The following is a 57,671-nucleotide window of genomic DNA, read 5'->3' on the forward strand; positions in this document are numbered from 1 at the left end:
TGGCCGTTCGGCCCCCTGTTGGCGCCGGCCATGACCAGCGGCAAACGCATATGCGGCGCCGCTGCATCGAGAACCGCGCCGTTCTTACCTTCATCCCACCAACGCCCGGCTGCAAAGGCGAGCCGGTTCTTTGGTTGCTTTTGCACCGTCAGCCGCGTCGCATTGGCCACGACATGGAGATCTGCGATCTCGCCATAGACCTGCTTGATCATGGAGGCGTGGCTTCGGCTTGGCGTGACCACAACATCAGCCCGATCGAACCCTTTTCGATTGATCGCGTGCTGCCATTCCCAGCCAGCCGGCAGCCGCTCGCCGCGCACCCCCGCAAACCAGGTGGCGACACAGGAATGGGAAACGGCGAGCACCGGCAGAGCCGGATCGATGCCCACTGCCTGCGAAGGTGCGTTGAGATGCAAGAGATCTGCACCATGCTTGGCAGCAAGATCCTGCAGCAGCGCCGGCAGCGAAGACAGCGCCGCCTCGTCTTCGACCATCCACTCCAAGGGAGCGTCAAGCCAAATGAGTTCGCCGATCTCTTCCGCTTCCTGCACCTGATGTGTGGCTGGGCGCGGTCCGAGGCCGACGAAGACTGTTTCTATGCCAAGGCTCTTCAGCTCGCCTGCGAGATCAATGGCATAGCGCCAAACCCCACCGACGGCATCAAGCGTCATCAGCAGCCGCAGATCGCCTGCCGTGTTGTCGGGCGAGCTCATGCCTGGACCTGGCGGGGCGAGAGGATATGGCGAGGCGTAGATCTTGGTAACGCTTCGCCATCGAAACGGTTCTCGTTCAGCCACTCCGCGAGATCTTTCAAGCCGCTCTTCCAGCGCATGCCGGCACGCCAGCCGGCGGCTCGCTCCAGCTTGCCGGTGTCGGCCACGAAATACAGCTGATCGCCAGCACGCCAGTGCGACAAATCCGTCTCGAGCCGGCGCCCTGTCAGCTCTTCGATTTCGCGCAGCACGCCACGAATGCTGACCGCATTGGCAGGGCCGCCACCAAGGTTGAAGGCCTGCCCCTTGAACCGGTCGATGCCATCGAGCACAGTTCTATAGGCGGCGACCGCATCATTGACGTGCAAGATATCGCGCACTTGCTTGCCATCGCCATAGATCGAGATTGCCTCGCCAGCGAGCGCGCGGATCAGGAAATGCGCCACCCAGCCTTGATCTTCCGTCCCAAATTGCCGCGGACCATAGATGCAGCTCATCCGCAGAACGGCGGTGGGAATGCCGAAGGATTTGGCGTAATCGAGCACATATTGATCCGCCACACCCTTGGAACAGCCGTAAGGGGTGCAGAAATCAAGCGGTCGGCTTTCGTCGATGCCGTTTTCACGGATCTTTTCGTCTGATGGGACGTAGCGATCATCGAATTCCTGCATTGCGACATCTTCAAGCGCGCCATAGACTTTATTGGTGCTGGCGAAAATCACAGGCGCACCTTTACCGCCTCTTCCGTTTGCCGCCTTGCGCACGGCCTCCAGCACATTGATCGTGCCCCGGCCATTGGTCTCGAAATCGTCAAGCGGATGCACCAGGCTAGTCGTGACTGCCGTCTGCGCTGCGAAATGGAAGACAGCACTGGCATCGGCAAAGACAGGCTCAATGCCTCTCGCATCCCGCACATCCGCCAAAACGGGGTGCAGGCGGTCGCCATGGCGCTCGCTCAGCCAGGCGAGATTGCGGTCGACGCCAGGGCGCGACAGATTGTCGACGACGATAACATCATGACCATCGCTGAGCAGGCTATCGGCAAGATTGCTGCCAATGAAGCCGCTGCCGCCGGTGACCACCACGGGTGAAGCACCCTTTGCGATATGTGGAGTCGTCAGTCCCAGCACCTGCTCCAGTCGGGCCACGCCCCCTTCGCTCAGCAGGCGCGCGAGGAGCTTCGGCTGATTGTCATGGCTGACGGCGCCCATGTGGTAATGGCGCGGATCGAACCAGAGCCCCTCTTGCACCGGCACATCCGGTGGCACATCGCGCCAGGAATACCAGTAGAGACGATCTGCCGGGACAGAGATTGCATTCAGGAAACGCCGTGCCTGCTCCACTTCGTCGTTACGCCAAGTGGAATAGCCGGTCTCAGTAATCCAGATCTCGCTTTGGGGGTTATGGCGGTCGAGGATCCGGCGCATCTCGCCGAGATGCATGTCCCATCCGCCCCAGGTACCCTCCTCGCTATCCCAGGTGCCGGGAAAGCCGTGAAAGCCGACGGCATCAACAACGCCGAGCACGCCGCGCTCCCCCATCAGATCGAGCCAGAGCGGATCAAACGGTGACGGACCTCCCAACACCGGCTTCTTCCCGCGTTGCTTGGCCCAATAGGCGGCACCGCCGACCATTTCGCTGAACATCAGGAAATCGCCGTCGTCACGCCAGTCCCAATCCAGGAGATTGTTGGGCTCGTTCCAAAGCTCGATGTGGTTGAAATGACGCCCATAGCGCGTAATCACGTGATCGACGAAGTCGGCATAGGACTTTAGATCAACGGGAGCGCCGGACGACCGACCGGTGCGCGACATCGATGGCGGCGTGTAGTGGATACAGGGCAGAAGGTCGATCACCCCACCCAGTTTCGGGATCAGCCAGTCGAACCAGGCTTCGCCACCGGGCGCCAGATATTCCGCCCAGGACAAATGCGTGCGCAGATAGGACGCGCCGCTGGCGAGAATATCCGGCAAGATCGTCTCGGTCCGTTCATATTCACCAGGGCGGAACCATTCAACGAAGCCATAGGATGGATGACCGACCGTGTTTGCGGAAGCGCGCTTGGCCCCTGCCCCTTGTTGTGCTCCGCCCGCCATCACGATACCAGACCCCGCTCTTCCAGTTCCCGCTTCATATCCGCCGCGCGGTCGATCGCACCTGTCGTGCGGACCCATTCGGCAAAGGGGGCGAGGGAATTTTCCAATCGGTGCTTTGGCTCGAAGCCGAGCAATTCGCGCGCTTTGGAGATATCGGCAAAGCAGTTACGGATGTCGCCGGAGCGCGCCTTTTGCATGATGTCAGGCTGGATGTGGGGCAGGTCCATGGCATCGGCGAGCATGCTTGCAATTTCCGAAATCGCATAGGCATTGCCGCTGCCAATATTGATGACATGGCCGCTCGCGTCCTGTTTCTCCAGCGCCAGGCGGAATGCGAGGGCGACGTCACGCACATGCACGAAATCGCGACGCTGCTGGCCGTCCTCGAAAATCATCGGCGGCTGGCCGTTGGCGAGCCGCGAGGCAAAATTGGCGAGCACGCCTGTGTAGGGGTTGGATAGCGCCTGCCCGGCTCCGAACACGTTGAACAGCCGCAGCGCAACGGAATCGACGCCGTAAGCATTGCCGAAGATAAGAGCCTGCCGCTCCTGGGAATATTTTGTGAGTGCATAGATGGAAGCAAGGTCAACGGGCTTTTCCTCGTCTGTCGCAACAGGTGTCAGTGCCTCACCATCAGGACCAACCGGCTCCCACTGCCCCGCCTTGACCCTGGTGCCCTTGCGCCTGACGAGACCGAGTTGCCTGCCATCGGGCGTCTGATAGCGCCCTTCGCCATAGACGCTCATGGAGGAGGCAACGACGAGCTTCTGAATCGGCCGTCCAATCATCGCTTCCAGCAAAACGGCGGTGCCGAGATCATTGCCGCCGACATAGCGGGCAATCTCGTACATGGACTGGCCAACGCCGACTTCCGCTGCGAGATGAATGACGCCATCGACACCATCAAGGGCCTTCTCGACGGCAGCTTTGTCGCGCACATCGGCGCGGATGATCTCCACATCGGCGGGGTCGGCAACATCGGCGGAACCATGCACCTGATCGATCAGCGCATCGAGCACCCTGACATCATAGCCGTTCTGGAGGAGTTCCGATGTAACATAGCGGCCAATAAAGCCGCAACCGCCGGTAACGAGAATTGTCTTCATCTGATGCCCTTACCTGTCAAAATCGTGGATGGGCGAACGCTCATCGGGACCGATGGTTTTCCAATGGTCCTGATAGTCCGCATCTTTGCCTTGAAGCTCGCAATCGATTGAAACGATTGCGATATTCAGAAACTTGGGTTCAAAGCGGGGATGGATGCGCATCCTCTGCGCCTTGGAGTGAATGGAGGCTAGCCATGCGATCCGAACAGGGCTTCACGGCAAAGGTTCCTCTTCAATGACATCATTTTTGACTATGACTTCTTCAATGACTTCATCCCTCCTGCCTCTGAGACCCGCTGTTCCATGGCGCACCGCTTTCTTCCTTGAGGACGAAGGAACTGACTGCCCCACAGCCTGTTAGAAGCGCGAAAGACGGAGACATGCACAATCATGACAGATCAGCAGGCAGGCCCCTCACTCCAACAAAAGGAGACCGTTTCGACGGTTCTCGATCGCAATATCAATGCGCTGATCCGCAGGAGAGCCGAGGAAGAGAGCAACCTCTCCTGTCAGGAGCGCGTGGCAGGTGCGATCACCGATTTTGCTGGCAGCATGGCCTTCGTTTATCTGCATGCGGCCATCTTCGGCGCCTGGATCATCATCAATCTCGGCCTGCTGCCGCCGATTCCAGTGTTCGATCCGTCGCTAGTCGTGCTGGCGATGATCGCATCGGTCGAAGCGATCTTCATTTCCACCTTCGTGTTGATCAGCCAAAACCGTATGGCCGCGGAAGATGGCAGGCGCGCTGACTTGAGCCTGCAGATTTCGCTGCTCAACGAACACGAAACGACCAGGCTGATCGCCCTCGTCTCGGCAATTGCCGAGAAGCTGGAGATCTCCAGCGATGTCGCGCCTGAAGAAATCTCCGAAATGACCCGCAATGTCCCGCCGGAGGTGGTGATGGAAGAAATCGAGCGCCAGAAACGCAGCGAGGCGGGACCGCCCGGCGAATAGGCGAGCACGCTCCCACGACGACGCCGCTCCAGTGCCCTGCATGTCCAGCCCAAAGCCTCACCTCAAGGTGCGGCGCGGGATCATCTTCTTTGACTTCTTCGGGAACCTCAGCCGACTTTTTTGGTTGGAAAGGCAAATCGATGAAGGTCGCCATACGGCACAGGCGAGAGATGAAGGGAACCTGATGGACAGGATGGAAAGAGCCCAGGGCGAACATTGCGATACGGCGGTCATGACGGCTGCAACGGTTACCGGCCCGGGCAAAATCGCAGTCAAATCCCATCCGCTGCCACAACCGGGACCGGGCCAGGTCCGCCTCCGGCTGGAAGGCTGCGGCGTGTGCGCATCTAACCTGACACCCTGGGAAGGGCCGGAATGGATGGAATTTCCGACTGAACCCGGCGGGCTCGGCCACGAAGGCTGGGGGATTGTCGATGCTTTGGGGCCGGGCGTGCGCAGCGTTCAGGTCGGGGATCGAGTCGCGGGGCTGACCTATCACGCCTATGCGACACATGATCTTGCCGATGAAAATATGATCATACCGCTTCCGTCAGCGCTGGATGGCCTGCCCTTCCCGGGTGAGCCGCTTGGCTGCGCCATGAACATTTTTCGCCGCAGCGAGATCAAGGCCGGCCAGACCGTGGCGATTGTCGGCATCGGTTTTCTGGGCGCTCTTCTCACGCAGCTTGCAACAAAAGCCGGCGCCAAGGTGATCGCGCTTTCCCGTCGGCCTGACGCGCTGGAGATGGCGCGCCGGATGGGAGCCGCCCACTGCCTGTCGCTTGACGATCACTGGCGCATCATTGAGGCCGTCAAGGAACTGACGGAAGGCCGCTTCTGTCCGCGGGTCATCGAAGCGACTGGCAAAGCCTGGCCGCTTGATCTTGCAGCTGAACTCACCGCCGAACGCGGCCGCCTCATTATTGCCGGCTACCATCAGGACGGTCCCCGCCAAATCAATATGCAGCTCTGGAACTGGCGCGGTCTCGACGTCATCAACGCCCATGAGCGCGATCCGGAAGTATATCTCGAAGGCATGCTGGAGGCGGTGGCAGCGGTGATGGACGGGCGGCTCAACCCCGCTCCGCTCTACACTCATCGCTACCCGCTAGACGCACTCGACCAGGCCCTTAACGACACTCGTGATCGGCCTGAAGGTTTCATGAAAGCATTGGTGACCTATTGATAATGGATAATCTCATCCAACGGACTGACGTCCGAAGCGGCCCGGCAGCACAAAAGCCGCCCCGGCTCGGCTTCCTCGGCACCGGCTGGATCGGCCGCCACCGCATGCAGGCGATCCTTGCCGAGACCGAGGCAACCGCCGTTGCCATCGCAGATCCCTCACCGGATATGGCCCAAGAGGCTTTAAAGCTGGCGCCGGAGGCAAGAATCGTCAGTGATCTCGACGGCCTTCTGGAGCAGGACCTAGACGCCGTGGTGATCGCGACGCCGAGCGCGCAACACGCGCAGCAATCGATCGCAGCGCTCGAGGCAGGGCTGGCGGTGTTCTGCCAGAAGCCGCTCGGACGCAATGCGGCCGAAGCGAGCGCCGTCGTTGAAGCTGCCCGCAAGGCCGACAGGCTGCTTGGGGTCGATTTCTCCTATCGTCAGACACAAGCGCTTCGCGCTCTCCGGGATCTGGTCCGTAATGGAGATTTGGGAAATGTCTTTACGGCAGATATGGTGTTCCACAACGCCTATGGCCCAGACAAGGACTGGTTCTACGACAAATCCCGCTCTGGCGGTGGCTGTGTCATGGATCTCGGCGTCCACCTGATTGATGCCGCGCTTTGGCTTCTGGATTTTCCTGATGTGACTCATGTCTCGAGTCATCTGTTCGCGGGCGGCATGCCGCTTGATCCGGCAGACGGGGCGGTGGAAGATTATGCAGTTGCCACACTGACGCTGGATAGCGGGGCCGCTGTGCGCATCGCATGTTCCTGGCGGCTGCAAGCCGGATGCGATGCTGTGATCGGTGCCGGCTTGTTCGGCACTGGCGGTGGCGCATCCATGGCCAATGTCGGCGGCTCATTTTACGACTTTACGCTCGAACAGTTCGCCGGCACATCGCGCCAAACCCTGATCAGCCCGCCGGATGATTGGGGCGGCCGGGCGGCTGCAGCCTGGGCAGCTAAGCTACAGGTGGATCGCAGCTACGACCCAGCATGCGAAAGATTGCTTCCGGTTTCGGAAGTCATCGATCGCATCTACAATCATGTCCCGAGGAAAGGAGACGATCATGCCCAACCATAACATGCTTCTCAATCTCCTCCGCGATGAGGATTTGCGGGCAATGGAGCCGGAGCTGGAGCCTGTAGAACTGCCGCAGGGCATGCTGCTTTCGGAACCGCAACAAGTCGACCGCTACTGCTATTTTCCCCTCTCCGGCGTTGGATCGACCGTCATCGTTTCCCCAAAGGGGAACCAGAGCGAAGTCGGCGTGTTCGGCCGTGAAGGAATGTCGCCACCTTCGGCACTGCTTGGCATCGATTCAAATCTCTGCCGGGTGGTTATGCAGGTCCCCGGCAAAGCCGTGCGTATCGAGAGACTATTGCTGAAAGAACTGATGGAAAATCGGCCTTCCCTGCGCGATCTGCTGCTGCGGTGGGCCTATATCGTCAATATGCAGATGTCGTTCACGGCACTGTCGAACGCCATCCATTCAATCGATGAACGTTTGGCCCGCTGGATTCTGATGTGTCATGACCGCCAGGAAGGTGACGAGCTGTCCCTAACCCATGAGTTTCTCTCGATCATGCTGGCGGTCCGCCGCTCCAGCGTCACCGCATCATTGCATGTGCTGGAGGGAGAGAGGCTGATCTTTGCGGAACGCAAGACCATACGGATCCGCGATCGTTCCGGGCTTGAAGCCTTCGCCGCCGACGCCTATGGCCCCGTAGAGCGAGAGTATCAGCGGTTATTTGGATCGATGGTCGCGGCCTGACACGAAGGCGCCACCCTGTTACGCAGGGTGGCGTCCGGATTATTACGTTGCACAGCATATTTCAAAGCTGGCGGAGGCGTTGCACCAGATCTGCCTCTTCAACAACGCCTGCACAGAACAAGTCGATGGCATAGGAGGCAATATATCCCCTTCGCCTTTCGCTTACACCTGGTGACGTCGACAGAATTCTTTCGACAACAGACGCCAAAAAAGCAAGATCGTCTGGGTTCAGAACCTGTTTGCGTTCGGTAGAGGGGAGCCTGGCAAAGCTTTCCTCTGCATCTGAGACATCAGGCTTGGTCAAAAATCTGACCTCGAGAACGATAAAATGGGCTCCCAAACGGCGAGCACCTTGCGGGCCGCCTCAAACGTCTTAGCGCTGCAACGCGCCTAAATCTCGGCTCCATGCCAGGTCTTCTTTTTCTTCAGGATGTTTAGGGGAGGAATTGACTTTGCACAGCCTGATGCGTCTTACCGCTTGCCGGGTCCGCTTCCATCATCTGCCTTGGTTTTCATCGCGTCCGACAGATCGCGCTTGCGCGGATGCTTGAGCGTTTCACCGACGGAATCTCGATCTACGTCCGGATTGTCTTCTGCCGGCAAATAACCGCGTGGCCTTGACTCCTCCGGCCCTTCCCACCGCGGCATTTGGTCGGTCGTGCCGGGAGCACCGTTTTTACGTTCGTCGTCGGTCATCGCATCTGTTCCTTCAAACCGAATCCGCCTCTCGAAATCTTCCACAAGAGGATCGGTATCGCCCCCGAACAAAGCTCTACAGTGCATGTTCCCTGCGAAGTCACTCTTTGTCTTGAAGGAGTGGGAAGAGCCAGTTGAACGCTGGCTAATGATAAAAACGCCAAAGCAGTGATCCGCTTGTATGCCGCGAGCCTATAGGGGTCGGAGACATTACAGTGGACGAAAAATCCGTGAAGCGTTTGGCCTCCAGCAGATTAAAAGGATGGCAGCTTTGACGAACAAAATTCTACCAGACATTGCCGCGACAGCCGCTGGAACAGAGCAGGAGGCCGTTTCCGATGCCCTGACGGCTCTCCTGACTGAACTTCAAAACCAAGATGTTACACCTGCGGTCCTCGAACTCGCTCGCAATCTGGAAAACGCACTGGCGCGCACGAACAAAGTTTCCCCGGATAAAGCATAACGTCGTTTTTCGACCAATCTCCTTCATCAAGGAACCGTCTCGCCCCTTCATTGTTCGACTGAGGCGCCGCATGGAACGCGCGGGCGATGAGGGAGCGCAAAGAGATGACGACACCGCTTGGCCGTGTCCTGGGATTGGGTTCTGCCCGCTCGGGCACTTTGGATTTTTTCCACGACAGGGTGAGAGCTCTGGTGCTGTTCTTCCTCACGCCCTACATGATCGTGCTGGGTGTCTGGCTGTTTGGCAGGCCAAGGGATTATGTCGTCAATGCCCTCGGCTCTCTCTGGGTCGCAGCGCCGCTTGGACTTTATCTGGTGCTGACGCTGCTGCACATGCGGCTCGGCATGCAGACCATTATCGAGGATTATATCCACGCCCCTGGCTATAAAGTTACCCTGACATTTCTCAACACGGTCTTCTACTTCGGTCTAGCCGCGGGATCCTTCGTCGCGCTGCTTTCCATCCTCGCCAGACATAGTTATGGCTAATGCGCACCCGCGCTTTCGCCATCATCGTACTCGGCGGGCGATACCTCAGCATCAACGCTTGATTGCTGCGCGAGGGTGAAGGAGAGGTGGAACCTTAGCCCGTCCGGCAGGAAATCGCTGCTGATCTTGGGAAACAGGCTGCGAGGAAAAGCACTGCGGATCAATCTCGAGCCAAAACCTTCGACATTAGGGGGAACGATGGGCGGTCCATCCCTTTCAAGCCAATCCATCTCTACACGGTCAGCCGTTTGCCGCCATTCGACAAGTACCAGTCCGTCGGGCTCGCGCAATGCCCCATATTTCACCGCATTGGTCGCGAGTTCATGGGCGATCAGTGATAAGGCAACGGCCGCTTCAGCAGATACGGTGCAACTCGGCCCGCGCAGATGCAGTCTTCCATCGCTGTCGTTCACGAAGGGGCTCAGGGCACGTTGCAGAACGTCATGCATGTCGGCACTCTTCCAGTCCTCAGACAAAAGAATGTCATAAGCCCCCGCAAGCGTTGCAACCCGCCGCGCAAAGACGGCATTTTCTGCCGAACGGTCCTTGAAGGTTTGGCGTGCAATGGCCTGGATCATCGCCATCGTGTTCTTGACCCGATGCGACAGTTCCCGCGTCACCAGTTTCCGGTTTTCCTCTGCCCGCGCTGCCTCCCGCCGACGCTCGTCGATCTCATCCAGCAGACCATCGACCGTGGCACCGACCTGACCCAATTCGCTATGGCGCTCGGTCATGCCGGTGCGCGCTGACGTGTCGCCCTGACGCCAGCGGCGCAGGACGGAAACGATATGATTGATCGGCTCGAGGATCAGTCTATTGCCGATAAAAAATGCCGCAAACAGCGCGAGGCCAGCACCGACCAGCATCATCAGAAAACCAAGTATCGACGCCCGATCAATCGGCGCAAAAGCTTGCCTCTGTGAAAAGCCAGCACTCACATAAAAGGGATTTTCGAAAGAAACGGGGACATAGCCCATGATCCGGCGGGTTCCGTCCTGGCTCATAACCTCGGTTGTGCCAGGCTGGGCAGCTCGGATCAAGCCCTGATAGGTTGCCGGAATGACAGTGCCGACGAATTTCTCAGGCTCGGGATTGCGAGCAAGTACCGTCCCATTGCGGTCGGCAATCGTGACCGATCCTCCGGGAAGCAGGCCGCGCCGCATGATGCGGTTCTCAAGCCATTCGAGACTAAGCGCTGTCGCCACCACGCCAACGGTCTCTTTCCCATTTTTGATGGCCATAGCCATGGGCACGATCGGCGCCTTCGTGACACGGCTCATCGTGAATTCGCCGACGGAAAGATCGTCAGAGGCAAGCGCTTGCTGCACATAGGGTCGATCAGCGAAATTGGCTCCAGGATCAACATCGGTATTACCGCAGATAAGTTTGCCAGTGCGATCGAGCACGATGATATTGCGCGCTTGCCCGAGCTTGCCGGTTACCGATTTCAGGACATCACCACAAGCGCCAACATCACCGGAAGAAATCGCAGGAATGGCAGCAGTCGCAACCAGAAGCGCTTTGACGCCTTCGATCAAGCTGCGCACTTCGGATGCGGTCTGCATGGCCGTCGCTTCCACCTGCCGGTGGATTTCAGCGTTGCGCTCGGAACGGGCCGTGACTTCGTTATAGGCGAGCATGCCCATTGCTGGGGACAGAGCCGTCAACACAACCGCCACCAGTCTTTTCTTCACGGCATCGTCCTCCCCAGGATGCAAGAACTACGACGCAACAAGCAATGATGTCCAGTATGCGACCAACGGAACCGGTTGAGTCGCAGCAGATACTGCTTATACATCTATCGCTTTAAAGCGTTGAGGACGATAGGATATTTTTCATTGTTAACGCATTTTCCGTAGCATTTCCAAGCGCGGTATTGTCAAAAACGCACCAAGATCCGCTCGACATAAGACCGGCATAATCGGCAATCTCGGTCTGCGTGTAAGGCGAATAATACACATGCGGCTTTCCATGCAGGCGCAGATAGGAATAACCCGAATCAGACGGTGCCTGGTTGTCGATCACAGGCGGATCGGCAAAAACGCGCTCGATCCTGAGCGCCGCCAGAGTTTTTTCAGCCTCCAAGCTGGTCCAGGAAGAATGGCGCGGCTCCAGCACGAGGGTACCCTCGGCTTCGGTCTGCATCAAATCCAGGGCGGCAGAGACTTTGTCTGGTTCAAAGGCCAGGTCCGGCGGCAGCTGGCACAGCAGCGGCCCACGCTTATTGCCGAGATGGGCGGTATCATCAAGAAATGCGCTAAACTCCTCTTCAATCCGGTTGAGCCGCGCCACATGGGTGATCAGCCTCGGCAGCTTGACCGAAAAACGAAAATCTTCGGGCACGCTGCGCGCCCATTTTTCATAGGTTTCCGGCTTATGACGGCGATAAAAGGTCGTGTTGATCTCGCAACAGTTGAAGATCGTTGCGTAGCGGGCAAGCACGCTGTCGCCCTCGCCGAAGAAATTGGCAACTGCTTTCGGTACGGCCCATCCTGCCGTGCCAATGTAAGGCGCCGGCTTATTCGTGGTTACAGCAGGCATCAGGCAAACCCCTGCTGAAGAAAGCGCTCCGTTGTCTTCAGTTCGACATGAGCCGAGAAGCGCTCACCAAACAGCGCAAGCGCGCTATCATGGGTGGTGTCGGCGCAGCTGCAAACGGCATCAGTGAGGACTGTAACGTAATAGCCGAGATCGACGGCGGTCAGCACTGTTGACAGCACGCAGACATCCGTTTCCCCACCGCTGATGACGAGATGGCTGACAGATTGCGTCGCGAGATGCTGTTGCAAAGCACCCGAGGTCCAGGGTGAATAGACGGATTTGTCAAACACCATGGCCGGCGGCACAAACTGGGCCAGCTCCGGCACCAAATCGACCATCTCGCCCGGGAGATGACGCCCCGTCATCATCCACCATTTCTCATAGTAGTGGCGCCAGGCGCCCCTCATCAGGTTAGCATCCTGCGGCGGCACAAAACGCGTGAAGATCGTGCGCTCGGCATGATGGGCGGCCACATCACTCACCTGCGGCAGCACTTTTTGCAGCCACGCAACATGCCAGGGCGTATCCTCGGAAAACACTCTCTGCATATCGACGCAGATGTGACGCCAATTGCAGTCAAAATTTGGTCTCAAACCAGATCCTCTCGCTAAGGAAACGCGATCACGTGTTAGATGAGCCGGGCGCCGCCATCTTGGCATGTTGCCTGGCGAGGAAGCCGGCGGGCGTGACATTGGCTACCGCGCTCTGCAGCTTGTTCTTCAGGCCGACGGCGACGTCGCCTTCGTCATTCATCATCGCGTGGAAGCCGACTTTCGCCACCTCAACCGGATCATCCTTGGCACCCTGGCCAATCTGGGTATCGAGCATGCCTGCACGCTGGAAGAAGCGGGTGGCTGTTGGGCCAGGCATCAGACAGGTGACGGAAACACCGCGGTCGGTCAGCTCCTCGCGCAGCGCCAGGGAGAAGCTGTTGAGAAAGGCCTTCGTGGCATTATAGACCGCCTGATAGCTTCCCGGCATGAAACCGGCGATTGATCCTGTTATCAGGATCCGCCCGCTGCCACGTGTGCGCATGTCATTGCCGATACGATGGATCAGGCTGATGGTGCCGGAGACATTGGTGTCGACGACATGCAGGGCCGCGTCGAGATTCTGATCCAGAAAGGCGTGACCAAGGCCAAGACCGGCATTGGCAAACAGCAGGTCGACAGGCTGCTGGCGGTCGGCCACGAAACGGTAGAAATCCGCTACGCCGTGGCGGGTCGAAAGATCGACCTGCATCGCATCCACTGTCACACCAATCGATCGGAGGATATCGGCGGCAATGTCTATGTCAGGCTCGTTGGCGGCAATAACGACGTCGTAGCCTTTGCCGGCAGCAAGTTTTGCCAGTTCCAAACCGATCCCGGAGGACGCACCGGTCACGACAGCAAGAGAACGTGGGGCGGTGGACATGGCAGGTTCCTTCAACAAGAGCAGTTGTTCGGGTTGTCCGAACCGGCTTAGGCGCGACTTGTTCCAAATGCCGCCGAAGCGCCATTTTCAGACATTCCATGTCTCAGCCTTGGCGATCGAGCCGGAACTTTCGGCAGGTGCCGGTGTTGGGAAAGATACACCCACACAAACCGCGCCCATCCTGAGAGGTCTCCAATGTCCCATGACGATTTCAATGAAAGCAACGGCCGGATCGATAGCGGTTCGGAAGACGCCCGCTCGCAAGACTCGCATGTGGCGGATGAACGCCGCAGCGATGATGCCGCCAGAGCCGAGCAGGCCCTGTCATCAATCGACGCTTCTCCCGGTTACGACGAAAAGGTCCGCACCCGCGCCCATCAGATCTGGGAGCGCAAGGGCAAGCCTCATGGCGAAGACCTGTCCCATTGGATGGAAGCGGAGGCTGAAATCCAGGCTGAAGAAGTGAAGCGGTCCTGACGCGATCGGTTCCAGCAGAAAACTGATGATGAGAAGAAGGCGCTGCATCGATATGATGCAGCGCCTTTTTTGATTTAGGATTTAGAGAATTGGCTTGCCGCCCGTGACGGCAATGGTCGCTCCGGACACATAGCTCGACAGCGGATCAGCCAGCATGACATAGGCCGTCGCCAGCTCCGCTGGTTGACCAGGGCGCTGCATCGGCACCTGTTTGCCGAATTGCGAAACCCTGTCCTCAGTCATGGTGGAGGGAATAAGCGGGGTCCAGATCGGACCTGGCGCTACTGCATTGGCGCGAATGCCACGCTCGGCCAGCATCTGTGCAAGGCCGGCGGTGAAATTCTGGATCGCGCCCTTGGTGGTCGCATAGGCGAGCAGGCTCGGGCTCGGCTGGTCGGAATTGATCGACGCAGTATTGATGATCGACGCGCCCGCCTTCATATGCGGGACCGCCGCCTTGGTCAGGTAGAACATGGCGTGAATATTGACCCGGAAGGTCAGTTCCCATTCCTCGTCAGTGATATCCTCGATTTTCTCGAAGGTTTTCTGGTGGGCGGCATTGTTGACGAGAATATCGATGCCACCGAGTTCGGCCACGGCCTTGTCGATGACTTTGCGGCAATGGTCCGCAGTCTGCAAATCGCCATCAACCAGCACCGCCTTGCGGCCGGCTTCTTCAACCAGTCGTTTGGTTTCCTCGGCATCCTCGTGTTCGCTGAGATAGGAGATCAGCACATCGGCGCCCTCACGGGCATAGGCAAGCGCTACGGCCCTGCCGATGCCGCTATCGCCGCCGGTGATGACCGCCTTCTTGCCCGCCAGCCGGCCGGAGCCCTTATAGGAGGTTTCTCCATGATCCGGCACGGGGTCCATGGCTCGGGTCAAGCCCGGAATGGACTGCTGCTGCTTGGCAAATGGCGGCGTCGGTTTATCGATCATCGGTCACCTCGTTTCTTGCAATTCATCGGTGCGGGTAAAACGCCCACAGGGTCAGAACCACAGCACGACGGAGCCGTTCCTGATTTTAATATTTCGTGATTTCGAAATTCGAGCAGGTCTGAAGATCTTCAAAAGGCTTTACTCATGCAACCAACGCATGGGTGGCGTGAGAGCTTGTCACTGTCATAACGCGTTGCAAACGCCTATGTTCACCTCATCGAAACGACGCCGGACCAAACAGAGTTGCTGACGTCGGACAAGTCTCGGAAAGGGGATTATCATGAACATCGCACGCTCTTTCAACAATTGGCGCAAGTATCGTCAGACGGTTTCTGAACTGGACCGTATGACCAGCCGCGAACTCCAGGACCTCGGCATTATCAGAAGCGATATCCGCCGTGTTGCCCGGACTTCACTGTCTGTCTAAGCTCAACTTTAAATATTGTTTGCACGACGCCCGCCCTGACGCGGGCGTTTTTGCGTTTGATCGCCGGATACGCCGAAGATCCTGATCCGGATCAATGGGATCATCAAAAAAACTATGCATTTTGCGCATAGCTGCACTGCAACAAAATGACTATGAAATAGGCAAGATTAGGCTATTATCAATTTCAACGAAGCGATGCATCTCCTCCTCCCGCAAAGCTTCGTATCTCGGACGACCCACTCCTCCTCCCAAGGGGCGTCCGATTGGAATGACGGCACTCCTCCTCCCAGCCGTCATTCGGTTCTTTTCAGAAAGCCTGCCGCACCTCCTCCCGCGGCGGGCTTTTTGATTCCTGGACCATGACATCCGCGCCGGTTCGGTCACTCAGCCCTTCATTGCCATCCAGAGAAAATGCTTGGCGCCGCCGCGCTTGCCGTTGGCGCGCACGGGAACCTCCTCGGTCGCAAATCCGGCTTGGCGCAGCCGCCGAGTAAATGCGGGATCGGGAGCGGAAGACCAGACAGCAAGAACGCCTTTCGGCCGCAACGCCTTCTTGGCAGCCCCAAGGCCGGCGGTATCGTAGAGTTCATCATTGGAGGCACGGGTCAGCCCGTCGGGACCATTGTCGACATCAAGAAGAATGGCGTCATAGGTGGCGGATCGAGACCGGATCAGCGCCCCGACATCCCCAACGTGAATGTCCACGCGCGGATCGTCAAGCGTGCCTTTGTGGATGTCCGCCATTGGGCCACGCGCCCAGGCAACCACTTCAGGCACCAGTTCCGCCACGGTTACCTTCGCTTCTTCGGGCAGCACGGCCAAGGCGGCGCGCAGGGTAAAGCCCATGCCGAGGCCACCGATCAGCATATGCGGTTGCTTGCAGACCTCGATTTTCTGCCAGGCCAGCGTCGCCAGCGCTTCTTCCGATCCGCTCAGTCGGCTGTTCATCAACTCGTTCGAGCCGAGCATGATGGAAAATTCCTGCCCGCGCTGTTTCAGGCGGAGCGTGCCGCCGTCGCCGGGAATGGCGGCACTGTCGAGTTGTATCCAGGGAAGCATGGCGCGCCTCTTATCGGGTCAAAGGCGCCCCATAGCATGCCTGTTCAAGGTGACCAAGAGTGCCAGCGTTCGCTGGCCCGTCTATCAGATCATATGCGATCAGATCCGGCCCCTACCCGGTCACCAGCCTCGTCAAACAGATAACAACGCTTTGAATCGATATGGATCGTCACCTTTTCACCTTTGCGGATCGGCTGTTGGTCTTCCATCACCATGGCGACGGATTGCCCATCCTGCATAGACAGATAAAGGATCGTCTGACCGCCGAGATGCTCGACGAGATCGACATGCGCTTCGCCAAGAGCAATATCGGCTGGCCGCAGGCTCAAATGTTCCGGCCGCACGCCGACGCTGACCTTCTGGCCAACCTGCGCGCCCGGACTACTGCGGGCGAGATCGACCGGCTTGCCGTTCAGCTCCACCGCCGTCCGTTCACCGGCTTCGACCAGCCGGCTATCGATGAAGTTCATGCGCGGGGAGCCGATGAAGCCGGCGACGAACTTATTCCGGGGATTGTTATAGAGGTCGAGCGGCGCGCCGACCTGCTCGATATAGCCGCCCTTCAGCACCACGATCGTATCAGCCATCGTCATGGCCTCGACCTGGTCATGGGTGACGTAGATCATCGTATTGCCGAGGCTTTGATGCAGCTTGGCGATCTCGACGCGCATCTGCACACGCAATTCCGCATCAAGGTTTGACAGCGGCTCGTCGAACAGGAAGATGTCTGGCTCACGCACGATCGCGCGGCCAATGGCAACACGCTGGCGCTGACCGCCGGAGAGCGCCTTCGGCTTGCGGCCAAGCAGCGGCTTGATCTGCAGGATGTCTGCGGCGCGTTCTACTCTGGGTTCGATATCCTTCTTCTTCATGCCCGCCGTTTCCAGGCCGAAGGCAAGGTTCTTGTACACGGTCATATGCGGATAGAGCGCATAGGACTGGAATACCATGGCGATACCACGCTTGGCGGCCGGCACCTCGTTCATCCGCTTTCCGTCGATCAAGAGATCGCCGCCGGAAATCGGCTCCAACCCGGCAATCATGCGCAAAAGCGTCGACTTGCCACAGCCGGAAGGCCCGACAAAGACCACGAATTCTCCCGGCGTGATCTGAAGATCCACGCCGTGGATCACTTCCAGCGCGCCATACCTTTTGACAACTTTCTGTAGGGTGACGCTCGTCGCCATCAGCTCTTCCTCCAGCCATCATAATAGGCGTTGTCGCTACCGATAGGAAAAGCCACCGGCTGCTTCTGACGGGCACTCCAGTAGCAGGCCGTCAGGAATTCCAGCGAGCGGCGCGAATCTTCTGTTGTGACCGGCGTCGGCTTGTCGTTGACGAGGCAGTCGTGGAAATCCCGCATCTGCCCGGAAAACAGCTGCTTCATCGGCACCCAGCCCTCCAGCAGCGCCTCGATCTTGGCGTCCACTTCGGGATTGGCAGGAATGATCGTCCACGGGTCGCCGCCGGGATGATAAGGCGCATGGCTGCTTTCGAAGGTGACGTTTTCGAAGCAGAGCTTCAGCCGCGAGGTTTCCTCGGCAGCACCAAGCGTGGCCGAAACCGTGGCCAGAGCGCCGCTTGCCATTTCCAGGCTAAGGCTGACGCAATCTTCGACCTCGATCGGATTGACGCGGGTCGCCACCCGGGCAAACAGCGAGGCGACCGGCCCCATCAGGTAGCTCAGCATGTCGTTGATGTGGATGGCATGGGTCATCAGCACGCCGCCCAGTTCCGTTGCCCATTTGCCGCGCCATGGCACGGCGTAATAGTCGGCAAGGCGGGTCCAGTGGGTCTCTGACGTGGCGATGTAGGGCTTGCCGGCCAGCCCGGCTTCGATAATGCGCCGCGCCTTGTGCACGCCGTCGCCATAGCGGTATTGGAAGATCGGCATCAGCCGGCCCTTGGCCGCCTTTTCATGCACGATCAGGCGGTCGATTTCCTCAAGCGAACCAACCAGCGGCTTTTCGCAGATCACATGCTTGCCGGAAGCCAGCGCCTTAACGATCAGGTCGTAATGGGTGTTCGGCGGCGTGCAGATATCGACAACATCGATTGAGGGATCGGCAAGCACCGCATCGAAATCACCGGTGCGATGGTCCACCGAGAATTCCTCGCCATATTGCTTGAGCCGGGCCGGATCGAGATCGCAGAGGGTCGCGACTTTGAAGATATCGGTGTTGGGCATATAGCCCTCGCGGATATGGCGGGCGCCGATGCCAAGACCGATGACGGCAACGTTGAAAATCCTGGACATGTCAGGCCCTCTTCTGCTTTGCGGCATCGGCAAAGGCCTGGGCCTTCAGCGCCAATTCCATTGCCTTGAAGCAGTGTTCCTGAGACATGGCGGTCTCGGTGCGATCCCTGATATCAGCGAGCAACTGTCGGCCATAGGGCCGCTCAGTCTTGCTGCAATCGATATAGCGCGTGCCCTTCTTGTCTGTCAGGAACAGGTGATCAGTGCCCTGCTTACCCTCGATATCGAGATATTTGCGCAGTTCGATCGTGCCTTCAGTGCCGACGATGAACAACCGCCCGTCGCCCCAGGTGGGCAAGCCGTCAGGGGTGAACCAGTCGACCCTGATATAGCCTGTGGCCTTGCCTGTTGTCAGGTGAATATCGCCATAATCTTCAAGGCCCGGCTTATCGGGATTGGCGCGGTTGGCGGTGCTGGCCGACAGGATTTCGGCATCCTTGGCGCCGGTGAAGAACAGGAACTGCTCGCATTGATGCGAGGCGATGTCGATCAGCACACCGCCGTAATGCGCGCGATCAAAGAACCAAGTCGGACGCTGGCTTTTGCGCAGCCGGTGCGGGCCGATGCCGGTCGTGTGGATGACTTCGCCGATTGCGCCCGCCTGTACCAGATTGCCGGCCTCGACCGTGCAGGCCGTCTCGAAATGTTCGGAATAGAGGATGGAGACGATCCGGCCGGTTTCTGCCTGCACCTTGCGCACCGCGTCCAGCTGTTCAAAGGTCGTCATGCCCGGCTTGTCCAGCATCACATCCTTGCCGTGGCGCATGGCGGCGATGGCGATGTCGGCACGGTCGGCGGGAATGGCCGCCGACAGGATCAGAACGATAGACCGATCTTCGAGAATTTCTCTGACATCGGCAACTCGCTTTGCCTGCGGATAATGCGGAGCAAAGGCCTGGGCAAGCTCGTCTTCCTTGGCAAAGAAAGCAACGAATTCCGCTCCCGCTTCCAGCATGAAACGGATTTGTCCAAAAATGTGATCGTGATTGATGCCGATGACGGCGAAACGCGGGGCAGTCATGAAAAAGGCTCCTATGGGATAATCAGCGTTTGAGGCCGGCGGTGGCGATACCGTCGATCAGCAGCCGCTGGCAGAACAGGAAGATCAGGAAAATCGGCACCAGCGACAGGCTGGACATGGCAAACAGCCCACTCCAATCGGAACTGCCCGAAGAGTCGACGAAAGAGCGCAGGCCAAGCTGGACAGTGTAGGTGTTGATGTCGCTGAGATAGATCAGCGGCCCAAAGAAATCGTCCCAGCTCCAGATGAAGGAGAAGATCGCGGCCGTTGCCAGCACCGGCAGGGAGAGAGGCAACATGATCCGCCAATAGATGCGCCAAGGGCTGCAACCGTCCATCATCGCCGCTTCGTCCAGTTCACGCGGAATGCCGCGGAAGAACTGCACCATCAGGAAGATGAAGAAGGCGTCGACCGCAAGAAATTTCGGCACGACCAGCGGCAGGATGGTCTTCACCCAACCGAGCTTCAGAAACAGGATATATTGCGGGATCAGCGTGACGTGATAGGGCAGCATCAGCGTGCCCAGCATCAGCGCGAACCAGAGATTGCGACCTTTGAACTCCAACCGCGCGAAGGCGTAAGCGGCCAGCGAGCAGGAAAAGAGATTGCCGACAACCGTCAGAACGGCGATCACAAGCGAATTCCAGAAATAGGTGCCGAAACTGACCTGTGTGCTGAACCAGCCGCGCATGTAGGCGCTGAAATCGAGCTTATGCGGGATCAAAGAGGCCTGGCCAAAGATTTCGCTTTGGTCCTTGATCGAGCCCGACAGCATCCACAGCAGCGGGTAGAGCATGATCAGCGAGGCGACCGCCAGCACGACATGCAGAAGAAGCGAGATCCACCAGCGCCGCTTTTCTTCGGCGATCGCATCAGGAGCGGCGGCATGTGCTGCATCAGTCATCGTAATGCACCCAGTAGCGCGAGGACAGGAAGGAGAAGGCGGTAAACAGCGCGATGATGATCACGAGGATCCAGGCGAGCGCTGCGGCATAACCCATGCGGAAATAGCCAAACGCCTCCTGATAGAGATAGAGCGTGTAGAACAGCGTCGAGTCGATCGGGCCGCCAGTGCCGGACGAGATAACATAGGCCGGCGTAAAGGCCTTGAAGGCGTCGATCGTCTGCACGACCGCATTGAAGAAGATAACCGGCGTCAACAGCGGCAGGGTGATCTTGAAGAACATCCTGACCTTGGAAGCCCCGTCGAGGCTCGCGGCCTCATACATGTCGACCGGGATCTGCCGGAGACCGGCAAGGAAGATGATCATCGGCGAACCGAACTGCCAGATCGCGAGAATGACCAGCGTATAGAGCGAGTAATCGGGATTGGAGATCCAACTCGGCCCCTCAATACCAAAACTGTTCCACAGCAGCACGTTGATCGCGCCGTCACCGTCGAACAGTTGCCGCCACACGACGGCGATGGCAACGCTGGAGCCCAGAAGCGACGGCAGATAGAAGATCGCCCGGTAGAGCGGCAGGCCACGAATGCCCTTGTTGAGCAACAGTGCCACCAGCAGCGCGAAGGTCAGCTTCAGCGGTACCGACAGGATGACATAGACAAGCGTGACGCGCATGGACGACATGAATTTGTCGTCGGCGGTGGCGATCCGCACATAGTTTTCAAGCCCGACGAAATTTGGCGACTGGAGGAGATTGTAGTCGGTCAGCGACAGCCAGAAGGAAAACAGTGCCGGCCCGAGCGTCAGCACGAAAAAGCCGATGAACCAGGGCAGGAGGAACAAATAACCGGGCGCGTTGCTGGCCATTGCAGCCCGAAACCGGCCCGGCGCCAAGGCATGATCCACCGTTGGCGCGGCACCTGCGGTGCCGGCCATTCCATTTCGAGAGCTTGTCACGGTTTCAACCCCGTTTCAGATTGGCAGCCGCCTGATCGACGAATTTCGCGGCCCCGTCTTCCGGCGACAGACGACCGAAGCCGACTTCTTCGCCGATTTTCTTGATCAGCATCTGGTTCTCGCCTGCACCATTCGGCGGCGGCGGCGGCAACGGACCGACATGCGGCGTCAGCCTTGCGATGTAATCGAGAATTTCCTTGGCCTGCTCGTTCAGCGTCGGCTCGAGTGCGTCCCGCATAGCTGGCGAGGCCGGAATGCCGCGCTCGATACCAAGCGCCAGCGCCGCATCCTTGTCTTCGACCAGGAAATTGACGAAATCGACGGCAGCATCCTTGTTGGCGGAGGCGGCCGAAACGGAGATCAGCATTGAGGGCTTCAGATACTGTCCTGGCTTGCCGCCCTTGGTATCTGGGAAGCGCATCAGGCCAAGCGAATCCTTGTTGACCGCCTGGAAGGCAATAAACTGATTGGAATTGACGAAGCCAACCGCTGCCTTGTTCAACGTCACCATGTTGTTTTCGACGTTGAGTTGGTCCAGGGCCTGCACATCGGCAGGTACGCAGGCCTTGATCTTACGCATCCAGGCCCAGAACTTAAACCAGTCAGTGATATCGCCCTGATCAAAGCCGACGGTGCCATCGGCCGTATAGAGCGCCTTACCGCGCTGGCGAAGCCAGCATTCCAGATTGCTTTCACCGACGCTACCGTCCTGCGTGCCATAAAAGCCGCGACGTTTCTTTGCAACAGTCACCTTGGCGCAGGCCTCTCCGAAGTCTTCCCAGGTCACGCCTTCCTGCGGCATCTCGACGCCGGATTCCTGCCATGCCGACTTGTTGACGATGGCCGTGACGGAGTTAACACCTAGATTGACGCCGTATAGCTTGCCATTGACCTTGCCGGCATCGATGTTCGGCGCGCCGAAATCATCAATTTTCAGGCTCTTCCCCATAAAAGGCGTCAGATCCAGCAGCGTTCCACGTCGGGCATATTCGAAGATGTAGCGGTAATCCATCTGGATCAGGTCGGGCGCATTGCCGCCTGCCGTTTGAGTAGCCAACCGGGTCCAGTAATTGTCCCAGCCGAAGGACTCGCCGTTAATGGCCACATCGGCCTTCTTGCCTTTGTAAGTTTCGATGACCTTAAAGGTTCGGTCGTTGCGCTCCTTGGAGCCCCACCACAGGAAGCGCATATTGGTCGCCGCCTGAGCGCTGCCCGGCCGGATACCCATCAATGGTATGGCCGCTGCCATACCGGCAAGCAGGGTACGCCTGTTTAATTTCATTGTCATTCTGGTCTCCTCCCCAGTTTCCAGATGATTTCCCTTCCCGCTTATCCCGCTGTACGCCTCCCTCCAGAAGCATCAAACAGCGCCACGAGAAATGAAAATATTTTCACAAAAATCTAGCGCCTTAGATTTTTATATCCTTTAAAGCCCGCAAATCCATTAGATAAGCCACAGGTTGTCTATGTTTCCGCCTTCTGTCAAGCCGAGAAAATTTCACGAAGAGCCACAATCTCGACATGACATCCGGGAATGATATGCTAGCATAGCAGTTGAAGTGAATTGAGGAAACCAGTTTCGCAGTCGGCGCTCTCTGCGGGCCGGGCCAAGCTGCCATCTGGCGAGGCCAGCCGGTAAGCAAGGCGCCATTTTTTGCCGGACAGGCGCCGGCCGCACCCACACATCGCGCAGCAAGGGAGGAGCTATGCAGCGCCTAGCCGTATTTCGGCATGACAGCGCCTGCAGAACACCGCGGCGCGAGAGCCACGCAAAGCGAATTGGATCGGACCGAAAAGCGTGTTCCCATCTTTCGGTCCGGCGCTTCAGCCTATCGTTTTCGCATTTCCGGACGGGAAAAGGTTTCCACCTTTCCTGGAAATGCTCTAGCCAAGGAGGATGGCATGCACACCAATAGAAAGAGACGTTTTGCCCTGGTTGGCGCTGGCCACCGGGGAACAACCATGTGGGGACGAGACATTGTCGAACGCTGGGGCGACCAGGTGGAGCTGGTGGCGATCTGTGATTTGAATGGCCTGCGCGCCGAGCGCTCGCGCGCTCATATCGGCGCATCCGTTCCGCTTTATCTGGATTTCGACCAGATGCTGGCGGTCGAAAAGCCCGATCTCGTCATCGTCTGCACTCGCGACAGCACCCATGACGACCTGATCGTCAAAGCCATGGAAGCTGGCGCCGACGTGATCAGCGAAAAGCCAATGACGACCACGGCCGCCAAAATCAAGCGCATCCTGGCTGCCGAAAAGCGCACAGGCCGCCGGCTCGACGTGTCCTTCAACTACCGCTTTGCCCCGACCTCCGCGAAAATCAAGGAACTGCTGAATTCCGGCGTGATCGGCGATGTTACCTCAGTCGACTTCCACTGGTATCTCGACACCAATCACGGCGCCGACTATTTCCGCCGCTGGCATGCCTATACCGAAAATTCCGGCAGCCTGTTCGTGCACAAGGCCACCCATCACTTCGACCTCCTGAACTGGTACCTCGACAGCGACCCTGATCTGGTCTCCGCCTTTGCCGATCTGAAGCATTACGGCCGCAACGGCCCGTTCCGTGGCGAGCGCTGTCGCACCTGTCCGCATGCAGGCGAATGCGACCACTATTTCGACATGAGCAAGGACCCGCTGCTCGAAGCACTTTATGAAGCACCATCCCAGGAAGACGGCTATGTGCGCGATGCCTGCGTCTACCGCGAGGACATCGACATCCCCGATACGATGGTGACGAATGTCCGCTACAAGAATGGCGTCCAGGTCTGTTACTCGCTTAACACTTATATGCCGATCGAAGGCCACCACATCGCCTTCAACGGTCAGAAGGGTCGCATCGAGCTTCGCCAATATGAAAAGCAGCCGTGGACGGAGCCGCCGGCCGATGAAATCGTGCTGATGCGCAATTTCTCCCCCGTCGAGCGCATCTGGGTGCCGCATTCTTCCGGCGGGCATTACGGCGGCGACGACCGGCTGCGCAACATGCTGCTGAAACCCGGCATGAACGACGAGTTGCGCCAGCGTGCCGGCTCTCGCGCAGGCGCCATGTCCGTGCTCTGCGGCATCGCCGCGCTCGAAAGCAGCCGGGTCGGCAAACCGGTCACGGTCGCCGATGTCTGGGGCGATGACGAGGGCATCGGCCTGCTCGACACCGTGGCATGATCGAAATAGCCCGATGAAAATGACTTGATCATCGGGCAAAGCTGAAGACAGTACCGATATCCGCAAAGCAGGCGCAGGCAGAAGCATGAAGACCATCCGCAAACTCGACAACCTTCTGTCCCGCCTCGCCGAGCGGATTTTCCAGCCGCTCGATATCTCGGTCCCGCTGACATTCCGCGCGGCCAGCCACGACGAGCGCGCCGCCGTTTTGACCGAAGATCGCGCCGGCTGGTTGCCGGTCACAAGAGACCATATCTGGGGCGAGCCCGATGGCTATTACTGGTTTGGCGGGACCGCGCAGCCGGCTGAGGACGTGGCGGGACAGCGGATTGTTGGCCGCATCGAAGCGGCCTTCGGCAATGTCATGGGCCGCAGCGATCCTCAATGCCTGGTGCGTATCAATGGAACGATCGCCCAGGGAGGCGATGCCAATCACCGCGAATTCCTGCTGACGCCCGCGGCAAGCCTTGGCCAAAGCTTCGATATCCTGATCGAGGCCGGCACCATTGAAGACCGCCGCCAGCTTGGATTCGGCGTTACGCTGCATCGCCACGACCTCGACATTGAAGAGACCTACTACGATCTGCGCGTGCCGCTCGACGTCGCCCGGCTTCTGGCGGAAGACGATGCGCGCCGGCATTTCATCTTGCGCACCCTGAACGAAGCGATAGATGCCATAGACTTCAGGCCGGGCAACGAAGAACGGTTCAAGGCATCTCTTGCCAAGGCGCAGGCGATTGCAGCGGCAATTTATCAGGCCGTCGACTTCGAGGACAAGCCTGTCGTGGTCGCCACCGGCCATACCCATATCGACGTTGCCTGGCTGTGGCGCGTGCGCGAGACGCGCCAGAAAATGGCGCGCTCGATGGCAACAGCGCTGGCGCTGATGGAAGAATTTCCTGACTACCGCTTCATGTATAATCAATGCGTGCTGCTGGACTATCTTGATAAGGACTACCCTGAGCTGTTCGACCGCATCCGCGCCCATGTCACGACCGGACGGTTCGAGATCGAAGGCGCGCTGTGGCTGGAGCCGGATGTGAATATCGCCGGCGGCGAGGCGCTGGTGCGGCACATTCTCTATGGCGTGCGCTACCACCGTGAAACCTTCGGCGTCGATCCGCGCATGGTCTGGCTGCCTGATACCTTCGGCTATTCCGCAGCCCTGCCGCAACTGATGGCGAAATCCGGCCTCGACAGTTTCGTGACCCACAAGCTGTCGTGGAACGACACCAACCGCATGCCCGAAGACAAGCTGTTCTGGCAGGGCATCGACGGCAGCCAGGTCGTCGCTTACTTTCTGACGACCCAGCCCTATGATTCCAAGCTGATCAACACGACCTACTGCCCCAATCTAAAGCCGACTCATGTGATGGGCACGTGGAAGCGCCACGGCCAGCAGCATCTCGGCAAAGAACTGTTCCTGGTTTACGGCCACGGCGATGGCGGCGGCGGTCCGACCCGGGAAATGCTGCAGAACATCAGACGCATGGAACGCGGCATTCCCGGCTGCCCCAAGGTCGAGCACGGGCCGATGCGCCCCTTTTTCGAACGGCTGATCACTGAGATGCAGGCGCATCCGGACCGCTACCCGGTCTGGGTTGGCGAACTTTATCTGGAATTCCACCGGGGCACGCTGACCTCGGTCGCGAAGAACAAGCGCTTCAATCGTCAAGCAGAGATTGCGCTGCGCGAACTGGAGACGCTGGCTGTCATGGCGGAGCGTCATGCGGATCATGCCTATCCGGCGGAGCGGCTGCGGGCGCTCTGGGATATTGTCATGCTCAACCAGTTCCACGACATCCTGCCGGGATCGTCGATCGGTGCGGTGTTTGACGACAGCGACCGGGATTATGCACGGCTGTTTGAGGAGGCGGCGGCGCTGAAAGGGGAGTTCCTGTCAACTCTCAATCCCGCTGGCAGATATGCCGTATTGAACATCACCGGACGGCAACGCTCCGGCCTTGCGCTCGCACCACCATCCCTGCCCTCAAGCCAGACCATTGTGATGGCGGATGGAAGCGAGGCTGGCGCGGTCTACCTCACCGACGTGCCGCCGCTTTCCCTGATACCGGTCGATATCGCTACAAAGCGGCAAGATGGCGCACAGTTAATCGTGGAGCCCTTGCGGCTTGCCAACGACCTGATCGACGTCACCTTCGACGCAAACGGGCGGATCGCTTCGCTGACCGACCGCAAAACCGGCCATTCAATCTTCAAGCCTGGCCAGCCCGCTAACAGGCTCCAGGCCTTCCGCGACATGCCAGCGGAATATGATGCCTGGGACATCGATAGTGATTTCGAGGATCAGAGCTTCGAGATCGACAATCTCGTCAGCGCGGAAATCGTCGAGACCGGGCCGTTGCGGGCCGCCCTGCGGTTCGAATGGCGCTACGAATCCTCCCGCATCGTGCAGGTCGTCTCGCTGGAGGCAGGGGCGCGGCAGCTGGAATTCGATACATTCATCGATTGGCACGAGCATCATACTCTGCTGAAGACCGGCTTCCCGATGGCGGTGAATGCCGCTTCGGTCGATGCGGAAATCCAGTTCGGCCATGTCCGCCGCGCCACCCATCGCAACACGTCCTGGGACAAGGCCCGGTTCGAATGCTCGATGCAGCGCTGGATCGACATCGGCGAACCCGGCTTCGGCATCGCTTTCCTCAATGACTGCAAATACGGCTATGACGCCAAGGACAACGATATCCGTCTGACGCTGCTGCGCTCCCCCACCTATCCGTGGCCGGACGCGGACCAGGGCCAGCACCAGCTGCGCTACGCCGTGATGGTGCACGATGGCGACAAGGCAGCCGTGCATGAGGCGGCGGAAGACATCAATATGCCACTGCAAATCCTGGCTGTGGACCAGCGCAACGCGCAAGAAGCCGCCGGAAGAACGGCGCCGCTATTGTCAGTCGATACGGCAGGCATCACGCTGGAGGCTGTCAAACGCGCCGAAGCGGGCGATGGTTATATTGTCAGGCTTTGGGAAACGACAGGGCAGCGACGCGAAGCGTCGGTGCGCCTGGGCGGACAATTTGCCAGCGCCATGCTGGTAGACCTTCTAGAGGAAAAGCCGGAGCCAATACGGATTGTCGACGATCAGTTGAACCTTGTGTTCAAGCCCTTCGAGATCCTGACATTGAAACTGACGGATTAACCAGAAGATTTGGGGGAGCTAAGCCCCCCTCACCTCGCTATTCGCGATTGACGAATTTATTGAACCGGCTGGGACCACCATCCGTGGTCTCGTCCTGATAGAGAAAGGCCAAGCCGTTCTCATCGAAGATCTCGAAGAACTGGTCCCAGGAAATCGGCTCAAGATTGTCTTCAGGCTCGCCGAAATCGATCCGCAGGATGCCCCCATCCTTGCCGCTACCCTTGGAGGCGGCGACGCGCGAAGGTTTCCCATCGCGCGCTTCGGCCCAGGTGCGGATTGTCTTGTGATCGATCGTCGTCTCAGAGCTTGCCACGGTCATTCTCCTGGAAGATTTCAGAGAATTTTCCAACAAAAAGCCGTGGCCAAAGTTCCGCTGGATAATCAGCCGGATCAGTTCCCCTGCGGATATCGGGCAGCGTACCAGGTCTTGAACAGCGCATACTGGTGTTCGAGATTAGCCCGCTGGGACGCACTCAAAGCGTCCGTCTCGTTGAAATGCAGCGTGTATTCCGCCTCACCGTTCAGCACCATCAGATACTTGTAGTGCAGGACCAGATCAGGACCTTCGTCATAGGTGGAGAGCACCATCAGCGCCTCTTCCAATTCCCGGGCGTCACGGCGAGCCTGCGGATCGCCCTTGGCAGCCTTTTCGCAAAGCGCCATCAGATGCAGGACTTCCTTGGGCAGCGCATTGCCGATACCGGTGATCGCGCCGCCGGCGCCGCAATTGACGAAGCCGTGATAGACGCCGGTGTCGACGCCGACCATCAGGATCAAGCCATTGTCGCCTGACGTGATGTTTTCAGCCGCATAGGTCATATCGCCCTTGCCGCCGAATTCCTTGAAGCCGATCAGGTTGGAGAAGCGAGCGCGCAGGTCGAAGAACAGATCGGCGCGGGTGGCAAAGCCATAATAGGGGCTGTTGTAGATGACGGCAGGCAGATCCTTGCCGGCTTCCAGCACCGCAGAGAAATGATCGCGCTGGGCGGCCATCAACGAACCGCGCGACAGAACGCGCGGAATGACCATCAGGCCGCTTGCACCAACCTTGGCGGCATGCGCCGCATGGCTGACAGCAGACTTGGTGTTGATGGCACCGGTGCCGACAACAGTCGGGACACCCGCCTCGACCAGGCGACGCACGCCTTCCTGGCGCTCTTCGTCGGTCAACAGCGGCCAATCGCCCATCGAGCCGCAATAGACGACGCCCGACATGCCGAGCCCGACCAGTTCCTTGCCCTTGCACACCAGCGCGTCAAAATCCGGCGTCCGGTCGGGACGGCAGGGGGTCATGAGGGCAGGAATGCATCCCTTGAATACGAGCTCGGCCATCGGCGTCTTTCCTCAGTTTGCCTGCAGGCGCAGGACATATGTCAACCATTGGCAACACGTGTATCATCCACGCTGTAAATTGTCGACAAATAAAATACAAAGAAGTCCGCCTGATGATTTACAACGCTATCGCTCCCGTTTGGCGCCCGTCGGCGGCAATGTAGGAGCGGATCTGCTGGACGATCTGGTCTGCATGAGCCGCGCCCAAAGCATCGGCGCGCTCAGCGTCGCGATTGATAATCGCCTCGATGATCTCCTCGTGCTCGTTGACATACTGGCGCGGCAGCATGTCGTTGAAGGAAGAATAGTAGAGCCGCAGAATGCGCCGCCCTTCGTCCAGCAGGCGGGTGAACAGGTCTTCGAAATAGCGATTGCCGGCCGCTTGGGCGATGGCGACATGGAAGTCGCGATTGCTAGCGATCATCGCCAGCACGTCACGCCGCTCCACCGCCTCCGCAAACAGTGTCTGCAGCCGGCGGATTTCATCGATCTGCTCTGGCCGATGGTTGAGCGCCGCGAGCCGCGTCGTCACACGGTACATCAGCGTCAAGGCCTCGAAGAATTCCGAGAGCCCAATAAAATCGATCTGCGAGACGATCGTCGCCCTGTTGGTCAGCGTGGTAATCAGACCGTCAGCTGCCAGCCGCACCAGCGCCTCACGGATAGGCGTGCGCGAGAGCGCAAAACGGTCGGACAATTGCTGCTCGTCTATGGCGCTACCAGGAACGAGCTTCAACTCGATGATCTCGTTGCGCAGTGTCTCGTAAACCGCAGACACCCCATAGCCCCGACGATGACTGGGCTTCTCACGCTCGCTCGACTGGCCGTCCGTTTTACGATCCACGATCCCGCTTCCATCTGCTGACGATTCTCAACGCAAATCTACCAGAGCCACCCGAAAAATGCGCGCTTGACCGCGTGATGTCCCGGGTGATCGCTATCTCTGGAACATACACGACTGAAACGATTGTGGACTGTCTCGAAATCGCCAAGCTTGGCGCTAACATCGGCATGTCAGGTTTCGCCGGGGGTGGCGCAAAGCGAGTCGGAGGCGACAAGACGGGGGAAACAGGGTCGACATCGCCGCGCCCTCACGAGATTCAAGCCAACACTGTCCATCAAGAGGAGAAGAGCGTGACGATCAAGACGGTTGTCTGGGGCGAGAACATTCACGAGCATATCAATGACGTGGTGGGCCGCCTTTATCCGCAGGGCATGCACACGACCATTGCCGATGCCCTCAATCGGGACACCGGCATCGAGGCGACAACGGCCACGCTGCAGGAGCCCGACCATGGCCTGAGTGCCGCGCGTCTGGATGCTACGGACGTGTTGATCTGGTGGGGCCACAAAGACCACGGCAGCGTTCGCGACGAGGTGGTCGAACGTGTGGCTGCCCGCGTGCATGAAGGCATGGGCCTGATCGTGCTGCATTCAGGCCATTTCGCAAAAGTGTTCAAACGGCTGATGGGCACGCCCTGCGCGCTGAAATGGCGCGAGGCCGGCGAGCGCGAACGCATCTGGACCGTCAATCCCGGCCATCCGATCGCAGCGGGTATTCCCGAACAGTTCGTGCTCGAAAATGAAGAGATGTACGGTGAATTCTTCTCCGTTCCGGAGCCGCTGGAAACGGTATTCATCTCCTGGTTTGCCGGCGGCGAAGTCTTCCGCTCCGGCCTCACATGGCGGCGCGGCGCCGGCAACATCTTCTACTTCCGCCCGGGCCACGAAACCTATCCGACCTATCATAACGAGACGATACAACAGGTGATCTGTAACGCTGTGAAATGGGCGTATAATCCGCGTCCAGCGCTGAAATCCATTCACGATGCCCCGAATGTGCCGGTCGACAAGGCGCTGGAACCGATCGAAGAACGGGGCCCGAAACTGCACAAGGCTGGGGAGGCCGGATATCGATGAACGCACCCGTCCGTATTCTCATTCTCGGAACCGGCGGCATGGCAAACCGCCATGCCATGGAATTCGCAACGAACTCCGACGCACAACTGGTCGGCGCCGTCGATGTCGACATCGCCAAGGTGCGCGGCTTTGCGCTGCGCCACGACATCCCCAATACCTTCACGTCTCTTGAGGATGCGCTGGCCTGGGGCGAGTTCGATGCCGTCGCCAATGTCACCCCCGACCGGGTCCACTATCCAACTACCCTGCAATTGATCGCCGCCGGCAAGCATGTGTTCTGCGAAAAGCCGCTCGCCGAGAGCTTCGAAAAAGCCGACGAAATGGCCCGTTTGGCCGAAGCCTCGGGCCTAGTGAACATGGTCAACCTCACCTACCGCAATGTCGCGCCGGTGCAGAAGGCCCGCCAGATCGTCAAGGCCGGCGAGATCGGCACCGTCCGCCATATCGAGGCGGCCTATCTGCAAAGCTGGCTGGTTTCCAAAGCCTGGGGCGATTGGGCAACCGAAGACCAGTGGCTGTGGCGGCTCTCCACCAAGCACGGCTCGAACGGCGTGCTTGGCGATGTCGGCATTCATATTCTCGACTTTGCCGGCTATGGCGCGGACACTGATGTCGACCATATCTTTGCCCGGCTTAAGACCTTCGAGAAGGCGCCCGGCAACCGCATCCGTGACTACGACCTCGACGCCAATGACAGTTTCACCATGACGGCGGAGTTTTCCAACGGCGCTATCGGCGTCATCCATGCCTCGCGCTGGGCGACTGGCCACCTCAACGAATTGCGTTTGCGCATGCATGGCGACAAGGGAGCGCTTGAGGTCATCCACACACCCGCCGGCAACAGCCTTCGGGCCTGCCTGGGCGACGATGTCGAGAAAGGCGTGTGGAAGGATCTCGACGCAGGTGTGGTCGCCACGAACTATCAGCGCTTCGTGGAAGCCGTGCTGGAGGGCAAAACCCGCGAGCCAGACTTCCGCCATGCGGCCGATCTGCAGAAGGTGCTGGACCTCGCCCTGGTGACCGAGCGGGAGCGGCGCGAACACTCGATCCGTAGGGGCAGTGCCGCGACAGTGCCGCCGCTGGTCGCCGTTCCCTCAAGCTGAAATCTGGCACTTTCCCCTGGCGCTGCCCCGTCTCGTTTCGGGGCAGCGCACCCACCGGAAATTGCAAAAGCGTTAAAACTTTCGGAACTGATGCAGCTTTTCCCTATTCGGCGGTAGGACAATCAAGACAGGAGAGATTGATGTTCTACACCGACAACAAGCTTCAGTTCCCGGTTCGCGTCGAGACGCCGGATCCGCAATTCGCCCGCGCCCTGCAGCAGGCTATCGGCGGCGTCGAAGGCGAAATCCGGGTCGCCATGCAGTATTTCTTCCAGGCCTGTGGCGCGCGCGGCAATCCAAAATTCCGTGACCTCTTGATGAATACCGCAGCCGAAGAACTCGGCCACATCGAGATGCTGGCGACCGCTGTTGCCCTTAATCTGGAAGGCGCTCCGGTTTCCATCAAGGAAGAGATTGCCGCCGATCCCGTTTCCAGCGCCATCCTGGGCGGCATCAACATGAAGAACCTGCTCTCGGCCGGTCTTTCGGCCATGCCTGTTGATTCCGACGGCGTGCCGTTCAACATGTCGCATATCTATGCCAGCGGAAATATTGCGGCCGATATGACCGCAAATGTCGCTGCTGAATCGACGGGCCGCGTGCTTGCGACCCGGCTCTATAACCTGACCAAAGATCCGGGCATGAAGGAAATGCTGGCCTATATGATCGCCCGCGATACCATGCACCAGAACCAGTGGCTTGCGGCGCTGGAAGAGCTTGGCGGGCCGACCAATGTCTTCCCGATCCCCAACAGCTTCCCGCAGGAACAGGAAAACCAGGACTTCAGCTATGCCTTCCTGGGCTTCCAGGCCGATGGTAGCGATCCGGTTGCTGGCCGCTGGTCAACCGGCAAATCCCTTGACGGCAAGGGTCAGTACACGTCGCGTCCCATGAGGCCGCTCGGCGATGAACCGGTTCTTGGTCCGGCAAAACCCAATAGCGGCGCGCAGACAGAACAGCTCTGAGCGCAACGCGTCCTCCCAAGTGATGAAAAGGCACCGCCGATGCTATCGGGGGTGCCTTTTCAATTCAGCCAGTCATGGCTGCACAGCATAGGGCCGGGATAGGTCCTGCTGTCGTCCTATCGGCCGAAATTGCCACCGATGCCGGAGAAGGCGAAGATAACAAGCAAAGCAATGCCGATCACAGCCAGGATAATGATCGGCTTCGAACGCAGCCTTTTTTCTCGCCTTGATCGAGGCCGTGGTGAGTGCTTTTCAAACTGGGTCATGGCGAGAGGTTCTCATCGATCAGGCGGGCACCGCGCTGGCGCGTGACATAGCGCGAAATCCATTGAATAGTGACCAGAAGCCGCTTTTCGAAATTGATCAGCAGGTAGACGTGGACGAGCGCCCAAAGAAACCAGGCGAGACGGCCCTTCAACGTCCAGCGACCGAAGTCGAAGATGGCGGCGTTGCGGCCGATCACGGCAGTATTGCCGCGATTGCGGAAGGAAAATGTCTCAGGCTCACGCCCCTGGAAAGTCAGTTTCAGCGCACGACCAAGATATTCGCCCTGTTGTTTGGCGACCTGAGCCAGAGCCGGCAGCGGTCGCCCTTTGCTGTCGAGCGCAAGCGCTGTATCGCCGATGGCATAGACATCCTCAACTCCATGCACCCGCAACCGATCATCGACCGGAAGACGTCCGCCGGGCCCCGGTGCGATACCGAACCAGCTGGCGGCCGGCGAGGCCTTGACGCCGGCGCCCCAGACCACACATCCGGCCCGCAGCGTCTCGCCGTTGACGGTCACCCCATCGCGGTCCACGTCTTCGACGCGTGCGTTTAGCCTTATCTCCACGCCTATGGCCTGAAGATAGTCATGGGCGTAGCGCTGCAGGTGATCGGGAAAGGCCGTGAGAATTCGGTTACCGGCCTCGACCAGCAGCACGCGGTGATCCTCGACGGATAGACTGCGGAAGTCGCGCTTGATCGTGTGGTGGCCAAGCTCCCGCACAGCACCGGCGAGTTCGACGCCGGTCGGGCCACCGCCAATCACAACTGTCGTCAGCAAGGCGCGGCGCTCGAGCGAATCGTCACTGCGTTCGGCCCGTTCGAAGGCGAGCAATAGCCGCTGCCGGATCAGCCGTGCCTCATGAATGGTCTTCAGCCCCGGCGCCAGGGCTCGCCATTCGTCATGGCCGAAATAGTTATAGTCAGAGCCGGTCGCGATCACCAGGGCGTCATAGGGCAAGCGCTCGCCGTCATTCAGCAACAGCGCATGAGTTGCGGCATCGACGCCCGTCACCTCAGCCATGACAACGTGAATATTGCGGTAGCGGCCAAGCGTTTTGCGGATCGGCTCGGCAATGTCAGCGGGCGACAGCGCCGCCGTCGCCACCTGGTAGAGCAAGGGTTGGAAGAGATTGTGGTTGCGCCTGTCCACCACGGTCACGGCGCAATCGCTGCGGCCGAGTTCACGGGCGCAGGCCAACCCGCCAAAGCCGGCACCGACAATCACGATATGAGGACGGGCCGGTCGGTTGTTGCTGTCAGAATCGATCATCAGGTCACTCCGCAAGCCGTTCCCAACCGTTTCCGGCAGACAATGTTCCGGTCATATCGCAGTGGTTCCCCCTAATGATTAGGAGAATAGCACGGCGGGAACTTACCGCCTCCGCCGGACTTATGAGGCCATGGACACGAAAAACAGTACCCCTGCCGGTCATGAGCCCCTGGACGAACGCGATCGGCTTATCCTTGCCCTTTACGCACAGTTGAAGGCCGAGCGGCAGACGCGCGAGGCGATGGAAAGAGCGATCCGCAGCGGTTCTGTTTCACTTGATGTACTCGAGGCGATGGCGAGCGACCCGGTACCTGTCGTCACAGACAGCGATATCGCTGCTCTCGAAATCCTGCTGGAAGCAGACGAAGCAAGGCGTCGGGGACAAGAGGAGGGTTAGGCATGGCGCGTAGAGCAATCTGGAAGGGGAATCTCTCCTTCAGCGGGCTGAATTGTGCCGTTGCGCTTTATTCAGCGATGAACAGTTCGGAGAAGGTCTCCTTCCACATCATCAACCGCCGGACCGGCAACCGTGTCGAGCGCCAATTCGTCGATACCGAGACGGGAGCGCCCGTGGCGCATGATGAGCAGATCAAGGGCTACCGGCTGGATGATGGTACCTATCTCTCTGTCGGGCCGGAGGAGATTGCAAAGCTGATGCCTGAGAGCGACAAGGCTCTGCATGTGAACGGTTTCCTGGCGCTGGATGACATCGACCCGCTTTATTTTGACCGGGCCTACCACATCGCGCCGGCCGATCCCGAAGGCGTAGACGCTTTGACGCTGTTTTCCCGAGGCCTTGAAGAGCGCAATGTTGCCGCACTGGCGCAGGCGGTGCTGTTCCGTCGTAACCGGATTGTCTTGATAAGATCGCAGCGCGGAATACTGACGGCGGTCACGCTTCATTTCGACTATGAGGTGCGCTCGCAAAAGACGGCCTTCAAGTCGATCCCCGAGATGGAGTTCGATGAGGAAATGCTCGACCTGGCCGGCCACATCATTGACATGCGCGCAGGCGCATTCGACCCATCTGACTATACCGATCGCTATGACGCCGCGCTGGAAGAGCTGATCAAGGCAAAGATTGAGGGGCGGCCGATTGAAAAACGGCCGGAGCCGAAGCCTGACAACATCATCGACCTCAAGGAAGCCCTGCGACAAAGCGCCAAGCAAAGCGCTAGCGGCGGACAGAGCAAAACTCCGAAGCAGAAGCAGGGAGCCGCAAAACAAAAGGCATCAAAGTCCAGCCAGCGGAAGGCGGGCTGAGCGATGAGCCTTAAGCGTTATAACGAAAAGCGACATTTCGACCGTTCCCCCGAGCCTAAAGGCGAGGCAGGCGACAAGGGTGGCCATCTCTTTGTCGTACAAAAACACGATGCCCGGCGGCTGCATTACGACTTTCGCCTGGAGATGGACGGTGTGCTGAAAAGCTGGGCCGTGACCCGCGGCCCAAGCTTAGACCCTGCAGAAAAGCGTCTTGCCGTTCATGTAGAAGATCACCCGATTTCCTACGGCGATTTCGAGGGCACGATCCCGAAAGGCGAATATGGCGGCGGCACCGTCATTCTCTGGGACACGGGCAAGTGGAGCCCGATCGGCGACGTCCACAAGGCCTATAAGAAAGGTCATCTGGAATTCGAACTCGATGGCGACAAGCTGAAAGGGCGCTGGCACCTGGTGCGCATGCATGGCAAGCCGGAGGAGAAGCGCGAGAACTGGCTGCTGATCAAGGGCGAGGACGAGATTGCCCGCAGCGAGGGCGACATTCTCGAAGAACTGCCGCTTTCGGTTAAAACCGGCCGCTCCATTGCCGAGGTAAGAGATCATCCTGATGCCATCTGGCATTCCGGCAAAAAGGGCGGATCGAAGACCTCTAAGCCAGCCGCGACATCTGCAAAACGCACATCCAAAGCCGCAGACGCGAGCCTTCTGAAAGGCGCGAAAAAAGCCGCCCTTCCGGACTTCGTCGAACCAGCGCTGGCCCGCCTGAAGGCAAAGCCGCCGGCGGGAGAAAAGTGGCTGCACGAAATTAAGTTCGATGGCTACCGGCTGCAAGCCCGGATCGATAACAAAAACATCAAGCTGCTGACCCGCAGCGGTCTGGACTGGACAGAGAAGTTCGGTGCTGACATCGCCGAGGCACTTGCCGAACTTTCCCTCGAAACGGCCCTGATCGATGGCGAACTGGTTGTGGAGAAGGCGAGCGGCGCATCCGATTTCTCTGCTCTGCAGCAGGATCTGAGCGAGAAGCGCAGCGACCGGTTCGTCTTCTACGCCTTCGATTTGCTGTATCTTGATGGTCACGATTTACGCAATGTGCCGCTGATCGACCGCAAAGCCCGGCTGGAAACACTCCTGCCGCCGGATAGCAGCCGACTGCGCTACAGCGCCCATTTTAACGAAAGCGGCGGCATGGTGCTGGATCACGCCTGCCGGCTCAGCCTGGAAGGCGTGATCTCCAAGGACCGCAATAGCCGCTATGTCTCTGGCCGGGGAAGAAGCTGGGTTAAATCGAAATGTTCGCAGCGCCAGGAATTTGTGATCGGTGGATTTACGATCTCTTCTGTCTCGGATCAGGCGATCGGTTCGCTGGCACTCGGCGTCTACGAGGATGGCAAATTGCGCCATGTCGGTCGCGTCGGCACCGGCTTTTCGCAGCAGACGGCAGAAAGGCTCCATGAAAAGCTCGCTGAAATCTCCCAAACCGAAAGTCCGTTCGATGGCAAGCTGAGTGGTGACGCTCGCCGTGGCTTGATCTATGTGGCGCCTGAACTGGTCGCCGAGGTGGAATTTCGTTCCTGGTCCGGCGACGGCAATCTGCGCCATGCCGCTTTTCGCGGTCTGCGTGAAGACAAACCCGCTGGCGACGTCATCGCGGAAACCGACCATAAAGCCAGTAAGACATCTGACGGTAAAGCCGCAGCCCTTCCCCGGACCAGCGTCACCTTCACCCATCCCGATCGATTGTACTGGCCCAAGGACGGCGTCACCAAGACCGGCCTTGCCGATTACTACGCCCAGGTCTGGCATCTAATGGCGCCTTATGTCGTCGACCGCCCGCTGGCACTGGTTCGCTGCCCTGACGGCATCGAAGGCCAGCGCTTTTTCCAGAAACATGCCTGGCGCGGTATCAACAAGCATATCGACCAGATCCGTGACCCCAAGGACAAGCAAGGCGCCCCGCTGCTGCGCATCATGGATTTCGACGGGTTGATGGCGCTGGTGCAGTCGGCGGCGCTGGAAATCCACCCTTGGGGCGCAACGACAAAGGCGCTCGAAACGCCCGATATGATTACCATGGACCTAGATCCGGCTGAGAATGTTGCCTGGTCACAGGTGATCGAAGCGGCGTTCGATCTGAAGGCGAAGATCGAAGCTGACGGGCTTGCCGCATTCGTGAAGACCTCCGGTGGCAAAGGCCTGCATGTGGTCATTCCGCTCAAGCCTAGAGCGCGCTGGCCCGCCGTCAAAGCCTATGCAAAGCGCTTGGCGGAGGACCTGTCACGCGAAAATCCGCAACGCTATCTGTCTGTGGCAACCAAGGCGAAACGCGACGGGCGGATCTTCATCGACTATCTGCGCAACGGGCGCGGCAATACGGCCGTCGTTGCCTATGGCGCCCGCGCCCGCGAGGGAGCCGCCGTCTCGATGCCTCTCGATTGGTCGGAATTGACGGATGCGATCGGTCCTGCCTACTTCACGCTCGAGAATATACAGGCGCGACTGGCTGCCATGAAGGCCGATCCATGGGAGGATTTTTTCGCAGCCGCCAAGCCGCTTCCCTGACCTTGGATGATCGGCACCGATTACATTGTCAGCGGCGACGCTCGGCAGCCAAGCTCTCCTTCAGAGCGTCCATGATATTGATGACCTTGCCGCCGCCGTCAGGCTTACGCTCGGCTTTAGCGGATGGTTTCGGCGCAGTCTTCGCCTTGGTTTTCAACAATGCTTTGATGCGCTTTTGCACCGGATCCTGTACGAGGGCCGGCCGCCAATCGATCTTCTGCTTGGCAATGGTCGCTTCAACCGTCGAAAGGGCCTTCTTGTCGATCTTCGCCTTGGTATCCAGCACGTCGACGGGCTCGCGCACCTCCTCGCCATAGCGCAGCGTCCAGAGGATAATGCCCTTTTCGACCGGTTCCAGCAGCACCGCGTGTTCGCGGCGGTAGAGAACCAGACGGGAAATTCCGACGACATCCCTCACCTTCATGGCCTCGCGGATCACGCAATAGGCCTCGGCGCCGATCTTGTCTGCCGGCAGCAGGAAATGCGGGCTATCATACCAGATCCAGTCGATCGACTGACGCGGCACGAAGCGTTCGATATTGATCGCGCGGGTGCTTTCGAGCCCGACCGAGCGGATCTCATCGTCCTCCAGAAGCACGAAATCGTCTTCACCCCGCGGAAAGCCATGTACCTGATTGCGATCTGCGACAGGCTTGTGAGTAACACTGTCGATATAGCGGCTTTCAACACGATTGCCGGTCTTGGCGTTCAGGATATTGAACCTCACCCTGTTGCTGGGCGAGCGCGCCGGCGCCAAGGTTACTGCTGCTGTCACCAGCGACAGCTTCAGATGTCCTCTCCAGGATGTCTGTCCGGCCATGATGCTGCTCCCTGATACCCGCGCCCGTTCTAACCAAAACGCAAACCCGTAGAGATCGTGTTGGTTCCGCTCTGAGGTTCGTCTCGCATCGCATCGCGGCAAGGAACAATCCCGCGCGTATTCCGTTCGATCGACGAATGACTATGGGCGCGGTCGGCACCAGCCCGAGGCACCCGTAAAATCCGCGTCAGACCCGCAAACTGCGTCTTGGAAAGAACTTGCTACTCAATCCTCGAGGTTACCAAATGAAAACCAGGATTGCTGCGCTGACATCATTGGCTCTCCTGGCGGGGATAGGTTTGGCAGGCTGCGCAGGACCCAGCGTGCTGAACCCTCAGGGGCCGATTGCAGCAGCCAACCGGACCATTCTTTTAAATTCTCTGGCCATCATGCTTGTCATTGTCATCCCGACGATCATTGGCATTCTGATCTTTGCCTGGTGGTACCGTGCCTCAAACACAAAGGCGCGCCATCAGCCGAATTTCGTCTATTCCGGGCGGATCGAGCTGATCGTCTGGTCCATTCCCCTTCTGGTTATCTTGTTTCTCGGCGGCGTCATCTGGGTTGGTAGCCATGAACTCGATCCCTTCCGTCAGCTCCCCGGAGACGAGAAGCCAATCGAGGTTCAAGTGGTGTCGCTCGATTGGAAATGGCTGTTCATCTACCCCGACCAGGGTGTGGCAAGTGTCAACGAACTGGTCATTCCAGCAGGCAAGCCGGTCCACTTCTCACTATCGTCGGCAACCGTAATGAACAGTTTCTTCGTGCCGCAACTGGGCAGCATGATCGCGGTCATGAACGGCATGGTGACCCAACTCAATCTCAAGGCCGACCAGCCCGGCACTTACTATGGCCAATCCACCCAGTTCAGCGGCGATGGCTTTTCAGACATGCATTTCAACGTCCGAGCCGTGCTGGATGGTGATTTCGAGGCGTGGATCAACAAGGTAAAAGGCGCTGGCGAGCCGTTGAACAAGTCAAGCTATTCCGCCCTCGCCCAACCGAGTCAAGCCGTATCGCCCAAGGCTTTTGGCACTGTCGACCAAGGGCTGTTCCAAGACATCGTCAAGCAGCCGTCACCGCCCGTATCCACCTCGGCGAAAAATACGCCATCCGCCGCAATGCGTGACGTCTCTGGACATCAGGGCACCGGACACCCGAGCGGCGATCATGGCGCCAGCACCGGCACAGGAGGACTTTAGACCATGCTGGGCAAACTCAGTTGGAGTGCAATTCCTGTCGATCAGCCGATCCCGCTTGTGGCTGCAGCGATCATTATCGTGCTCTTGGCCGGCACGATCGCGTGGGTGATACTCAAAGGGCATCTTCCCTATCTCTGGCGCGAGTGGATCACCAGCGTCGATCATAAGCGTATCGGCGTGATGTACTGCCTGCTGGCACTGTTGATGCTGCTGCGCGGCTTCGTCGACGCGGTCATGATGCGATCCCAGCAGGCGGTTGCCTTTCATTCGCCGGGATATTTGCCAGCCGAGCATTTCAACCAGATCTTTTCCGCCCATGGCACGATCATGATCTTTTTCGGCGCCATGCCCTTCATGATCGGGCTGATGAATTTCGTGGTGCCGCTGCAGCTTGGCGTGCGCGACGTCGCCTTTCCTACGCTCAACTCCGTCAGTTTCTGGCTGACGGCCTCAGGCGCGCTGCTGGTCAATGTCAGTCTCGTCATCGGCGAATTTGCGAAAACCGGCTGGCTGCCCTATCCGCCCCTGTCTGAATCGCAGTTTTCGCCCGGTGTCGGCGTCGATTATTACCTTTGGGCCATCCAGATCTCCGGCGTCGGTACGCTGATGAGCGGTATCAATCTGGTCACGACCGTTCTTAAGATGCGCGCTCCCGGCATGACCTATCTGCGGATGCCGATGTTCTGCTGGACCACGCTTGCGGCCAATCTGCTCATCATTGCTGCCTTCCCCATCCTGACAGCCACACTCGCGATGCTATCGCTCGACCGTTATCTCGGCTTTCATTTCTTCACCAATGACGGCGGCGGCAACATGATGATGTTCATCAATCTCATCTGGGCCTGGGGTCATCCGGAAGTCTACATCCTGGTTCTTCCGGCCTTCGGGGTTTTCTCTGAGGTGATCTCGACCTTTTCCAGCGAGCCGCTGTTCGGTTACCGCTCGATGGTGCTGGCAACGCTGTTCATCTGCATCGTTTCCTTCACCGTCTGGCTGCACCACTTCTTCACCATGGGTGCGGGGGCGGATGTCAACGCTATGTTCGGCATCGCTACCAGCATTATCGCCGTCGGCACGGGGGTGAAGATATACAACTGGATGTTCACCATCTATGGCGGGCGCGTGCGCTTCACCACGCCGATGCTGTGGTCGATCGGCTTTCTCGTCACCTTCGTGATCGGTGGCATGACGGGTGTGCTGCTTGCCGTGCCACCCGCCGATTTCGTGCTGCACAACAGCGTTTTCCTCGTGGCGCACTTCCACAACGTTATCATCGGCGGCGTGCTGTTCGGCGCCTTTGCCGGCATGACCTACTGGTTTCCGAAGGCCTTCGGCTTCACGCTGCATGAGGGCTGGGGCAAGACCGCCTTTTGGCTGGCGCTTGCGGGCTTTTATCTCACCTTCGTGCCGCTCTACGTCACGGGCCTGCAGGGCATGACCCGGCGCCTTCAGCATATCGAGGTGGCCGAATGGCATCCATGGATGCTCGTTGCCCTATTCGGCACCTTCGTGCTGTTCCTCAGCGCCGTCGCGCAGGTCACGCAGCTCGTCGTCAGTATCCGCCAGCGCGACAAATTGCGCGACTTGACCGGTGACCCCTGGGACGGCCGCTCGCTTGAATGGGCCACGCCCTCGCCGCCGCCGGCTTTCAACTTCGCCGTTCTGCCCGACGTGCGGGAGGAAGAGCCGTATTGGACGATCAAGCAAAAGGCGATCGAGGCGCAGGAACTAGGACCCGAGCCAGCTTATGAGGCCATTGAAATGCCGCGCAACAGCCCAACTGGTGTCGTCTGTGCCTTCTTCGCAACGATGATGGGTTTCGCGCTGATCTGGAATATCTGGTGGCTGGTCATCATCGGCCTCCTCGGCGCCTATGCCACCTTCGTGGTCTTCGCCTGGCGTGACCGGGTCGAATACGAAGTGCCGGTGGAGGACGTCGCCAAGATCGATCGTCTCAGGCGCAAGGCCCGCACTGCCTGGCTGGCGGAACACGGGAGGCCAGCATGAGCGATGTGACCCAAGGCATGACCGATCCTTATCGGCTCGGCGTCCGCCACGGCGGAGACGGGCATTCCCACGCCACCGGCCACGGCGGCACTGCCTCCAAGCGTATCATCGTCGGCTACGGCTTCTGGATATTCCTGCTCAGCGACATCGTGATGTTTTCGGCCTTCTTCGCCGCCTATGCAGTGCTGAAAGATGCCGTGAACGATGGCCCGTCGGGCAGCACGCTGTTCGAGACCTGGCGGGTGGTGGCGGAAACCGTCTGCCTGCTGCTGTCCAGCTTCACCTGCGGCCTCGGCAACATTGCCAGCGAGCGACGCAGCATGGCCTGGACGCAGATCTGGCTTCTGTTGACGGGCCTGCTTGGCGCAGCATTCCTGTTTCTGGAGGTTCAGGAGTTTGCCGATCTCGTTGCAAAGAGTGCCGGCCCGCAACGCAGTGCCTTTCTCTCCTCTTTCTTTGCTCTCGTCGGCTGCCATGGCCTGCATATCTGTGCAGGTCTGCTCTGGCTCGGCACGATGATGGCGCAGATCTGGGTGAAGGGCTTCCGCCCGGATATCATGCGCAGACTGATGTGCTTCAACCTGTTTTGGCACGCGCTCGACATTATCTGGGTGGCCATCATCACCATTGTCTATCTCATGGGAGCTCCGGCATGACCGATATCGACCAAGGACACGACAAGCCGATTGCCGCCGATCTCGCCCCCGGCGACGAAACGGAACTGGACAGCGGTATAACGCATGGTTTGATCAGTTATGTTCTCGGCCTCGCGCTCGCCGCAGCGCTGACTGCATGCTCTTTCCTTGTGGCCTCAGGCGGGGCCTTGATCTGGCAGCCGGCCATTCCAGCCGCCTTGGTTGCACTTGCCATCGCCCAGATCGGCATTCATCTGGTTTTCTTCCTGCATATCACCACCGGGCCTGATAACACCAACAACGTGCTGGCTCTCGCCTTCGGAGTTCTGGTCGTCGTACTCGTGGTCGGCGGCTCGCTTTGGATCATGGCCAATCTCAATCACAACATGATGCCCGCGGCAGACATCATGCAGATGCAAAGATAGATGTGTCTGCCACTGGATTTTCCAGATAGGCAGGCTTTATAATGTGAGGCGTTGAAAAACGGCGTAGAGAGCGAAGGTCGTAAGACCGACACTCTTGAGTAGACCGGGCGGAACCGATATGGCCTCCTGGACAGTCCCGCGACCACGAGAGACGTCCGTCGATACATGAATTTTTGCGTATACCTAGATTCCGGAACGGAGATACACGGTTATATCGTTCCCGATGGCTTTTCCACCAAGCCTTGCATTCGCGTCCGCCTGAACGACGAAGACCGGGAAGCTGAGCTCTTTACCTGGGTGTATATCGAGGGCGCAAAGGCTATGGGTGCGCACGAAACCGGCAATGTCGGCTTCGTTCTCACCGATGACATCATTCCGGGCATCAGCACCGCTGCCAAGGTCGAGATATATGATCCCGAGACGCGGCTGATCATCTATCGCCGCATCCAGCCGGAGCACATCCACAAGAAAGTGCTGCGGCTCGAAACCGCCTATATTCCGCACCGCGAACTCGATCTCGGCCTAAGACCCTATTTCCAATTCTTCGAATGCGGCGTGGAGCGATTTGGTTTCGAAACCATCCGGCAGATGCTTGAGATCATCCATCATCCCTCTGTCTATGTCTCCGGCCGTATCCTCCAAAGAGCCTTTCTGAGCTATATCAGCTACAACACCGATACGACGATGGTTGCACTGCGGGACCCGTTCTATGAGCTGGCTTCGCGCATCATCGTCTTCAGCCGCGCCAACCGGCAAGAATTTTCCTTTGTCTCGCCACGCGACAAGATGCTGTTCAAGCCAGTCATGAACCTGTTCGATGGCCTCGCATTTCATGACGAAGAAGCGGTGACCAAGGCGATCCGCTATGCTCCAAAGGAGGCGCTGAACCTGCTTGCCTCGCCCTTTACACAGCAGCTTGTCGCCAGCAACCCTACAGACATGCCAACGCTCGACGACGTCACCAAAGCGCTGGATTCGCTTTCGCAGTTTACTGTTTTCGATCCCGGCCGCGACGATACGAGTTATCCAAAGATAATTGCCGCCACCCTTGGCGTTCCAGAAAATCTGGTGCAGATGAAGCCGCCCGTCGAGGCAATCCAGCGGCTTGCCGACGTGCTGAGACAAATCAGCCGTGTGGAGCACCTGCTAGAAGTCGACCTACTGCTCTATCATTTCATCGAAAGGGCCTGCGAAGATGCAACAGCCGCTTGAGTATAAGACGGCGGCTTCGCGCGGCAGCAAGATCTTCGCCGTCGCCCCGATGATCGACTGGACGGATACGTTCTGCCGACGGTTTCATCGGCTGCTGACCCGCCACGCCTTGCTCTATACCGAAATGATTGTCGCCGATGCCATTCTCCACGGCAAACGCGATCGACTTCTGGCATTCGACGCCAGCGAGCATCCTCTGGCATTGCAACTCGGTGGCTCTGACCCGCATAAGCTTGCCGAAGCCGTGCGGATTGCCAGTGACTGGGGCTATGACGAGATCAACTTGAATGTCGGCTGTCCATCCGACCGAGTCCAGGCAGGCACCTTCGGCGCCTGCCTGATGCGCGAGCCGGAAACGGTGGAAGCTTGCATCCGGGCAATGAAATTGGTTTCCAACGTTCCCGTGACCGTCAAATGCCGGATCGGCGTTGACGATCAGGAGCCGGCCGATGTATTGCCCGATTTCATCAAGCGGATGATCGGGGCTGGTGCAGACGCTCTGTGGATCCATGCCCGAAAGGCCTGGCTGCAGGGTCTGAGCCCCAAGGAAAACCGCGAGGTACCGCCGCTGGATTATCCGCTCGTCCACCGGATGAAGCAGGAAAACCCTGACCTGTTCGTCGGCATCAATGGCGGCATCACCGATCTAGACCAGGCCGAAGCACATCTTCGGGCCATGGATGGCGTCATGGTCGGAAGGGCGGCCTATAACAACGCGACGATGCTGGCTGACGTGGATGCGCGGATCTATGGCGACACTGCCACATCCCAGAGCATGGACGCAGTGCGTGACGCAATGATGGAGTACGCCGCCCGACACATTGCCGAGGGTGGCAGGCTTGTGCATCTGACGCGGCACATGGTCGGACTGTTCCAGGGCTATGCCGGCGCGCGCAGGTTCCGGCAAATTTTATCAGCAGAGGCACCGAAGCCTGGGGCTGGGCCGGAGGTTATCGCCGCGGCCTTTGCAGCCGTTGACATCGAAGCCGGGCCGGTACGTCCCGTCACAAGCCTTGCTTCATAAAGCAGTCCTCCGAGATGCAAAACAGAAAGGCGTCGGCAAATGCCGACGCCTTGTTCTGCCGATTGCTCCGTTTTCAGAACTCTTCCCAATTGTCAGCAGCGGCCGGCGTGGCGCCAACGGCGCGGGCGAGCTTATTGACCAAGGCCCGGGCGGGTGATGCGGCCGGCGCGTGGCCTGGCACGACCTGTCGACCAGAGGCAGAAGCACTGATTAGACTGGGTGGGTTGCCGGCACCTGACCGCGCAGGTCTTGCCACAGAGTACCGTCCCGCCTGTGCTACTTGCTGGGCGCCCACCGACCGGCCGCCAGGCGCGCGGGCATGGCCGCCAAGCTGGAACCGATCGACCAGATGCCGCAACTTCTCGGCTTCGACCGCCAGCGAACTGCTGGCCGCTGTTGCTTCTTCAACCATGGCGGCGTTTTGCTGGGTTGTTTGGTCCATTTGGTTGACGGCCGTGTTGACTTCCGAAAGTCCAACGGACTGCTCGCGGGCGGAGGTGGCGATCGCATCAAGCTGGTTATTGATGGAAACGACGTGCTCTTCAATCACCTTCAGTGCCTCACCGGTCGCGGTCACCAGTTTGACGCCATTATCGACTTCGTCGGCTGAGGCGCGGATGAGATCCTTGATTTCCTTGGCGGCTTGAGCGGAACGCTGCGCCAGTTCGCGCACTTCCTGGGCGACCACTGCAAAGCCCTTGCCTGCTTCACCGGCGCGTGCCGCTTCGACGCCCGCATTCAGCGCCAGAAGATTGGTCTGGAAGGCGATCTCATCGATCACGCCGATGATGTTGGAGATCTGGCTGGAGGAGGCTTCGATGCGCTGCATGGCATTGACGGCGTTGGCGACGACTTCGCCAGACTGACGTGCCGAGGTATTGGCATCGAGCGCAACGGCGCGGGCTTCTTCTGTGCGCATCGACGAGTTCTTGACGTTGACGGTAATCTGGTCGAGAGCGGCGGCCGTTTCTTCCAAGGCTGCAGCCTGTTGTTCGGTGCGCTTCGATAGGTCGCTGGCGCTCGAAGAGAGTTCGCGCGAGCCGCCGTCGATGGCGCGAGTAGCGTCGGTTACGGCGGACAGGGTCTCTCGCAATTGGCCGACGGCAAGGTTGAAATTGTTGCGCAATCCCTCAAAATCGGCAGCGAAGGGCTGTGTCAGCTCAAAACCGAGGTTGCCCTGCGCCAAATGCTGCAGGCCTTCGGCGAGACCGGATGTTGCCTGTTCCATCGCAGCGGCCCGATTGGCATCGGCCTCGGCATTGCGCGCGCGCTCCGCTTCGGTCTGCGACCGTTCGCTTGCAGCCTTCGTTTCGATATCGCGCGCGTTGATGCCATTGTCCTTCAGCACCTGTACTGCCTTGGCCATGGTGCCAACTTCGTCGCCGCGGTCGGCACCATCGATCTGCGCGGAGAGGTCGCCGTTTGCAAGCACGCTCAATGTAGACGCCAGCCGGCGAATAGGAGCAGCGACAGTCGAGCGTATGACGAAAACACCGCCGCCAGCGACCAGGGCCATGCCGAGCACAATGCCAACCAAAGTCGTTACAATAGTGGAACTCGTCATTGCAGTCAGCGCATCGCTTTCATCCTGGCTGACCTTGATAATCCGTGAGGTATTCTGAGCCATGGTATTCGTCAGAGCGAGGATTTCCGGCTGGCAAGCAGTAAAATACTGCTTCTGGAAAATCTGGTTGCTGGCAGCATCCGTGGTTTTCATTCCCGCTTCGACAACATTGTCGCAAGCACCGCCCAGAATGCGCAACGTTTCCGCCTTGGCATCGGCGAGGGCTTTATCCTGTGGAAGAATTCGGATGGCGGTGTCGAGATATTCGATGACACGCGCACGTGCGGCATCAAACTCGGTCTTTGCGCGCGCCAAAGCCGCCGGGTCCGTGGCCATGATGATCTCGCCAATCGTCGCACGCACGGCTTGGAAGTTTCTGTTGGCCCTCGCCGACGCAATGGCGGCCGTGGCTTCATCATTCAGCAGGCCGCGGTAGCTTTCATCGATGCCCCGCATTTTAGTTGAGGAATAAACGGAAACCGCCAAACAGAACGCCGCGCAAGCGGCCATGATAATCAAAAACTTGGTCAATATCGGCAAATTCTTCAACTATCTGCTCCTCAAAACGCCATAGATTTATAGATGCGCTTTTGCCAACGCATACCGCCTGAGTTGCATTAATAATAATTCAATCAAAAACAAAAAGTTAATATAAAACATGAATATTAGTAGCGCAACTAATATTAGATTATAGTTATATTTTTATTATTTTCGCGGTGACGGGCCATCGGATTTGACGGTGGCACGACGTTCATTCCTGAAATGAAAATAGGCACAACCTCTGGAATCCCTGAACGAGAAAGGTCACAGGATGAAATCCTGCGGGCCCTTGTTGAGCCGCCTACGAAGCCCAAAACGCAAAAACGGCGCTCCTTGCGGAACGCCGTTCGAAATCGTCTGCCTTGAGGCAGAATCGCTACAATTAAGCAGCGCGGATGTTGACAGCCTTCGGGCCCTTGCCCATGCGGTCAGCTTCGGTGTCGAAGGTTACTTCCTGACCGTCACGCAGGGTCTGAATGCCAGCAGCCTGGAGAGCGGAGATGTGAACGAAAACGTCCTTCGCGCCGCCTTCCGGAGTGATGAAGCCGAAGCCCTTGTCCTGATTGAAGAATTTTACGGTGCCCTTGATGGCCATGGGAGAAGTCCTTTTCCCTTGAGTTTTTGTTTCGCCCCGCCCGGCGGCGGCCGGAAGAAGCATGCGTCGTCCCTTCGCGAAGAGACAGGTCGGTAAGTCGCGATAACGGGGAAAAGACGTCTACCAGCGGAGGTTAAGCCTCCAGACCCGCCTGGCCGTTCGCACGACCCGGGCGGAGATACAATCAGTCCAGTCTCCGGGATCATAAATACCCGAACGGGAATTCATTTATAGGAAAGGTGCTGAAGCTTCAAGTGAATATGCGGGTTTTCGCCGAAATTTGCCCGAAAATCGTCCATTCTATCAACACCATAATCAATACCTCCCGGAAAAATCCCCATAAAAATGGGGGTTCCAAATCGTCCGATCACGTGCCGTTTATTCCAGCTCTCGCGGCGTCCAAAGCTGACTTCGTTTTCGGACGCTCTTCGCACATTGCTTCAATGATCCGGTTGAAGAGATCAAGGTTCAGAAGATCTTCGCAGGCAACGGAAAGCTTCGGTTTCCAGTTCGGATAGCCATCGCTAGTGCCCGGCACGTTTGTCGGCCTCTCCTCGTCTGTCAGATCGGCAAGTCGAACTGAGACAAGCATAGCCGACGAGCGCGCAACGTAGCGATGGGCTGCAACAACGACCTCGTGAATATCGGGCATGATATTGGCGCGGTTTTTGTCAAAGATGCCAGCCTGCGTGAGAGCACGCAGTAGATCTGCCCGCTCCTTGATACGCCCGGCCCGCTCCTGCTTCGTCGCCTCTTTCGGCACCATACCATGGTCCGCCCGGCTCTCGATATCGTCTCCGCGCCACCAGCCCGCCATCGTGTGGTGGTCGTGGGTCGAGACGCAAGCCAGGGAGAGGCTGGGATATTTACCAGGAGCGATGAAGCCGCGCTTGTCGCGCTCGTAGGATAGAATCCGATAGGACAGAAGCTGCGCTTCAGCCATCTGCTGCCGCAGCCCAGCCGGAACGAGGCCCAAGTCTTCGCCAATCACCAGGCATCGGTATTGTGTGGAAGCCTCGGCGATTGCGGCCAGGATTTCATGGCTGGGATAATCGACATAAGCCCCCTCCTCCGGCGTTTCACCATCGGGCACGAGAAACAGCCGCTGGATGGCGGCAGCATGGTCGATACGCACGGCGCCCGCATAGCGCATCGCCGCTTCAATCATCCTGCGATAGGGCGATCGGCGCGAAAAGGCGATCAATGCAGGCTGCAATGCCGCCAGTCGCCAGTCCTGGCCTTTGACAGCCCAGGGATCCGGAGGACTGCCGATGCTTGCGCCCCGCACATAAATATCGGGCTCGCTCCACGTCGCAGACCCGTCGAGCGCTTCGCCGACAGCCAGATCAAGATAAAGACCGATCCGCAGCCCGCTCTGCCGTGCATGTGTTGACACGCTATCGAGCTGCTGGCGCGCAATCCACTGCAGCCAGCATTGAAACTCGATTTCGGCCGCATGTTCGGCACTGAATGCCCTGACCGTGGGATGATCGACATCGCGGTAATCGCTAGGCCAGGAGGTCCATCCGGCTCCCGACCCTTCGCCTACCATGAAGGATGAAATCGCTTCAAAGAGGGCATGGCGGCGAAGACTTTCGCCTTCCTCCAGGAGAAAGCTCTCGAAATCAATGCGGTCCTGGTTCTCTCGGGTGGCCTGTGACGTCGTCTCGTCCCAGATCCGGCGCAACACGGTAAGCTTCAGCCTGGCAACGGCAGGATAGTCCACGAGATCAGAGCTTCGGGCAGCGTCAATATCCGTGGCATCCGCCATATCCTGCCGGTAACCGGCAACCTCGTCCACGGCAATGTAAAGAGGGTTGAGATAGCGTCGGTTCGAAGGCTCATAAGGGCTGCAGCGTTCCGGGTCCGCCAGAAAGGGCGCATGTAGCGGGTTCAGGCCAATGAAATCGGCTCCTTGGCTTGCTGCAAGGGAAACGACGGCCCTCAGATCGGAAAAATCGCCAATTCCCCAGTTGCGCGAAGAACGCAGTTCGTAGAGTTGCAAACTGAAGCCCCAGACTCGCCCGCCTTCATCCGCTTCATGGCCGTGCTGCGTTAAGAAGTCGGGCAGGAAGCTTTTAGCCGTTTCACCCGCTTCAATGTTGAGGGCTGCCAGAAGTTTACGTTTGGTCGCTTCGGAGACAGTGACCTCGGCTTGTTCGATGCCGGGTCGGACGAGGCTGATGCCGTGGCGCTTGGCAAGCCTGTTGAGCATTGACGTCATTATCGGATCCATTCGGGATTTCGGTAACCCATACAAACGGACTATCGCCACCAAGGTTCCCTCTTCCCCATTTCTTTGCCCGGCAAAGATTTTTACTGCCCCCTATCCGAGACATCTTCCGGCTGCATCCCAAAGTTCAAATGGAACATGCCGCTCGGTGAGGTGTTTCAGCTTCATCGCCAACGACGTGGATCGACGATGACGCAGCCTTATTCCGCCCCAAAAGACGAAAACGGCTTGCAGACAGGGCTTTCCCAGCCTTTCCCGCATCCGAAAATCTATTACGTCCATCCCTTGCTGCTACGAGGCATGGACGACTGGCAGGAGACTTTCCGGCACGCACGAGCGCTGGGCTTCGATACAATCCTGTCAGCTCCACTATTTTCGCGCGTACCCGGCGCCAGCGTTTTCGTCACCCAATCTTTTGATGAGCTGGATCCCGCGCTTGATCTGACGGGACCGGCCGATGATCGGCTGCGTGAATTTGTAGAGGCTGCGCGCGCTGAAGGCTTGCAGCTGATGCTCGATATCGTGATCGACAAGGTGGCTGTGCAGGAAGGGTCGGGCGATGCTGATCGCCGGCCGCTCGACCCGCGACTGTCTCCCATCTTCGCTGGTAGTCGCCAAGTTAATTTTGACGATGGCGAGGAGAGAGATCGCCACCTCTCCGACTGGCGCTCGCGTATCGCACGGTTTTCCGCGGCCGGCATTGCCGGCTTCCGCTGCCTTGGCCTTGATGCCGCGCCAGCCTCATTTTGCGCTGAGCTGATCCGTAGCGCTGGTTCCGCTCGATTCTTCGCATGGACACCAGGTATGGGTTTCGAGGCACGCCGCGCGCTTGATAGCGCCGGGTTTGCCGGAAGCTTTTCTTCCTTTGCCTGGTGGGATCTGCAGGAGCCTTGGTTTCCTGAGGAATATGAGGTGCAGCGCCGATTGGGGCCGCAGATTGTTTTTCCCGAAGCACCGTTTGCGCGTCGCGTGGCGCACGGTACGGAGAGCCGTGAAATCGTCGAACGCAAGGCCTTGCGCGCGCTTCACCTTGCCTCAACCCTTGGGCCGTTGATGGTGCCGATGGGGTTCGAGTTCGGCACACCCCATTCGCTCGATCCGATGCACGGGGATGGCCAGGGCCTGCGTGGCCTTCGCCAGCAGGGGAGTTTCGATCTTTCAGCTGCTGTCCGCGCGACCAATGCAGAGGCATCGCAAGCCTTCGCGGGCGGACCGATGCGGCTGATTACCAAAGTTGGCTCAACCGGCAGTGCGCTGCTCCAGTCCGACCGGGAAGATCTGCGGGTGGCCGAACGCGTCCGCGTCGTGGCCTTCAACCGCGATTTGCGGCGGGCAGCAACAGCACCCCTTAACGCTGTTCGGGAGCTGGCCTCTGCCTTTCTGCCGCTATCGCCATTAGGCAGAGACGAAGGCGATTCTACCTCGAAATTTGGGGTTCCGGACACCGGTCGGCTAGGTCCGGGCGCGCTAGCAGTTCTGACTGGTAGTCGAGCCAAGCCGATTCTCCTCAATCCGTCTATCTCGGCTGTCGACGCAGCCGCCTCTCCACGCTTGGCCATCGAGAGGATCGATCCGGCGGTGGATGAGGGACGGTTTCCAGTCAAGCGCATTGTTGGCGATACGGTTACCGTCGAGGCCGACATTTTCGGCGATGGGCATGATCCGCTGTCTGCTGCTTTGCGGTGGCGGACGCTGGACAGCGCAACGTGGCAGGACGTGCCGATGCAACTGATCGGCAATGATCGCTGGCGCGGGCAGTTCACGTTGTCCCGGCTTGGGCGGCATGAATTTGCCGTGGAAGCCTGGCGCAATCCGTTTGCGATTTTCCATTACGAACTGTCCAAGAAGCACGAGGCCCGGCTGGATCTGCGGCTTGAGCTTCAGGAGGGCTTGAACCTCCTGCGCCAGGCGCGTGCGGCTCTCGGTGAGGCTTCATCCGGCGACGTCGCCGGCGAACTGGATCGCCTGATCAACAGAATTGAGCAATCGCCGGAGAACCAAAAAACGCAACTGCTTCTCGATTCCCAAACTTTTGCGCTAATGGCCCGCGCCGACCAACGTCCCTTCAAACTGTCGTCGCAGCCAATCCCCGTCGACGCCGAGCGGCTGGAAGCTGGCTTTGCCAGCTGGTATGAGCTGTTTCCGCGCTCGCAAAGCGGCGATCCTCAGCGGCACGGCACCTTTGCCGATGTTGCGAAACGGCTGCCCGCCATTCGAGCTATGGGCTTCGACGTAATCTATTTCCCGCCGATCCATCCAATTGGGCAGACCAACCGCAAGGGTCGCAACAATAGTCTGAAGGCGGGACTTGGCGACCCCGGCAGCCCTTATGCGATCGGCTCAGAACAGGGCGGCCATGACGCCATTCATCCAGAGCTTGGTACCTTTGATGACTTTCGCGCCCTCGTCTCTTCCGCAAAGGATCACGGGCTGGAAATTGCGCTCGACCTGGCAATTCAGGCTTCGCCCGATCATCCCTGGCTAAAGCAGCACCCCGGCTGGTTCGACTGGCGCCCGGACGGCACGATCCGTTACGCTGAAAACCCGCCGAAAAAATATGAAGACATCGTCAACGTCGACTTCTACGCTAAGGATGCCGTTCCGGATCTCTGGCAGACGCTGCGCGACATCGTCGAGATGTGGGTGAACGAAGGCGTCAAGCTGTTTCGGGTCGATAATCCGCACACCAAGCCGTTTCCCTTCTGGGAATGGCTGATCGGCGACATCAGAGCCCGTCATCCCGAAGTGGTGTTCCTGTCGGAGGCCTTTACCAAGCCGAAGGTGATGTATCGCCTGGCGAAGATCGGTTTCTCGCAATCCTATACCTATTTCACCTGGCGCAACCTGCGCTGGGAAATCGAGCAATATATGCGCGAGTTGACCACCGAAGCGCCCAAGGAATTCTTCCGGCCGCATTTCTTCGTCAATACCCACGATATCAACCCGGATTTCCTTCAGAACGCGCCGCGCTCGGCTTATCTGATCCGAGCGGCACTGGCGGCGACCCTGTCTGGTCTGTGGGGCATCTATAACGGTTTCGAGCTTTGCGAGGGTCGGCCGGATGCCAAGCGCAAGGAATATGCCGACAGCGAGAAATATGAGATCCGCGCCTGGGACTGGGACCGGCCGGGCAACATCATCGGCGAAATCGCCATGCTCAACCGCATCCGCCGCGATAATCCGGCGCTGCATTCGCATCTCGGACTGACATTGCTCCCCTCCTCGAATGATCAGGTGATGTTCTTCGAAAAGGCGAGCCCCGGGCGAGAAAACGTCGTGCTGATCGCCATTAGCCTCGATCCGCACAACGAGCAGCACAGCACAGTCGAACTGCCGCTATGGCGCTGGCACCTGCCGGATGATGGCAGCCTTGCGCTGGAAGATCTGGTGACGTCGAGAAAATTCACGTGGACAGGCAAATGGCAGAGCGTGGGCTTCAACCCGCATATCCTGCCGTTCAGCCTTTACCGCGTCAGGTGAGGAAACAATCAATGCAGCAGGACTTTCAGCCAGCCGGAACCGATCCGCTCTGGTACAAGGACGCGATCATCTACCAATTGCACGTCAAATCCTTCTATGACGGCAATGGCGATGGGATCGGCGATTTCAAAGGCTTGACGGAGAAGCTTGATCACATTGCCTCGCTCGGGGCGACGGCGATCTGGGTTTTGCCCTTCTTCCCCTCGCCGCGTCGCGATGACGGTTATGACATTGCCGATTACAGCAATGTCAGCCCGGATTACGGCACGATGGAGGATTTCCGCGCCTTCGTTGAAGCCGCCCATGCCCGCGATATCAGGGTCATCATCGAGCTTGTGATCAACCACACTTCAGACCAGCATCCCTGGTTCGAAAGAGCGCGTCATGCGCCGGCAGGCTCGCCGGAGCGGGACTTCTATGTCTGGTCGGACACCGACCAGAAATTCCCGGAAACTCGGATCATCTTTCTCGATACGGAGAAGTCCAACTGGACATGGGATCCGGTTGCCGGCGCCTATTACTGGCACCGTTTCTATTCCCACCAGCCGGATCTGAACTTCGACAATCCGCAGGTGCTGGATGAGCTGATCGGCATTATGCGCTTCTGGCTCGATACCGGCATTGATGCCTTCCGTCTCGACGCCATTCCCTATCTGGTGGAGCGTGAGGGGACCAATAACGAGAACCTGCCGGAGACCCACGCGATCCTGAAGAAAATCAGGGCCGCGCTCGATGAAGGCCATCCCGGCAAGATGTTGCTGGCGGAAGCCAACCAATGGCCTGAGGATACCCAGGAATATTTCGGCGATGGCGACGAATGCCATATGGCTTTCCACTTCCCACTGATGCCGCGCATGTACATGGCAATCGCCAAGGAAGACCGGTTTCCGATCACCGACATCATGCGCCAGACGCCCGAAATTCCGGAGAATTGCCAATGGGCGATCTTCCTGCGCAATCACGACGAGTTGACCTTGGAAATGGTCACCGACGCCGAGCGCGACTATCTCTGGAACACCTATGCGGCTGACCGTCGCGCGCGCATCAATCTCGGTATCCGCCGCCGGTTGGCGCCGTTGATGGAACGCGACCGCCGCCGGATCGAGCTGATGAATGCGCTGTTGCTGTCGATGCGCGGCACGCCCGTGATCTATTACGGTGACGAGATCGGCATGGGCGACAATATCTATCTCGGCGACCGTGACGGCGTGCGCACGCCAATGCAATGGTCGCCGGATCGCAATGCCGGCTTCTCCCGCGCCGATCCGGCCCGCCTGGTGCTGCCGCCGCTGATGGACCCGCTCTACGGTTATGAAGCCGTCAATGTTGAGGCGCAATCGGCAGACGCGCATTCCCTGCTCAACTGGAGCCGGCATATGCTGGCACTGCGGCGCAAGTTTACCGCCTTCGGGCGTGGTACGCTGCGTTTCCTGTCGCCATCCAACCGCAAGATCATCGCATATTTGCGCGAATATGAAGGTGAAACGCTGCTCTGCGTTGCCAATCTGTCGCGCCTGCCGCAGGCGGTAGAGCTTGATCTCTCCGAGTTCGAAAAGCGCATCCCGATCGAGCTGACCGGCATGTCGGCCTTCCCGCCAATCGGCCAGCTTACCTACCTCCTGACCCTGCCACCTTACGGCTTCTTCTGGTTCAAGCTTTCAGGGGAAACCGATGCAGACGGTCCCAGCTGGCGCACCGAACCGCCGGAGCAATTGCCCGATTTCGTCACCATCGTGATGCGGCGCGAATTGACGCAATTGCTGGAAGATACGTCGGTGCAGGAGACGATTTCTCGCGAAATCCTGCCGTCTTATCTGGCAAGACGGCGCTGGTTTGCCTCCAAGGGCGAGGCCGTCAGGCGTGCTTCGCTGGTTTCGACTATTCCGATGCCCTTCGGCAACGACCTCCTGCTCGGCGAGCTTGAAACCGAGATGGAAGGCCATGTCGAGCGTTACTTCCTGCCCTTCGCTATCGCCTGGGATGATGAAAATCCGCATGCGCTGGCGCAGCAATTGGCCTTTGCCCGAGTGCGCAAGGTTCGCAGGGTCGGTTTCCTCACCGATGGCTTTGCCATGAAGAGCATGGCGCACGGCATTTTGCGCGCGCTTTGTGAACGCTCCAGCATTTCGAGCAAGAGCGGATCGATGGAATTCGTCGGCACCGAGCAGCTCGATTCCATGGACGTTTCCGACGACCTGCCCGTAACCTGGCTATCGGCGGAACAATCCAACAGTTCGCTCATCGTTGGCGATATCGCTATGATCAAGCTGATCCGGCATATCCATGAAGGCGTCCATCCTGAAGTGGAGATGACGAGGCGGCTGACGGAACTTGGCTATCCCAACACCGCACCACTTCTGGGCGAAGTAGTCCACGTCTCCCCGGAAGAGGAGCGTTCGACGCTGATTATCATCCAGGGCGCGATCCGCAATCAAGGTGACGCCTGGGCCTGGATGCTGACCACGCTACGCCAGGCGCTCGACCTCAGCCTCCCGGCAGAAGCTGACGATGAGACGGCTCAGGACCGCTTCCAGCCGCTGCTCAATCTGGCTGGCACCATCGGCCAGCGACTCGGTGAACTGCATGTAGCGCTGGCCACGCCGACGACAGACACGGCGTTCGAGCCGGTTGCGATGGACGACGGCGACGTCGCTGCTTGGACGCAATCCGTCCAAACCCGGATTGCCGACAGCCTCTCCAAGCTTTCGGATCTTGCCGATGGTCTCGATGGTGAGGCTGCTCCGATGGCGATGCATCTTGCCGGCCAGCGTGATCGGATCTTGGAGGCGGTTGCCCCCTTGGCGCAGGCCGCAAAGGATACGCTGATGATCCGCAACCACGGCGACTTCCACCTGGGCCAGATTCTGGTAGCAGAGGAAGACGTCTATATCATCGACTTCGAAGGCGAACCGGCCCGTGACCTTGCCGAACGCCGCGCCAAGACCAATCCGCTGCGCGACGTTGCCGGCCTGCTTCGGTCGCTCAGCTATCTCGCTGCCTCTGCCGATGTTGGCCAGGAAATCGCTATTCAAAGCGATATGAGCGGCCGCACCGACCAAATTGAAAAACTACGCAAGCAGGCAGAAAGCCGCTTCCTCGACAGCTATTTCGCCGTCGTCGACCAAGAGCCTCGTTTGGCGCTCGACCCGGACCGCCGTCGCAGGATTCTCGACCTGTTCCTGCTCGAAAAGGCCGCCTACGAAATCGGCTACGAGGCTAGCAACCGGCCGAACTGGCTTGCCATTCCCATGGCCGGCTTTGCGGACATTGTCGAAAGACTGACGGAGACTTCCCCATGACGGATACCGCAAGAGAATTATTGACCGGTATCGATGCAGAAGCCTTGGCCGCGCTCATCGAAGGCCGGCATGGCGATCCCTTCGCCATACTAGGGCCGCACCAGACGCCAGAAGGACGGGTAGTGCGGGTGCTGTATCCCGGCGCCATAGGCATTGAATTGCTCGACAGGGGCAGCAATGCCACGCTTGGGGCGCTTGAGGC

The 57,671-nt window shown here is 58.8% G+C and carries 50 protein-coding genes (2 of these 50 cut by a window edge); 25 read left to right on the forward strand and 25 right to left on the reverse strand.

The genetic code is table 11. The features are described 5' to 3' along the window. The 3 genes in view from BJF91_RS08790 to BJF91_RS08800 are tightly spaced (each overlapping or abutting the next) and all read right to left on the reverse strand, a layout consistent with a single transcriptional unit that may run on beyond the window. A protein-coding gene (locus BJF91_RS08790; protein ID WP_075614117.1) for a glycosyltransferase family 4 protein crosses the window boundary here: on the reverse strand, window positions 1–713 show its 5' portion. Its footprint begins 415 nt before the window's first position; the window shows 713 of its 1,128 coding nt (coding positions 1–713); its start codon is at window positions 711–713; its stop codon lies beyond the left edge, outside the window. Continuing rightward, window positions 710–2,809: an NAD-dependent epimerase/dehydratase family protein gene (locus tag BJF91_RS08795; protein ID WP_075614118.1), complete on the reverse strand. Its 2,100-nt coding sequence runs from the start codon at window positions 2,807–2,809 to the stop codon at window positions 710–712. The genes BJF91_RS08790 and BJF91_RS08795 overlap by 4 nt, the downstream gene beginning before the upstream one ends. Beyond that, window positions 2,809–3,915, reverse strand: coding sequence for an NAD-dependent epimerase/dehydratase family protein (locus tag BJF91_RS08800; RefSeq protein ID WP_075614119.1), 1,107 nt, complete (start codon window positions 3,913–3,915; stop codon window positions 2,809–2,811). The genes BJF91_RS08795 and BJF91_RS08800 overlap by 1 nt, the downstream gene beginning before the upstream one ends. Before the next feature lie 390 nt (window positions 3,916–4,305). Here BJF91_RS08800 and BJF91_RS08805 point away from each other — a divergent pair, with 390 nt between their 5' ends. The 4 genes from BJF91_RS08805 to BJF91_RS08820 all read left to right on the forward strand — a co-directional run bounded on the left by BJF91_RS08805 (window position 4,306) and on the right by BJF91_RS08820 (window position 7,816). Then, window positions 4,306–4,869: a DUF1003 domain-containing protein gene (locus BJF91_RS08805; protein WP_075614120.1), complete on the forward strand. Its 564-nt coding sequence runs from the start codon at window positions 4,306–4,308 to the stop codon at window positions 4,867–4,869. 184 nt (window positions 4,870–5,053) lie between these two features. Further along, the gene (locus BJF91_RS08810; protein ID WP_407639869.1) at window positions 5,054–6,055 is read left to right on the forward strand and encodes an MDR/zinc-dependent alcohol dehydrogenase-like family protein; all 1,002 of its coding nucleotides are present in this window, start codon (window positions 5,054–5,056) and stop codon (window positions 6,053–6,055) included. Between the two features lie 2 nt (window positions 6,056–6,057). Further along, window positions 6,058–7,125, forward strand: coding sequence for a Gfo/Idh/MocA family protein (locus tag BJF91_RS08815; RefSeq protein WP_075614121.1), 1,068 nt, complete (start codon window positions 6,058–6,060; stop codon window positions 7,123–7,125). A gap of 40 nt (window positions 7,126–7,165) precedes the next feature. Beyond that, the gene (locus tag BJF91_RS08820) at window positions 7,166–7,816 is read left to right on the forward strand and encodes a Crp/Fnr family transcriptional regulator (RefSeq protein ID WP_234801577.1); all 651 of its coding nucleotides are present in this window, start codon (window positions 7,166–7,168) and stop codon (window positions 7,814–7,816) included. 61 nt (window positions 7,817–7,877) lie between these two features. On the opposite strand, the gene BJF91_RS08825 is transcribed toward BJF91_RS08820, so the two are convergent. Then, window positions 7,878–8,120, reverse strand: a complete 243-nt coding sequence (locus BJF91_RS08825; RefSeq protein ID WP_139310637.1) for a hypothetical protein — start codon at window positions 8,118–8,120, stop codon at window positions 7,878–7,880. Window positions 8,121–8,287: 167 nt separating this feature from the next. Next, window positions 8,288–8,512, reverse strand: a complete 225-nt coding sequence (locus tag BJF91_RS08830; RefSeq protein WP_075614539.1) for a hypothetical protein — start codon at window positions 8,510–8,512, stop codon at window positions 8,288–8,290. A gap of 271 nt (window positions 8,513–8,783) precedes the next feature. Between BJF91_RS08830 and BJF91_RS08835 the strand changes: the two genes are divergently transcribed. Together BJF91_RS08835 and sdhD are read left to right on the forward strand one after the other, a co-directional pair. Next, complete coding sequence (locus tag BJF91_RS08835; protein WP_139310638.1) at window positions 8,784–8,975, forward strand: hypothetical protein; 192 nt, start codon at window positions 8,784–8,786, stop codon at window positions 8,973–8,975. Window positions 8,976–9,079: 104 nt separating this feature from the next. Then, the gene (gene sdhD / locus BJF91_RS08840) at window positions 9,080–9,463 is read left to right on the forward strand and encodes a succinate dehydrogenase, hydrophobic membrane anchor protein (protein WP_162843848.1); all 384 of its coding nucleotides are present in this window, start codon (window positions 9,080–9,082) and stop codon (window positions 9,461–9,463) included. On the opposite strand, the gene BJF91_RS08845 is transcribed toward sdhD, so the two are convergent. The 4 genes from BJF91_RS08845 to BJF91_RS08860 form a co-directional block, all read right to left on the reverse strand. Continuing rightward, window positions 9,460–11,157, reverse strand: coding sequence for a sensor histidine kinase (locus BJF91_RS08845; RefSeq protein ID WP_075614126.1), 1,698 nt, complete (start codon window positions 11,155–11,157; stop codon window positions 9,460–9,462). The two genes, sdhD and BJF91_RS08845, sit on opposite strands and share 4 nt — an antisense overlap. Before the next feature lie 112 nt (window positions 11,158–11,269). Next, entirely contained in the window at window positions 11,270–12,004 is a 735-nt protein-coding gene (locus BJF91_RS08850; protein WP_075614127.1) for a DUF72 domain-containing protein, read from the reverse strand. Beyond that, window positions 12,004–12,552 carry a cysteine hydrolase family protein gene (locus BJF91_RS08855; RefSeq protein ID WP_075614128.1) on the reverse strand — a complete coding sequence of 183 codons (549 nt, stop codon included), beginning with the start codon at window positions 12,550–12,552 and terminating at the stop codon, window positions 12,004–12,006. The genes BJF91_RS08850 and BJF91_RS08855 overlap by 1 nt, the downstream gene beginning before the upstream one ends. A 73-nt stretch (window positions 12,553–12,625) precedes the next feature. Beyond that, window positions 12,626–13,420 carry an SDR family NAD(P)-dependent oxidoreductase gene (locus BJF91_RS08860; protein WP_075614129.1) on the reverse strand — a complete coding sequence of 265 codons (795 nt, stop codon included), beginning with the start codon at window positions 13,418–13,420 and terminating at the stop codon, window positions 12,626–12,628. A gap of 195 nt (window positions 13,421–13,615) precedes the next feature. Between BJF91_RS08860 and BJF91_RS08865 the strand changes: the two genes are divergently transcribed. Continuing rightward, the gene (locus BJF91_RS08865; protein ID WP_075614130.1) at window positions 13,616–13,897 is read left to right on the forward strand and encodes a DUF2934 domain-containing protein; all 282 of its coding nucleotides are present in this window, start codon (window positions 13,616–13,618) and stop codon (window positions 13,895–13,897) included. 81 nt (window positions 13,898–13,978) lie between these two features. On the opposite strand, the gene BJF91_RS08870 is transcribed toward BJF91_RS08865, so the two are convergent. Next, window positions 13,979–14,836 (reverse strand): SDR family oxidoreductase, encoded by an 858-nt coding sequence (locus BJF91_RS08870; RefSeq protein WP_075614131.1) that lies wholly within the window; start codon window positions 14,834–14,836, stop codon window positions 13,979–13,981. 280 nt (window positions 14,837–15,116) lie between these two features. Between BJF91_RS08870 and BJF91_RS08875 the strand changes: the two genes are divergently transcribed. Continuing rightward, window positions 15,117–15,263, forward strand: a complete 147-nt coding sequence (locus tag BJF91_RS08875) for a DUF1127 domain-containing protein (protein WP_075614132.1) — start codon at window positions 15,117–15,119, stop codon at window positions 15,261–15,263. Between the two features lie 384 nt (window positions 15,264–15,647). Here BJF91_RS08875 and BJF91_RS08880 read toward each other — a convergent pair whose 3' ends face one another. The 7 genes from BJF91_RS08880 to BJF91_RS08910 all read right to left on the reverse strand — a co-directional run bounded on the left by BJF91_RS08880 (window position 15,648) and on the right by BJF91_RS08910 (window position 22,750). Then, entirely contained in the window at window positions 15,648–16,322 is a 675-nt protein-coding gene (locus BJF91_RS08880; RefSeq protein ID WP_075614133.1) for a spermidine synthase, read from the reverse strand. 89 nt (window positions 16,323–16,411) lie between these two features. Next, on the reverse strand, window positions 16,412–17,509 hold the full coding sequence (locus tag BJF91_RS08885) for an ABC transporter ATP-binding protein (protein ID WP_075614134.1): 1,098 nt from the start codon (window positions 17,507–17,509) through the stop codon (window positions 16,412–16,414). After that, window positions 17,509–18,579 carry a Gfo/Idh/MocA family protein gene (locus tag BJF91_RS08890; RefSeq protein ID WP_075614135.1) on the reverse strand — a complete coding sequence of 357 codons (1,071 nt, stop codon included), beginning with the start codon at window positions 18,577–18,579 and terminating at the stop codon, window positions 17,509–17,511. Before BJF91_RS08890 ends, BJF91_RS08885 begins: the two co-directional genes overlap by 1 nt. A gap of 1 nt (window position 18,580) precedes the next feature. Continuing rightward, window positions 18,581–19,600, reverse strand: coding sequence for a Gfo/Idh/MocA family protein (locus BJF91_RS08895; protein WP_075614136.1), 1,020 nt, complete (start codon window positions 19,598–19,600; stop codon window positions 18,581–18,583). 22 nt (window positions 19,601–19,622) lie between these two features. After that, the gene (locus BJF91_RS08900; protein ID WP_075614137.1) at window positions 19,623–20,504 is read right to left on the reverse strand and encodes a carbohydrate ABC transporter permease; all 882 of its coding nucleotides are present in this window, start codon (window positions 20,502–20,504) and stop codon (window positions 19,623–19,625) included. Beyond that, entirely contained in the window at window positions 20,497–21,441 is a 945-nt protein-coding gene (locus tag BJF91_RS08905) for a carbohydrate ABC transporter permease (protein WP_075614138.1), read from the reverse strand. Before BJF91_RS08905 ends, BJF91_RS08900 begins: the two co-directional genes overlap by 8 nt. Before the next feature lie 25 nt (window positions 21,442–21,466). Beyond that, the gene (locus tag BJF91_RS08910) at window positions 21,467–22,750 is read right to left on the reverse strand and encodes an ABC transporter substrate-binding protein (protein WP_075614139.1); all 1,284 of its coding nucleotides are present in this window, start codon (window positions 22,748–22,750) and stop codon (window positions 21,467–21,469) included. A gap of 614 nt (window positions 22,751–23,364) precedes the next feature. Here BJF91_RS08910 and BJF91_RS08915 point away from each other — a divergent pair. After that, the gene (locus BJF91_RS08915; RefSeq protein WP_075614540.1) at window positions 23,365–24,630 is read left to right on the forward strand and encodes a Gfo/Idh/MocA family protein; all 1,266 of its coding nucleotides are present in this window, start codon (window positions 23,365–23,367) and stop codon (window positions 24,628–24,630) included. A gap of 85 nt (window positions 24,631–24,715) precedes the next feature. Continuing rightward, window positions 24,716–27,790, forward strand: coding sequence for an alpha-mannosidase (locus BJF91_RS08920; RefSeq protein ID WP_075614140.1), 3,075 nt, complete (start codon window positions 24,716–24,718; stop codon window positions 27,788–27,790). A 37-nt stretch (window positions 27,791–27,827) separates the two neighbouring features. Here BJF91_RS08920 and BJF91_RS08925 read toward each other — a convergent pair whose 3' ends face one another. The 3 genes from BJF91_RS08925 to BJF91_RS08935 form a co-directional block, all read right to left on the reverse strand. Further along, window positions 27,828–28,103: a hypothetical protein gene (locus tag BJF91_RS08925; protein WP_075614541.1), complete on the reverse strand. Its 276-nt coding sequence runs from the start codon at window positions 28,101–28,103 to the stop codon at window positions 27,828–27,830. 77 nt (window positions 28,104–28,180) lie between these two features. Beyond that, window positions 28,181–29,122, reverse strand: a complete 942-nt coding sequence (locus tag BJF91_RS08930) for a dihydrodipicolinate synthase family protein (protein WP_075614141.1) — start codon at window positions 29,120–29,122, stop codon at window positions 28,181–28,183. 118 nt (window positions 29,123–29,240) lie between these two features. Next, complete coding sequence (locus BJF91_RS08935) at window positions 29,241–29,966, reverse strand: GntR family transcriptional regulator (RefSeq protein ID WP_075614142.1); 726 nt, start codon at window positions 29,964–29,966, stop codon at window positions 29,241–29,243. A gap of 290 nt (window positions 29,967–30,256) precedes the next feature. Between BJF91_RS08935 and BJF91_RS08940 the strand changes: the two genes are divergently transcribed. The 3 genes from BJF91_RS08940 (at window position 30,257) to BJF91_RS08950 (ending at window position 33,110) form a co-directional block, all read left to right on the forward strand. Then, window positions 30,257–31,042: a ThuA domain-containing protein gene (locus BJF91_RS08940; protein WP_075614542.1), complete on the forward strand. Its 786-nt coding sequence runs from the start codon at window positions 30,257–30,259 to the stop codon at window positions 31,040–31,042. Continuing rightward, window positions 31,039–32,145: a Gfo/Idh/MocA family protein gene (locus BJF91_RS08945; RefSeq protein ID WP_075614143.1), complete on the forward strand. Its 1,107-nt coding sequence runs from the start codon at window positions 31,039–31,041 to the stop codon at window positions 32,143–32,145. The genes BJF91_RS08940 and BJF91_RS08945 overlap by 4 nt, the downstream gene beginning before the upstream one ends. 140 nt (window positions 32,146–32,285) lie before the next feature. Beyond that, window positions 32,286–33,110, forward strand: a complete 825-nt coding sequence (locus BJF91_RS08950) for a manganese catalase family protein (protein WP_075614144.1) — start codon at window positions 32,286–32,288, stop codon at window positions 33,108–33,110. Window positions 33,111–33,372: 262 nt separating this feature from the next. Here BJF91_RS08950 and BJF91_RS08955 read toward each other — a convergent pair whose 3' ends face one another. Then, complete coding sequence (locus BJF91_RS08955) at window positions 33,373–34,650, reverse strand: NAD(P)/FAD-dependent oxidoreductase (protein ID WP_075614145.1); 1,278 nt, start codon at window positions 34,648–34,650, stop codon at window positions 33,373–33,375. Between the two features lie 130 nt (window positions 34,651–34,780). Between BJF91_RS08955 and BJF91_RS08960 the strand changes: the two genes are divergently transcribed. The 3 genes from BJF91_RS08960 to ligD are packed head-to-tail and all read left to right on the forward strand — an operon-like array spanning window position 34,781 to window position 38,433. Further along, window positions 34,781–35,047 (forward strand): hypothetical protein, encoded by a 267-nt coding sequence (locus tag BJF91_RS08960; protein WP_075614146.1) that lies wholly within the window; start codon window positions 34,781–34,783, stop codon window positions 35,045–35,047. A 2-nt stretch (window positions 35,048–35,049) separates the two neighbouring features. After that, the gene (gene ku / locus BJF91_RS08965) at window positions 35,050–35,913 is read left to right on the forward strand and encodes a non-homologous end joining protein Ku (RefSeq protein WP_075614147.1); all 864 of its coding nucleotides are present in this window, start codon (window positions 35,050–35,052) and stop codon (window positions 35,911–35,913) included. A gap of 3 nt (window positions 35,914–35,916) precedes the next feature. Further along, on the forward strand, window positions 35,917–38,433 hold the full coding sequence (gene ligD / locus BJF91_RS08970) for a DNA ligase D (protein ID WP_075614148.1): 2,517 nt from the start codon (window positions 35,917–35,919) through the stop codon (window positions 38,431–38,433). A 28-nt stretch (window positions 38,434–38,461) separates the two neighbouring features. On the opposite strand, the gene ku (BJF91_RS08975) is transcribed toward ligD, so the two are convergent. After that, window positions 38,462–39,253, reverse strand: coding sequence for a non-homologous end joining protein Ku (ku, locus tag BJF91_RS08975; protein WP_075614149.1), 792 nt, complete (start codon window positions 39,251–39,253; stop codon window positions 38,462–38,464). A gap of 245 nt (window positions 39,254–39,498) precedes the next feature. Here ku (BJF91_RS08975) and cyoA point away from each other — a divergent pair, with 245 nt between their 5' ends. The 6 genes from cyoA (at window position 39,499) to dusA (ending at window position 45,758) form a co-directional block, all read left to right on the forward strand. Continuing rightward, entirely contained in the window at window positions 39,499–40,455 is a 957-nt protein-coding gene (gene cyoA, locus BJF91_RS08980; RefSeq protein WP_083943239.1) for a ubiquinol oxidase subunit II, read from the forward strand. Window positions 40,456–40,458: 3 nt separating this feature from the next. Next, a complete protein-coding gene (locus BJF91_RS08985) occupies window positions 40,459–42,462 on the forward strand; it encodes a cbb3-type cytochrome c oxidase subunit I (RefSeq protein WP_075614151.1) in 2,004 nt (667 codons plus the stop codon). A 17-nt stretch (window positions 42,463–42,479) separates the two neighbouring features. Next, window positions 42,480–43,118: a cytochrome c oxidase subunit 3 gene (locus BJF91_RS08990; protein WP_139310659.1), complete on the forward strand. Its 639-nt coding sequence runs from the start codon at window positions 42,480–42,482 to the stop codon at window positions 43,116–43,118. Then, a complete protein-coding gene (gene cyoD, locus BJF91_RS08995; protein ID WP_075614153.1) occupies window positions 43,115–43,522 on the forward strand; it encodes a cytochrome o ubiquinol oxidase subunit IV in 408 nt (135 codons plus the stop codon). The genes BJF91_RS08990 and cyoD overlap by 4 nt, the downstream gene beginning before the upstream one ends. A gap of 321 nt (window positions 43,523–43,843) precedes the next feature. Beyond that, window positions 43,844–44,734: a hypothetical protein gene (locus BJF91_RS09000; protein WP_139310639.1), complete on the forward strand. Its 891-nt coding sequence runs from the start codon at window positions 43,844–43,846 to the stop codon at window positions 44,732–44,734. A gap of 49 nt (window positions 44,735–44,783) precedes the next feature. Next, a complete protein-coding gene (gene dusA / locus BJF91_RS09005; protein WP_234801601.1) occupies window positions 44,784–45,758 on the forward strand; it encodes a tRNA dihydrouridine(20/20a) synthase DusA in 975 nt (324 codons plus the stop codon). Between the two features lie 73 nt (window positions 45,759–45,831). On the opposite strand, the gene BJF91_RS09010 is transcribed toward dusA, so the two are convergent. The 3 genes from BJF91_RS09010 to malQ all read right to left on the reverse strand — a co-directional run bounded on the left by BJF91_RS09010 (window position 45,832) and on the right by malQ (window position 50,681). Then, window positions 45,832–47,832, reverse strand: coding sequence for a methyl-accepting chemotaxis protein (locus BJF91_RS09010; protein WP_139310660.1), 2,001 nt, complete (start codon window positions 47,830–47,832; stop codon window positions 45,832–45,834). 412 nt (window positions 47,833–48,244) lie between these two features. After that, window positions 48,245–48,457, reverse strand: a complete 213-nt coding sequence (locus BJF91_RS09015) for a cold-shock protein (protein ID WP_012653910.1) — start codon at window positions 48,455–48,457, stop codon at window positions 48,245–48,247. 367 nt (window positions 48,458–48,824) lie between these two features. Next, window positions 48,825–50,681 (reverse strand): 4-alpha-glucanotransferase, encoded by a 1,857-nt coding sequence (gene malQ, locus BJF91_RS09020; protein WP_234801578.1) that lies wholly within the window; start codon window positions 50,679–50,681, stop codon window positions 48,825–48,827. Between the two features lie 198 nt (window positions 50,682–50,879). On the opposite strand from malQ, the gene BJF91_RS09025 reads away from it, so the two are divergent. The 3 genes in view from BJF91_RS09025 to glgB are tightly spaced (at most 11 nt apart) and all read left to right on the forward strand, a layout consistent with a single transcriptional unit that may run on beyond the window. Further along, window positions 50,880–54,170, forward strand: a complete 3,291-nt coding sequence (locus BJF91_RS09025) for an alpha-1,4-glucan--maltose-1-phosphate maltosyltransferase (protein WP_075614543.1) — start codon at window positions 50,880–50,882, stop codon at window positions 54,168–54,170. Between the two features lie 11 nt (window positions 54,171–54,181). Beyond that, entirely contained in the window at window positions 54,182–57,469 is a 3,288-nt protein-coding gene (gene treS / locus BJF91_RS09030; protein ID WP_075614158.1) for a maltose alpha-D-glucosyltransferase, read from the forward strand. Beyond that, on the forward strand, window positions 57,466–57,671 hold the start of the coding sequence (gene glgB / locus BJF91_RS09035; RefSeq protein ID WP_075614159.1) for a 1,4-alpha-glucan branching protein GlgB. The gene runs 2,005 nt beyond the window's last position; only the first 206 of its 2,211 coding nucleotides appear in the window; its start codon is at window positions 57,466–57,468; its stop codon lies off the right edge, out of view. The genes treS and glgB overlap by 4 nt, the downstream gene beginning before the upstream one ends.

Source organism: Gillisella taibaishanensis (genome assembly GCF_001938985.1).
In the GTDB taxonomy this organism is placed as follows: domain Bacteria; phylum Pseudomonadota; class Alphaproteobacteria; order Rhizobiales; family Rhizobiaceae; genus Allorhizobium; species Allorhizobium taibaishanense.

What these genes read in the sequence shown, in the direction of transcription:
- BJF91_RS08810 (WP_407639869.1), top strand. Translation starts at nt 5,054, where the DNA reads ATGGACAGGATGGAAAGAGCCCAGGGCGAACATTGCGATACGGCGGTC.
- cyoD (WP_075614153.1), top strand. Translation starts at nt 43,115, where the DNA reads ATGACCGATATCGACCAAGGACACGACAAGCCGATTGCCGCCGATCTC.
- BJF91_RS08905 (WP_075614138.1), bottom strand. Translation starts at nt 21,441, where the DNA reads ATGGCCGGCACCGCAGGTGCCGCGCCAACGGTGGATCATGCCTTGGCG.
- BJF91_RS08945 (WP_075614143.1), top strand. Translation starts at nt 31,039, where the DNA reads ATGAACGCACCCGTCCGTATTCTCATTCTCGGAACCGGCGGCATGGCA.
- BJF91_RS09025 (WP_075614543.1), top strand. Translation starts at nt 50,880, where the DNA reads ATGACGCAGCCTTATTCCGCCCCAAAAGACGAAAACGGCTTGCAGACA.
- BJF91_RS08850 (WP_075614127.1), bottom strand. Translation starts at nt 12,004, where the DNA reads ATGCCTGCTGTAACCACGAATAAGCCGGCGCCTTACATTGGCACGGCA.
- BJF91_RS08800 (WP_075614119.1), bottom strand. Translation starts at nt 3,915, where the DNA reads ATGAAGACAATTCTCGTTACCGGCGGTTGCGGCTTTATTGGCCGCTAT.
- ku (WP_075614149.1), bottom strand. Translation starts at nt 39,253, where the DNA reads ATGGCCGGACAGACATCCTGGAGAGGACATCTGAAGCTGTCGCTGGTG.
- BJF91_RS08920 (WP_075614140.1), top strand. Translation starts at nt 24,716, where the DNA reads ATGAAGACCATCCGCAAACTCGACAACCTTCTGTCCCGCCTCGCCGAG.
- BJF91_RS09000 (WP_139310639.1), top strand. Translation starts at nt 43,844, where the DNA reads ATGGGTGCGCACGAAACCGGCAATGTCGGCTTCGTTCTCACCGATGAC.
- malQ (WP_234801578.1), bottom strand. Translation starts at nt 50,681, where the DNA reads ATGACGTCAATGCTCAACAGGCTTGCCAAGCGCCACGGCATCAGCCTC.
- BJF91_RS08815 (WP_075614121.1), top strand. Translation starts at nt 6,058, where the DNA reads ATGGATAATCTCATCCAACGGACTGACGTCCGAAGCGGCCCGGCAGCA.
- treS (WP_075614158.1), top strand. Translation starts at nt 54,182, where the DNA reads ATGCAGCAGGACTTTCAGCCAGCCGGAACCGATCCGCTCTGGTACAAG.
- BJF91_RS08890 (WP_075614135.1), bottom strand. Translation starts at nt 18,579, where the DNA reads ATGTCCAGGATTTTCAACGTTGCCGTCATCGGTCTTGGCATCGGCGCC.
- BJF91_RS08820 (WP_234801577.1), top strand. Translation starts at nt 7,166, where the DNA reads ATGGAGCCGGAGCTGGAGCCTGTAGAACTGCCGCAGGGCATGCTGCTT.
- BJF91_RS08915 (WP_075614540.1), top strand. Translation starts at nt 23,365, where the DNA reads ATGCACACCAATAGAAAGAGACGTTTTGCCCTGGTTGGCGCTGGCCAC.
- sdhD (WP_162843848.1), top strand. Translation starts at nt 9,080, where the DNA reads ATGACGACACCGCTTGGCCGTGTCCTGGGATTGGGTTCTGCCCGCTCG.
- BJF91_RS08805 (WP_075614120.1), top strand. Translation starts at nt 4,306, where the DNA reads ATGACAGATCAGCAGGCAGGCCCCTCACTCCAACAAAAGGAGACCGTT.
- BJF91_RS08865 (WP_075614130.1), top strand. Translation starts at nt 13,616, where the DNA reads ATGTCCCATGACGATTTCAATGAAAGCAACGGCCGGATCGATAGCGGT.
- BJF91_RS08910 (WP_075614139.1), bottom strand. Translation starts at nt 22,750, where the DNA reads ATGACAATGAAATTAAACAGGCGTACCCTGCTTGCCGGTATGGCAGCG.
- BJF91_RS08880 (WP_075614133.1), bottom strand. Translation starts at nt 16,322, where the DNA reads ATGCTTCCCTGGATACAACTCGACAGTGCCGCCATTCCCGGCGACGGC.
- BJF91_RS08875 (WP_075614132.1), top strand. Translation starts at nt 15,117, where the DNA reads ATGAACATCGCACGCTCTTTCAACAATTGGCGCAAGTATCGTCAGACG.
- BJF91_RS08985 (WP_075614151.1), top strand. Translation starts at nt 40,459, where the DNA reads ATGCTGGGCAAACTCAGTTGGAGTGCAATTCCTGTCGATCAGCCGATC.
- BJF91_RS08955 (WP_075614145.1), bottom strand. Translation starts at nt 34,650, where the DNA reads ATGATCGATTCTGACAGCAACAACCGACCGGCCCGTCCTCATATCGTG.
- cyoA (WP_083943239.1), top strand. Translation starts at nt 39,499, where the DNA reads ATGAAAACCAGGATTGCTGCGCTGACATCATTGGCTCTCCTGGCGGGG.
- BJF91_RS08870 (WP_075614131.1), bottom strand. Translation starts at nt 14,836, where the DNA reads ATGATCGATAAACCGACGCCGCCATTTGCCAAGCAGCAGCAGTCCATT.
- dusA (WP_234801601.1), top strand. Translation starts at nt 44,784, where the DNA reads ATGATCGACTGGACGGATACGTTCTGCCGACGGTTTCATCGGCTGCTG.
- BJF91_RS08990 (WP_139310659.1), top strand. Translation starts at nt 42,480, where the DNA reads ATGACCGATCCTTATCGGCTCGGCGTCCGCCACGGCGGAGACGGGCAT.
- BJF91_RS08885 (WP_075614134.1), bottom strand. Translation starts at nt 17,509, where the DNA reads ATGGCGACGAGCGTCACCCTACAGAAAGTTGTCAAAAGGTATGGCGCG.
- BJF91_RS08830 (WP_075614539.1), bottom strand. Translation starts at nt 8,512, where the DNA reads ATGACCGACGACGAACGTAAAAACGGTGCTCCCGGCACGACCGACCAA.
- ligD (WP_075614148.1), top strand. Translation starts at nt 35,917, where the DNA reads ATGAGCCTTAAGCGTTATAACGAAAAGCGACATTTCGACCGTTCCCCC.
- BJF91_RS08930 (WP_075614141.1), bottom strand. Translation starts at nt 29,122, where the DNA reads ATGGCCGAGCTCGTATTCAAGGGATGCATTCCTGCCCTCATGACCCCC.
- BJF91_RS08855 (WP_075614128.1), bottom strand. Translation starts at nt 12,552, where the DNA reads ATGCAGAGAGTGTTTTCCGAGGATACGCCCTGGCATGTTGCGTGGCTG.
- BJF91_RS08895 (WP_075614136.1), bottom strand. Translation starts at nt 19,600, where the DNA reads ATGACTGCCCCGCGTTTCGCCGTCATCGGCATCAATCACGATCACATT.
- ku (WP_075614147.1), top strand. Translation starts at nt 35,050, where the DNA reads ATGGCGCGTAGAGCAATCTGGAAGGGGAATCTCTCCTTCAGCGGGCTG.
- BJF91_RS08960 (WP_075614146.1), top strand. Translation starts at nt 34,781, where the DNA reads ATGGACACGAAAAACAGTACCCCTGCCGGTCATGAGCCCCTGGACGAA.
- BJF91_RS08950 (WP_075614144.1), top strand. Translation starts at nt 32,286, where the DNA reads ATGTTCTACACCGACAACAAGCTTCAGTTCCCGGTTCGCGTCGAGACG.
- BJF91_RS08860 (WP_075614129.1), bottom strand. Translation starts at nt 13,420, where the DNA reads ATGTCCACCGCCCCACGTTCTCTTGCTGTCGTGACCGGTGCGTCCTCC.
- BJF91_RS09015 (WP_012653910.1), bottom strand. Translation starts at nt 48,457, where the DNA reads ATGGCCATCAAGGGCACCGTAAAATTCTTCAATCAGGACAAGGGCTTC.
- BJF91_RS08795 (WP_075614118.1), bottom strand. Translation starts at nt 2,809, where the DNA reads ATGGCGGGCGGAGCACAACAAGGGGCAGGGGCCAAGCGCGCTTCCGCA.
- BJF91_RS09010 (WP_139310660.1), bottom strand. Translation starts at nt 47,832, where the DNA reads ATGGCCGCTTGCGCGGCGTTCTGTTTGGCGGTTTCCGTTTATTCCTCA.
- BJF91_RS08900 (WP_075614137.1), bottom strand. Translation starts at nt 20,504, where the DNA reads ATGACTGATGCAGCACATGCCGCCGCTCCTGATGCGATCGCCGAAGAA.